Below are 57,671 nucleotides of genomic sequence, written 5' to 3' on the forward strand. Positions count from 1 at the left end.
GGCCCTCGCAACCTGCTCGGTCGGCACCCCACGGCAGCACGCTGATCCATGACTACGCCGTCATCGGCGACATGAAGACCTGCGCGCTGGTCAGCCGCGGCGGGTCCGTCGACTGGCTCTGCCTCCCCCGCTTCGACTCGCCGTCCTCGTTCACGGCGCTGCTCGGCACCCCGCAGCACGGCCGGTGGCTGATCGGCCCGGTGGAGGAGGCCCGGTCGACGCGCCGCTACGTCGGGGACACGTTCGTCCTCGAGACCACGCACGAGACCGACACCGGCGTCGTCAAGGTCACCGACGTCATGCCCACCGCCGACGACCGCGCCGACATCGTGCGGACGGTGGAGGGCGTCAAGGGCACCGTGCGGATGAGGCACGAGTGGGTGGTCCGGTTCTCGTACGGGAAGATCACCCCCTGGGTCAGCCGCCACGACGGCCCGGGCGGCGCCGACGACAAGGTCATCTCCGCGGTCGCCGGCCCCGACGCGCTGGTCCTGCGCGGGACCCGCCTCCCCCACGCCCACGACGGCAAGCACGTCGACGAGTTCGACGTGGCCGAGGGCGACCGGCTCGTCTTCTCGACGACGTGGGCACCGTCGCACCTCCCGATCCGCGAGCAGCTCGACAGCGAGGCCATCGTCGAGACGACCCGCGAGGAGTGGCAGGAGTGGGCCGACCGGTTCCAGTACGAGGGGCCGTACCGCGACGTGCTGGTCCGCTCGCTGCTCGTGCTGCGGCTGCTCACTCACTCGGAGACGGGAGGCATCGTCGCCGCTCCGACGACCAGTCTCCCGGAGGACGTCGGGGGCACCCGGAACTGGGACTACCGCTACTGCTGGCTGCGTGACGCGTCACTCACCCTCGAGGCGCTGATGGGGTCCGGGTTCGTCGAGGAGACCCTGTTGTGGCGCCGCTGGCTGCTCCGGGCGGTGGCCGGGGACCCCGAGGACATGCAGATCATGTACGCGGTGGACGGCTCGCGCGACCTGCCCGAACGGGAGATCGGGCACCTGCCGGGGTATGCCGGCTCGCGGCCGGTGCGCATCGGCAACGCCGCGGTGTCCCAGCGCCAGACCGACGTCCTCGGCGAGGTGATGATGGCTCTCTCCGACGGCCGGGACCACGGCCTCGAGGAGTCGGATCGGTCGTGGCGGATCCAGCGGTCACTCGTGGAGGAGCTCGGCCGCCGCTGGGACGAGCCGGACAACGGACTCTGGGAGATCCGCGGCCCACTGCGCTACTTCACCCATTCCCGCGTCATGGTCTGGGCCGCGTTCGACCGGGCCATCCAGGGAGTGGAGAAGCACGGGCTCTCAGGCCCGGTCGACAAGTGGCGCGACCTGCGCGACCAGGTCCGCGAGGAGATCCTCGCCAAGGGCTTCAACACCGAGCGCAACACCTTCACCCAGCACTACGAGACCGACGAGGTCGACGCGTCGCTGCTGCTCATCCCGATCTGCGGGTTCCTGCCGCCCGACGACCCCAAGGTGCTCGGCACCCTCGACGCCATCGTGCAGGACCTCATGCACGAGGGGCTCCTGCTGCGCTACCGCACCACCAGCGGCGTCGACGGGCTGCCCGGCTCGGAGCACCCGTTCCTCGCGTGCTCGTTCTGGCTGGTGCAGGCGCTGGCGCTGGCCGGCCGGCCCGACCAGGCGAAGGAGCTCATGGACCGGCTGGTCGCCCTCGTCAACGACGTGGGCCTGCTGTCCGAGGAGTACGACCCGAAGGACCACCGCATGGTCGGCAACTACCCGCAGGCGTTCTCGCACCTGACCCTCATCGGCGCGGCTCACGCGCTCGCTGGGGTCGCTACGGTGAAGGCATGACCGACCCGACGACGACGCCGAACATGGACTTCCGGACCCACCTCGTCGCCGTCGACCGGCATACCGAGCTGCTCCTGGCCACCGCGCGCTCGCTCGACCCCGGCAGCATCGGGGACCCCAGCCTCTGCCCGGGGTGGACCCGTGGACACGTCCTCACGCACATCGCCCGTAACGCCGACGCACTGCTCCGGCTCGTGACCAACGCGGTGACCGGCTCGTCAGAGCCGATGTACGACAGCCCCGACGCTCGCGACGCCGACATCGAGGCCGGCGCGGGGCGCCCGCTGGCGGAGCAGGTCACCGACCTGGAGGCGAGCGCCGCGCGGTTCGCGGCGGCGTCGGCCGGGCTGACCGAGGAGATGTCGACCGTTCCGCTGCTCGCCCGCAACAACACCAAGGTCAAGGCCGGCTACCTGCCGTTCATGCGGATGCGCGAGGTGGTGCTGCATCACATCGACCTCGACGCCGGGTTCTCGTTCGCGGAGGTCGACGACGAGGTGCTCCTGGCCCTCCTGCAGGACACCATCCGGCGGCTGCGCCACAACCCCGAGACCCCGTCGATGTCGATCCGCACCAACGAGGGCGATGTCTGGTCGATCGGCGACGGTCGCCCGATCGTGTCGGGGACCCGCGCCGCCGTCCTCGCGTGGCTCACCCGCGGTGACGCCGCCGGCGTGGAGGGCACGCTCCCGACGATCCCCTCGCTGGGCTGAGGAGGCTTCCGGCATGGCGAACGACGGGTATGCGGGTGCCGTCAGCCCCGGCGGCCCCTCCGACGTGCGGGAGCTGCCGCGGCTGACCATCCGCAAGTGCAGCGTCTCCTCGTTCGACAACAACGCCTACCTGCTGACCTGCCGGTCCACGGGGGCGCAGCTGCTCGTCGACGCGGCGGCCGACCCGGACCGCCTCCGCGCCCTGCTCGAGGAGGGCACCGAGCGGCTCGACGTCATCGTGACGACCCACCAGCACCAGGACCACGTCGGTGCCCTGCGCGAGATGGCGAGGACCACCGGAGCCCGAACGGCGGCCGGTGCGGAGGACGCCGACGCGCTCCCGGTCGACGTCGACGACCGGCTCTTCCACGGTGACACGGTCACGTTCGGCGACGTGACGCTCGACGTGGTGGCCCTGCGCGGGCACACCCCGGGGTCGGTGGCCCTGGCCTACCGCGACCCGTCCGACCCGGAGGGGTTCACACACCTCTTCACAGGCGACTCACTCTTCCCGGGTGGGGTGGGCAACACCAAGAACCCGGGCCAGAGCTTCGACTCGCTCTACCGCGACGTCACCGAGCGGGTGTTCGACGTCTACGGCGACGACACGTGGGTCTACCCGGGGCACGGCAACGACACGACCCTCGGGGTCGAGCGGCCGCACCTCGACGAATGGCGCGCCCGCGGCTGGTGACATCGCCTTGTCCCGTGGGACGTAGGGGTCAGCGCACGGCCGGGTAGAGGACGAGCACGCGTCGGTTCACCGCGGTTTGGCCGTCGCTGGACTGGGCAGCGAGGGGGTCGGCCGCGCCGAGACCCGCGAAGACGAGCTGAACGGGCCTGCCGGCGAGCCGGTCCCGCAGAGCCGTCGCCACCGCCGCAGCGCGCTCGGTCGACACCACGGTGTTGCGTTGTGCGGACCCGGTGTCCTCCGCGAAGCCGTGGATGAACACGGCACCGGTCAGGTTACGCGCGACGAGTGCCGCGGCCACGGCGTCGACTTGTGCGGTCGACGAGGGCGACAGATCCGCGGAGTCCGAAGGGAACGGGATCGCCGGGCCGACGGGATCGAGGACCCTAGGCGCGCGGCCGGCACCGGCCGCAAGGATAGGGGCCGGGCCGCCGACGATGTCGGCGACGGCGTCCTGGGCCGACTGCTGGACGACGACGGGCAGGCCGGCGCTGTTACCGGGCGGAGTCAGCCGGAGCGCGATGGTGCCCGCGACCACGTCGGCAGACGAGAAGATCGACCGCGCTCCCTGGCCGATGACGACAACGAGGATCACCACGGCGATGGCCACACCACTCCAGCGGAGGATTCGCGCCGTCCGGACCGCGTGGACTGAGTCGCGGCGCCGTGCGGGGGCGGTCTCGCCGGGGACGTGCTCCCCGGGCTCCGGGGCGGCCTCACCCGTCGCGTCCGAGGACGGCCCCGGGCCGCTCGTGAACCGCCACCCGTCGGGATCGGAGTCCGGCCGGACCAGCTCTTCGGCGAGGAGGTCGCGGCTGCCCCAGAGGGTCAGCATCTCGAGCTGATGATCGTCGGTGAGGGCGGTCGTCATCCGGACGGACGTCCGCACCCTCCTCGCGCTCGGCTGGGTCCCGAGGAAGGGGCCGATGTGGGTCGCGGTCAGGACCCCGTCCTGAACCCGCGCACCACCGATGATCCGACTGGATGACGGCGTCCAGGACAGCTCCATGAAGGACCGGATCAGCGCGTCCACGACGACCGCCGGGGGGTACGACGAGTAGTCGTGGTGGGATCCGGACACGACGACGGTGGCCCCGGGCGCGAAGCAGCCCAGAGCCGCCTCCCGGTCCCCACGAGCCAACGAGTCGAGCAGCCCGTCCAGCACGGCCGACGCGTCCGACATGCCACCTCCCGTCGACACCATGACTACATTTCCATCCTCGTCATCGGTACCGGACCGATTCGGCGAAACGGGACGCTCACCCGCCCATGCTCAACCGTTCGGCGGCGAGCGCGCCGATGGCCGCGAAGACCGGCAGCACGCGGGTGCCGCTGTCGGGGCCGCCTATGTCCTCCGGATCGGTCAGCCGGTCCGCCACGACGGCCACGGCGACCCAGCGGTGGTCCCGCTCCGCCAGGGCCAGGTCGGCCCGCAGGCCGGGCAGCTCCCCCGTCTTGGAGGCGGCCACCACGCCCGCCGGGAGCGCGGCGGGCAGTCCGGCCACAAACTGCTGCTCGCGCAGGATCTCGATCGCGAGCCGAGTCGCGTCAGACCCGAGCAGCCGTCCCGTACGCAGGGCGTCGAGCAGGTCGACAAGGTCCTGCGGGCAGGTCTCGTTCTCCAGACCGGCCGCGATCGAGGCGGGGTCCATCATCGGACGCTGCAGGCGGGTATGCCGGGTCGGCACCTCCGCCAGCAGACGGCCGACCTCACCGCTCCGGAGCAGGGCCGCGTGCTCCAGGACCGCATTCGTCGCGTCGTTGTCGCTCAGCGCGATCATCAGTCGCAACGCCTCCACCAGCGGCAGCGACGTCACCGAGGGCAGCAGGCTGAGCGGCCCGCACCCGCCGACCCGGTCCTCGAACGCCGCGATGGCGACGGGGTCGTTGAGGTCGAGCCGGCCCTGCTCGACCAGCCGCAGCACGGTCACTAGGATCGGCACCTTGATGGTGCTGGCCGACCGCGAGACCCGCTCCGCGTCGAAGGACCACGTCCAGCCCCGGTCGTCCCGGGCCGCGACGCCGAGCCGCCCCGGCGACGACTCCGCCACCGCGGTCAGCCGCTCCTCCAGCGTGTCGGATGCCTCCACGCCGTGCAGTATGCCGACCCGGCGGGCCCGTCCGGACTCAGATGTCTGTCGGTTCTCCGGGCCGGTGCCCGTTTTGTCGACAAACATCTGAGTCCTGACGGGTTTCGGCGGCGTGCCAGGATGACCGGATGCAGATGCGGGCGCGGGTCCCCGTGGCGACGCTCTGGGTCGCGCCGGACCGGCCGCGCCCCGTCGACCGGCCGGCGGTCGCCGACGTACCCGACGTCGTCGCCTGGTTAGCAGCGCTCGACGCACACCCGGACGACGGTGAGGACGGCAACGGGCGGCTGGGGCTGCACGGTCGGGTGCACACCCAGGTGCTCGCGGGCGAGCCGGTGACCGTGGTCGGCGACGACGCCGCATACCCGGGGTGGGTGGAGGTCGTCTGCCCGTGGCAGCCGAGCTCCCTCGACGAGCGTGGCTACCCCGGCTGGCTGCGCGAGGCCCACCTCATCGGTGACGACACCGGCGGACACGACGACGCGCCCGAGGACGAGTCCTGGGCGGCCCGTCCTGGCCCCGACGGACGCGCCGACCTGGCCCTGGCCCGGGAGCACCTCGGGCTCCCGTACCTCTGGGGTGGGACCTCGCCGCTCGGTCTCGACTGCTCCGGGCTCGTCCACCTCGTCCACCGAGAGCTGGGACGGGTGCTCCCCCGGGACGCCCACGACCAGCAGGCGGCGACCGTACCGGTGGATGCCGCCGACGCCCACCCAGGCGACCTGTACTTCTTCGCCCGGCCCGGCGAGACGGCGCACCACGTCGGGATCGTCACCGGCGCATACCGGATGATCCACGCCTCGGAGGCCCGCGCCATCGTCGAGGAGCCGCTCGACGAGCGGCGCCTGGCCACCCTCAGCGGTGCGGGGCGGGTCCGATGACCCGCGACGAGCTGCTGGCCTACTGCCTGGCCAAGCCGGGCGCGTGGTCGGACCAGCCGTGGGAGGGCGACTACGTCGCCAAGGTCGCCGACAAGATCTTCGCCTTCACCGGTGAGACGTCGATCGGGGTCAAAGCCGGGGCGAACCGTGACGAGGCCGACGAGTGGATCCGCCAGTACCCCGACGACGCCAGCGTGATGGCCTACATCGGGCGGTCCGGCTGGAACTCCCTGCGGCTCGACGGGGCGATCCCCGACGAGGAGCTGCGGGACGCGGTGGACGCCTCGTACGAGCTGGTCGTCGCGAAGCTGCCGAAGAAGCAGCGCCCCTGACGCCTCGCGACGGTGGACGGAAGTTCGGCGCGTGACCGTCGTGTGACACGATGGTGGCGACGGAGGGGAGTATCCCCGCTCGCGGTTGCCTCGTCATCACGGTGTCGCCCTTCGGGGCCGGCTCCCGGGGCGCCGGTCCGCACGGAACTCGTTCCGGCGGGCGGGAGAGACCTCCGGTCGCCTGCTCATGCATCGTGACCGGAAGGCCCTGATCAACCGTGGACGTCTCCGCAACCACCTGGTGGGTCACCATCGGGGTGCTCATCGTGTTCCTCGTCATCGACGTCGGCGTCATCGCACGGCGCCCGCACGTGCCGTCGATGCGGGAGTGCGCGATCGCGCTCTCGTTCTACGTCGGTGCGGCGGTGGTGTTCGGGCTCTGGGTGTGGTGGAACTCGGGCGCTCAGTACGCCGGTGAGTTCTACGCCGGCTGGCTCACCGAGTACTCGCTGTCGGTCGACAACCTTTTCGTCTTCCTGCTGATCATGCGCAAGTTCCTCGTGCCGGAGAAGCTCCAGCAGGAGGCCCTGGTCATCGGGATCGTCATCGCGATCATCCTGCGGGGCATCTTCATCGCCCTCGGCGCCGCGGTGATCAACGAGTTCGCCTCGGTCTTCTACATCTTCGGCCTGTTCCTCATCTACACCGCGGTCAAGCTGGCCCGCGAGGGCTCGATCGAGGACGACGAGTTCAAGGAGAACCGTCTCCTCACGTGGGTGGAGAAGCGGTTCCCGGTGACGCCGGAGTTCCACGGACCCAAGATCGCGACGCGGATCGACGGCAAGAGGATGCTCACGCCGATGTTCATCGTCATCGTGGCGCTGGGCACAACCGACCTGCTGTTCGCGCTGGACTCGATCCCGGCGATCTACGGGCTCACCAAGGAGCCGTACCTCGTCCTCACCGCGAACATCTTCGCGCTCATGGGTCTGCGACAGCTCTACTTCCTCATCGGCGGGCTGCTCGAGCGGCTGGTCTACCTCAGCATCGGGCTCGCCGTGCTGCTGGCGTTCATCGGCGTGAAGCTGATCCTGCACGCGATGCACGAGAACAACCTTCCGTTCATCAACGGCGGCGAGCCGATCCCGGTCCCGGAGATTCCCATCGTGGTGTCGCTGGCCGCCATCGTGGTCATCCTCGGCGTGACCACGGTCGCGAGCCTGGTGAAGAGCGCCCACGACGACCGCTCGAAGCAGGCCCCGACCGGCTGCTGAGGCCCACTGTCCCTCGCCGAGGCCAGCTCTCGGCGGGTCAGCCGGCCAGGGCGGGGCCGTCGGTCTCGTCCAGGGTGGAGCCGCGGCGGGTGGTGCCCATGACCAGGGCGCTGGCGCCGACCACCAGCGCGATGCCCAGCAGCTGGAGCCCGGTCAGCCGTTGGTCCAGCACGAGGAACCCGGCCAGCGCGGCCAGCGCCGGCTCCAGGCTCAGCAGGATCCCGAACACCCGTGAGCTCATCCGTCGGAGCGCGAACAGCTCGAACGAGTACGGCAGCACCGACGACAGCACCGCGATGCCGAGCCCCTTGAGGAGGATCTCCGAGGTCCACAGGGGGGCCGAACCAAGCCCGAACGGGGCCACGGCCAGGCACGCGACGACCATGGCGATGGCCAAGCCGTCCAGCTGCGAGAAGGCGGCCCCGGTCCGCTTCGACAGGATGATGTATGCCGCCCAGCAAGCCCCGGCCACGGCGGCCAGCCCCAACCCGATGAGGTCGAGCTCGGCGAAGGGGACGCTGAGGGCCTCGGAGATGAGGACGACTCCCGCCGCCGCCCCGACCACCGCGAGGAAGTCCAGGCCGCGGCGCGAGAGGGCTACGGTGAGCACGAGCGGCCCGAGGAACTCGACCGTCACGGCCACCCCGATCGGCAGCCGCCCGAGCGAGGCGTAGAACGACCAGTTCATCGCCCCGAGCGCCAACCCGAAGAGGACCACGGTCCCCCACGCCCGGCGGGAGTGGCCGGTCAGCCGCGGCCGCGCGACGGCCAGGAGGATCAGGGTGCCGATGAGCAGCCGCAGGGTGACCGACCCGGCGGCCCCGATCGCCGGGACGAGGGTCGCCGCGAGCGCGCCCCCGAACTGGACCGAGACGATGCCCATGAGGACGAGCAGTGGCGCCGGGACCCGGCCGAGGAGGCCCGGTCCCGGCATCGCTGGCATACCGTCATCCAACGCCATCGCCACCCGGCGGGAGGTACCGCCCGCCGGGTCCGGTCAGGAGGTGGCGCGGGTCATCTGTCGGAGCTCCTTCTTGAGGTCGCCGAGCTCGTCCCGGAGCCGCGCGGCCAGCTCGAAGTGCAGGTCGGCCGCGGCCGCGTGCATCTGGGTGGTCAGCTCCTGGATCAGTGAGGCGAGGTCGGCCGCCGCCATGGACTCCAGCCGTCCACCGCCGGACACGTTGACGTCGACGGCCAGCGCCCCACGACCGCCCCCGCCGGTCTTCGTCGCCCGACCGCGGGACTGCGAGCGCCCGCTGCCGAGCAGCTGCTCGGTGTCGGCGTCCTCGCGGGCCAGCAGGTCCGTGATGTCGGCGATCTTCTTCCGCAGCGGCTGCGGGTCGACACCCCGCTCCTTGTTGAACGCGATCTGCTTCTCCCGCCGCCGGGAGGTCTCGTCAAGGGCCTCCCGCATCGACGGGGTGACGTTGTCGGCGTACATGTGCACCTGCCCGCTGACGTTGCGGGCGGCGCGACCGATGGTCTGGATGAGCGACCGCGCCGAGCGCAGGAACCCCTCCTTGTCGGCGTCGAGGATGCACACCAGCGACACCTCGGGCAGGTCGAGGCCCTCACGGAGCAGGTTGATGCCGACGAGGACGTCGAACTCGCCGGTCCGCAGCTCCCGCAGCAGCTCCACCCGGCGCAGGGTGTCGATGTCGGAGTGGAGGTAGCGGACCCGGATCCCCTTGTCGAGCAGGTAGTCGGTGAGGTCCTCGGCCATCTTCTTGGTCAGCGTGGTGACGAGGATCCGCTCGTTGCGCCCGGTGCGCAGCGTGATCTCGTGGATGAGGTCGTCGATCTGGCCCTTCGTCGGCTTGAGCACGATCTCCGGGTCGACGAGGCCGGTCGGCCGGATGATCTGCTCCACCGGTGGGCCGGACGTCGCGGCCTTGGCCAGCTCGTAGGGGCCCGGCGTCGCCGACAGGTAGAGGGTCTGGCCGATCCGGTCGAGGAACTCCTCCCACATCAGCGGGCGGTTGTCCATCGCGCTCGGCAGCCGGAACCCGTGGTCGACGAGCATCCGCTTGCGGGACATGTCGCCCTCGTACATCGCCCCGATCTGTGGCACGGTCTGGTGCGACTCGTCGATGACCAGCAGGAAGTCGTCCGGGAAGTAGTCGATCAGGCAGTTCGGCGCGGATCCCGCCGACCGGCCGTCGATGTGCCGCGAGTAGTTCTCGATGCCGCTGCACGACCCGACCTGGCGCATCATCTCGATGTCGTAGGTCGTCCGCATCCGGAGCCGCTGCGCCTCGAGCAGCTTGCCCTGGCGCTCCAGCTCGGCCAGCCGGTCGGCCAGCTCGATCTCGATGCCCCTGATCGCCCGCTCCATGCGCTCGGGTCCGGCGACGTAGTGAGTGGCCGGGAAGACGTACATCTCGGTCTCCTCGCGGACCACCTCACCGGTGACCGGGTGGAGCGTGTAGATCCGTTCGACCTCGTCGCCGAACAGCTCGATCCGGATCGCGAGCTCCTCGTAGACCGGGATGATCTCGACGGTGTCGCCGCGGACCCGGAAGGTGCCGCGGGTGAAGGCCAGGTCGTTGCGGGTGTACTGCATCTGCACGAACTTGAGCAGCAGCTGGTCGCGGTCCATCTGCTCGCCGACCCGGAGCCGGACCATGCGGTCGACGTACTCCTGCGGCGTCCCCAGCCCGTAGATGCACGACACCGACGCCACCACGACGACGTCGCGGCGGGTCAGCAGCGAGCTGGTCGCGCTGTGCCGGAGCCGCTCGACCTCGTCGTTGATCGACGAGTCCTTCTCGATGTAGGTGTCCGTCTGCGGGATGTAGGCCTCGGGCTGGTAGTAGTCGTAGTAGGAGACGAAGTACTCGACCGCGTTGTTGGGCAGCAGCTCGCGGAACTCGTTGGCCAGCTGGGCCGCCAGCGTCTTGTTGGGCGCCATCACCAGCGTCGGCCGCTGGACCTGCTCGATGACCCACGCGGTGGTCGCCGACTTGCCGGTGCCGGTCGCGCCGAGCAGCACGACGTCGTCCTCGCCGGCCTTGATCCGCCGGGAGATCTCGTCGATCGCGGTCGGCTGGTCGCCGCTCGGGGAGAACTCGGAGATCACCTCGAACGGGGCCACCGTCCGCTTGATGTCGGTCGTCGGACGCATACGCCAACGGTACGTCCCGGGTCCGACACGACGGCGCCCGACCCTGAACCGGCGGAAGGGTGCGGGCTCCGGTCCGCTCGACTGCCAGTCGAGCGACTCGGCTGGGGTTCTACCGGCAGCCAAGCGGCTCGACTGCCAGTCGAGCGGCACTGCGAGGCGTCGGTGAGCCCGTGAGACGACACAGAGCCCGCCACCCCCTCACGGGTGACGGGCCCTGGTCGGGGCGCCCGGGGGTGCTACGACGCCCTAGTCATGAGCCACGCCTCCATGTAGGCCCGGCTGTTGCCGTCGTCGACCCACTTCGCGTCGAGGCTCGACGCCTCCTTGAGCGCGGCGGCCGCATCCTGCTGGCCGGCCAGACCGGCGTACATGAGGAGGTAGTCGCCGAACTGCTGTCCGTACCCCGCCCCCGCGGTCGCCTCGGTGACCTGAGCACGGATCCGGTCGGGGTCGCCGGCGAGGTAGGCGGCCGAGCTCGGGCTCGCGGGGAGCACGAGGATGGCCAGCATGGCCGCCGGCGACGGGGAGAACCACGTGGCGTAGTCGCGCTTGCCACCCCAGGTCAACGAGAAGATCTGGTGCCCGAAGCCCTGGTAGACCGGGTCGCTCTTGTCGATGCGCAGCCCGTAGAGCAGCGCGGTCGCCTGCTCCCCGGCCAGCATCCAGGTGGCCTCCGCCTTGAGCGGCTGGTTCTTCGTGGTGTCGGCCCAGATGCTCAGCCCGGTCCAGGCGGTGACCGCCTCCGAGGTGCTCTCCTGGTTGTTGCCGTCGGCGAACGGCGAGGTGCCGCTGGCCCACGAGTGCGCGTTGTAGGCGTCGAAGGCCCGGCGGTCGGGGAACAGCCCCTTGGTCCCGGTGCCGGCGATGTCGGCGGCGACGAGGTCCATGACCGGCTGCCACTTGGCCACCAGGGCCGGGTCGTTGGCGGCGAGCAGGCCCGCCGTGTAGAGGAAGTACCCGTAGTGGAAGTGGTGGTCGTTGTACTCGTCCGAGCCGAACGAGGGGGTGAGCCCGATCATGCCCTTGCCCTGCGCGTCGTAGACGAAGCAGAACGCGGGGCGCTTCGCGCAGCCCTGGGGGTCGGTCCACTGGTCGAGCTGGGTGACGAGCTTCGCCTTGAGCGGCGTCGCGACGTCCTCGAGCCCGAGCTGGGTGGCCAGCTGGTACAGCTGGGCCGACCGGTAGAGGGCCTTGCCGCCGAAGTACGTGTCGGCCGGGAAGTCCTTGGTCTCGGCCACGTCCTTGCGGACCTGGTCGGCCAGGGTCGCCTTGTCGGCGTTGCTGAGCTTGCCGAGGTCCAGCTGGGTGGTGACGGCCCGGGTGGGCTCGCTCCACGTCAGCGTGTCGCCGCGGCAGACCGAGAGGGTGCCGTAGGCGCTCGGGAAGGTCCCGAGGTCGCAGGTCGTCCCGCCGGCGAGGCCGGTCTTCTGGTGCGGCATCGCCACCACGACCCCGTCGCCGCCGCCCTCGTGGGCGTACGTGAGGGTGGTGGTCGCCGAGTCCCCGGAGACCGCATACGCCGTCTTGCCGGAGGTGACCGGCGCGACGGACGAGGCCATCGCCGCGGCCGAGCCGCCGTCGGGCACCGCGAACCAGGTCACCCGGCCACCGGCTTGGACCGAGACACCCGTGTCGCTGGCGGTGGCCTTGTCGAGCAGGAGGCCGTAGGTGCGCCCGGCGACCGTGACGGTCGGCGGCTCACCCGCGGCGAAGGACACGTTCTGGCCGAGGGTGACCGCGTCGGTGGCCGTGAAGGTGACCGAGGGAGACCCCTGGGCCAGCACCGTGTGGCCGAGGGCCTTGCCGCCGCTCCCCCGCTGCTCGAGGGTGACGGTGAGGTCGTCGTAGGCGGACACGACGGTCGACTGGACGCCCGGCACGGTGACGGTGACGTCGGAGACGGCCCCGCCGATGATCGCCTTGTCCGACGTGACCACCTTCGGTACGCCGAACCCGAAACCGGTCTTCTGCTCGGTGAAGCTGAGCGGCACCGCGAACACGGGGAGCGCCTCCGGCCCGAGGGCCAGGCTGGAGAACCACTTGTTCGTCGGCGGGACCAGGCCCTGCGCCAGACGGTCCGCCTGGAGCGGCTTGGGGGTCTGCTGGACGACCTTCGCGGCGTTGGTCTGGAGGGTGGCGGGGTCGATCACCGCGGTGGCGGCGTCACCGCTGCCCTCGACCTTCGAGCCCGCGCCCGCGGCGTCGCCGCTGCTGCTGGAGCTGGTGGTGCAGGCGGTCACGGTGGCGAGCGCCGCGACGGTGAGCACGGCGAGGCCCGCGCGCAGCGGCCCGGCCCGGCCCCTGGTCAGGGAGTGGAGGGTTCGCATCACTTGAGTCCGATCTTGATGAGGAACGAGCGCAGCCCGTCGGTCGGGCCGGCCAGCGGGCCGTCGTCGCGCAACGAGAGGGTCGCGGCGACCGGCGTACCCGGGTGGGTCAGCTCGGCGATCTTCGGGTCCTTGAGCGAGTCGCTCGCGACGGTCACCCGCGTCTTGGCCTGGCCGTTCTCGGTGGTCACCGAGACGGACTGGACCGTGCCCTCGACCGTGCGGTCGTCGGGCAGCCGCAGGCTGACGGCTGCGCCCTTGACGATCCGCTCGTAGTCGCGCGGCGAGAGGACGAAGTCGGCGAGCGCATACTGCGAGCCGTCCGAGGTGATCGTGGCGAGGTTCGCACCGTTCTGGACGAACCCGCCGGTCTGCGCCTTGACGTCGGAGAGCCGGCCGTCGCTGAGCGCCTTGTAGGTCACGGTGGACGTCTTGGTGTCCACGTCGAACGCGTCGGTCGAGGTGACCTTGAGGCCCTGCGAGAGGTCCCGCTGCAGGTCGGGGCTGTTGACGGTGAAGAGGGTCTGGCCCTTCTTCACCTCGTCGCCGTCGCCGGCCTCGGTGTTGGTGACGACGCCGCCGTACGCGGCGCCGACCGAGGCCTGGGCCGAGACGACCTGGCCGGTGGTGCTGAGGGCCTGGGCCTGGCGCTGGTTGAAGACCAGCGTGAGGACGGCGGTGAGAGCGAGCACGGCGACGATGCCGCCGAAGAGTCGAAGTCGTTGGGTCCAGGTCATGACGAGACCTCCTGGGTCGCAGTGGATCCGGCCATCACGAGGTCGTCACGCGTGAGCACCGCGACAGGGCTGTCGGCGGGGCGCGCGATGACCGTACGCAGGGCTGGCTCGGGAGTCGGTTCGGTGACAGGCTCCGCGGCGGGGCGACGTCGCCGGGCCAGCTCGCGGAACGCAGCGCCGATGAAGGCGCCGAGGATGATCGTGTTGGTGATGTTCCAGATGGTCGCCAGCGTCAGCTGGCTGTGGTTGATGTCGCGCCAGATCGCCACGAACGAGGTCGGCAGCAGGAACGTGAACATCAGGACCTGCGGGACCATGAAGGCGAACGGCGAGGCCACCCGGTGATTTCCACCCGTGACGTGCCACTTGGTGTCCTTGCCGGTGATGACGTTGAACAGCGCCCGCGTGTAGATCGGGAACGACACCGTGGACAGCAGTAGGCACTCCCAGCGGAACGACCCGAGCGTGAAGAACGCCAGGACGATCTGCATGACGTAGAAGCCGGCGTAGTAGAGCAGCCAGGTGCCCAGGCCGAGGTCCATGGTCACGGGCCGGAGGTCGAAGTAGATCTCCAGCGGCGGGACGAGCAGGAGCAGCAGCGGTGCGATGCCGGCGAGGTAGTGCGTGGCCGTGACCAGGTACATGATCCGCTGGTCGGGCGTGAGCCGGCGGCGCGGGCTGAGCGGGTTGTGGGTCATGAGGATCTCGAACCCGCCGGTCGCCCAGCGCTGCTGCTGCTTGGTGAAGCCCTCGATGGTGTCCGGGGCGTCGCCCACGGCCAGCTCGTCGGGGATGTAGACACTGCGCCAGCCCCGCTCGTGGAGCAGCAGCGAAGTCCACACGTCCTCGGACTTGCTGGCGGTGTACATGCCGCCGATGTCGTCGACGGCCTGGCGGCGGAAGACCACGTTGGTGCCGACGCAGAACGCGGCGTTGAAGTGGTTCCGGCCGGGCTGGATGAACCGGTAGAAGACGGTCTGCATGTAGCCGGCGCCGCGGGCGATGACGGTGTGGAGGTTGCCGTACACCTGCGGCGTCTGGACGAACGCGACGTCCTCGCTGACGAAGAACGGCAGCGTCTCGAGGAGGAAGTCCTCCTTGGGGACGAAGTCGGCGTCGAGGATCGCGAAGTACTCGCCCTTGGCGATGGACAGCGCGTGGTTGATGTTGCCGGCCTTGGCGCCGTTGTTGGACAGGCGGCGCACGTAGTGGCAACCCAGCTCGGCCGCGAGGTCCCTGACCCCGTCGGACTTGCCGTCGTCGAGGATCCAGGTCCGGTGCTTGCCGGTCATGGCTCGCGCGGCCGTGGCGGTCCGGCGGATGGTGTCGACCGGCTCGCCGTAGACGGTGATGAAGACGTCGACCAGGGTGTCGTTCCCGTTGAGGCGGAACGGCCACTGGGTGGCGTCCTTGCCGTTACGGGCAATGAACTTCGGGTCGAACAGAGCGTCACGCGCCGCGTAGTACGCGTAGTCACGTGGGCTGGATGCGCCCGAGAGGATCGTCCACATCGCCAGGAGGGCCTGGACGATGAGGAGGCTCTCGGCGACGATGACCATCGAGTACGGCAGCCAGTCGCCGCGGTTCGCGGGGTTGAGGAGAAAGCTCGAGTAGAGGAGAACGCCGAGCGCAGCGATGACCGTCAGGAGGATCATGACCGGGCTGTAGTCCGTCGAGACACGCGCTCGACGATCGGTCAGGACCTGGGCATCGCCGCCGGCGAGGTCGTGGGAAGGGTCGAATGACACAATGGCACCCCCGTGCCGTGAAACAGAGTGGGGTCCACCGAGTCCCGTTGGCGGGGCTGCGGCGAAATGACAGCGGCCCCATTGCCTGCGGGAGAGGGTTGAGGACCTCGACCCCGCGTGCTTCGAGAGTAGAGGGACGCGGGATGGATGCATGACAACGTTGACATCTGCGTGCTCAGCGCGTGGTTCAGATCACACCGATGAGGTATGGCGTTCCACGCTGTGGACGGTTACCGAGCGGTAGAGCCGAGCTGGTCCGTCCACCCCGTCCGCCCGACCCAGCCCTCGACCCGCGGGTACGCGTCGGCGAACCACGGTTCCTTGGCCTCCGTGTACTCGTCGGCGCTGGGAGCGCCGGCCGCGAGGGCCTTCTTCAGCGAGGCGTACTGCTGCCGGGCCTCGGGGTCGGCACGGAGCCAGTCGCGGAACTGCAGCGCGAAAACCCAGCCAGGAGAACCGAGCTCGCGAACGTGGACGTTCGCGACCCGACACGGGTCCATGGAGCCGTAGAAGCGCTTGCGCCACCGGCTCGGGTCATCGCCGCGCGGTAGGGGTGAGTCCTCCGTGATCGCCGGCACGTGGACGAAGCCGCGCTGGGTGAGCTGGGCCACGAACGCCGGGGTGTCGGCGTCGGTCAGCCTCCGGACGCCGACCTGAAGGTCGATGGCGTCCTTGGCCGGCAGGTCGGGCACACTGGTCGACCCGATGTGCTCCACCCGAACCGCCCGGTCGCCGAGGGCGTCGGCGACGCGTGCAGCGAGGCGTGCGGCCTGCGCGGGCCACGCGGGGTCCGGTTCGACCACGACCCCTCGCTGGAGCCGGCTGCGCTTCCCCGCCAGCAGGTTCGCGTTGAAGGGCAGCAGTCGGCGGGCCCAGAGGTCGCCGACCTGCCGTTGGGTCGCCTCGAGGGTGCCGTCGTTGTCGACCCACACGTCGGCGGCGGCCCGGCGCTGCTCGTCGGTGGCCTGTCGGGCGATCCGGTGGCGCGCGTCCGTCTCGTCCAGCCCGCGGTCGACCAGCCGCCGCACGCGGGTCTCGGTGTCCGCGCCCACGACGACGCTGAGGTGCTCGTGGGGCCAGAGGCGGCGTTCGACGAGGAGGGGCATGTCGTAGACCGAGACCGCCTGGACGTCCAAGGCGGTCCGCAGCTCGCGCACCCGGGCCGTGATGGCCGGCCCGGTGATCCGGTCGAGATCGGCCAGGGCGGCCGGGTCCGGGAAGACGATGGCCGCGAGCGCCGCACGGTCGAGGGACCCGTCCGGACGGATGAGGTGCGCCCCGAACCGCTCGGCCACGGCGGCCAGGGTCGGCCGCCCGGGTTCGACGACCTCGCGAGCCACGACGTCGGCGTCGATGACCTGGGCGCCGAGTTCCCGCAGGGCGGCGGCCACCGTGGACTTACCCGACCCGATCCCCCCGGTGAGACCGACGTCGAGCATCTCGACAGACTAGAGCCGTCCCCGACGGAGGACATCATGGCGAGTCGTGTCGTCATCACCGGGGGCGGGAGGGGCATCGGCCGCGCCACCGGTCGTGTGCTGAGCCATGGCCTCTCGCCAACGGTGTGAGCAGCGTCAGGCCGACGTGAGCCGCTCCCCCGTCTCGGCCGAGAAGACGTGGGCCTCGCTGGGCTCCGGGACCACATGGACGACCTCGCCGACCTCGGGGCGGACCCGCTTGTCGGAGTGGACCGTGACCCGCTGCGAGGACACCCCGTCCTCCTGCTCGGCGCCCACCGGCACGCCGTAGATGAACGACTCCGAACCGAGGGCCTCGACCAGCTCGACCTTGAGGTCGACCCCGTTGTCGGCGCCCGCGTCGACGAGATGCCATGACTCGGGGCGCAGCCCCACCACGACCTTCTCCCCCGCCTTCGCGGCCAGCGCCCGGTCGAGGGGGATGCGTACCCCGTGGACCTCGGCCACCCCCTCCCGTACCTGGGCCTCCACCAAGGTGATCGCGGGCGACCCGATGAACGAGGCGACGAAGGTGTTGACCGGCCGGTCGTAGAGCTCCTCCGGCGTGCCGACCTGCTGCAGCCGGCCGTCGCGGAGCACAGCGACCCGGTGGCCCATCGTCATCGCCTCGACCTGGTCGTGCGTGACGTAGACCGTGGTGATGCCGAGCCGGCGCTGCAGCCCGGCGATCTGCGACCGGGTGCTCACCCGGAGCTTCGCGTCGAGGTTGGACAGCGGTTCGTCCATGCAGAACACCTTGGGGTTGCGCACGATCGCGCGGCCCATCGCTACCCGCTGCCGTTGCCCACCGGACAGGGCTCCCGGCTTGCGGTCGAGGAACTGCTCCAGCTCGAGGATCCTCGCCGCCTCGGCGACCCGCTCCTTCACCTCGGACGTCGCGACCTTGGCGTTGGTGAGCGCGAACGCCATGTTCTCGGCCGCGGTCATGTTCGGGTAGAGGGCGTAGCTCTGGAACACCATGGCCACGTCGCGGTCGCGGGGCCGGACCCCCTTCTGGTCGTGGCCGTCGATGAGGATGCGGCCCGCATCGATCGGCTCCAGCCCCGCCAGCATCCGCAGCGTCGTCGACTTGCCGCAGCCGGACGGCCCGACGAGCACGAGGAACTCGCCGTCCGGGATATCGAGCGTCACGTGGTCCACGGCCGGTGCGTGACCGCCCGTGAAGACTCGTGTCGCCTCGTCGAAGTAGACCGTCGCCATGGGCTAGAGCTTGGCCTTGATCTGGCTGTCGATGACCTGCTGCGTCTCGCTGTTGAGGCCGGCGAACGTCTGCGCGACGTCGGCGCCCTGCGCGACCTGGTCGAGGGCCTTGCCGATGCGGGCGCCGCCACCGGGCACGAACACCCGCGCGTAGTCCTGCGAGCGGGTCTTCGGCAGCTGGTCCACCGCGGTCTTCGCGTTGGGGTTCTTCGCGAGGAAGTCCTTCTCCGACTGGTTGTCCAGCGCGGACTTCCGGACCGGCATGTACCCGGTCGCCTGGGTGAAGATCACCGTGTTGTCCGCGTTGGTGAGGAACTCCATGAACTTCAGCGCGTTCTTCTTCCGCTCGTCCGAGATCCCCGCCGGGATCGCCACGCCGGCGCCGCCGGTCGGGCAGTTGCCGTCACCGGGCAGGAACGCCGTCCCCACCGAGAACTTGGCCGCCTTGGTGATGCCGCCGAGCGACCCGGTCGACTGGACGATGCACGTCGCGAGGCCGGCGCCGAAGTCGGCCTCCGGCGTCTTGTTGAACTTGACGTAGCCGGCCTTGGCGAAGTCCTGCAGGAACTGGCCCGCCGCGACGGTCTTCGGGTCGGTGAACGTCGGGGTCCACTCCTTCGAGTAGGCGCCCCCGAAGTCCCACGCCATGTTCTGGAAGTACCAGTCGAGGTAGTTCGAGCCGTCGGGCATCTCGAAGACCGACTTGTCCGCCCCGGCCGCGGCCTTGAGCTTCGGCGCCCACTCCTGCAGCTCCTGCCAGGTCTTGGGCCCGCGGTCCTCGAGGCCGGCGGCCTTCCAGAGGTCCTTGTTGTAGTAGAAGAGCGGCGTCGACCGCGCATACGGCAGGGCGTAGTGCTGGTCCTTGAACTTGTAGTCGTTGTAGAGCGAGTCGACGTAGTCGTCGGTCTTCACGCCGGCCGCCGAGAGCAGGTCGTCGAGCGGTGCGAACTGCTTGTTGAGCGCGAAGTTGAACCACGTGACGTCCGAGGCGACCACGATGTCGGGCAGGGTCCCACCGGCCAGGGCCGCGTTGAACTTCTGCGCGACCTCCTCGTAGTTCTTGCCCGCGTCGGTCAGCTTGACGGTGATTCCCGGGTTCGCCGACTGGAAGGCGGTGATGATCTTCTGCTCGACCTCCTTGGACGTGCCCGGGTGGTTGCTCCAGAAGTCGATGGTGTTCGCGCTGCCGCCACCGCCGCTCTCTTGTGGCGTGCCGGGGCTGCCGGTGCCGGCACAGGCGGCGAGACCGGCGAGGGCGGCGGCGCCACCGGCTACTCCGAGGAATCCCCGTCGTGAGATCTGGCGGGAGAGGTCGTTCATGGGTATGCCTTTCGTCTGCGGGTAAGCGGGTCAGCTCTTCACAGCGCCGGCCGTGAGGCCCTTGATCATCTGGCGTTGGAGGAAGAGGAACAGGACGAGGATCGGCAGCATCGCGAGGATGGTGCCGGCCATGACGGGACCCCAGTTGGTGAGGCCCTCGTTGTTCTGGAGCAGGGTGAGCCCGACCGGGAGCGGAGCGACCCGCTCGTCGTCGGCCATGAGGAAGGGCCAGAGGTACTCGTTCCACTCAATGACGACGGTGATGAGCGAGAACGCCACGAGCGTCGGCCAGGACATCGGCATGACGATCCGCCAGAGCAGCTTCATCGGGCCCGTGCCGTCGAGCCGGGCCGCCTCGATGATCTCGCCGGGCAGCGACAGGAACTGGTTGCGCATGAGGAACGTCCCGAAGGCCACGCCGGCCAGCGGGATGATGATGCCCTGGTAGGTGTTCTTCCAGCCCAGCTGGCTGACCAGGGCGTAGTTCGAGATGACGGTGATCTGGTTCGGGACCATCAGGGCCGCGATGACGACGAAGAAGACGATGGTGCGCCCGGGGAACCGCAGCAGCGCCAACGCATACGCGCTGAGCACGCCGAGCACGATCTTCGCCGTCGCCGTGGCGACGGTGATGATCACCGAGTTGCGCAGGTAGCTCCAGAACGCGATCCGCGTCGTGACGTCGACGTAGTTCTCCTTGGTGGCCGGGTCCGGCCACCACTGCGCCGGCCGGACGTAGATGTCCTGGCGCTCCTTGAACGAGGTGATGAGGATCCAGAACAGCGGCACCGCGATGACGAGGGACACGAGGACCATGGCCACATAGCCGGCGGCGGTCCACCCCCTGCCGCGGTTCACGAGGTGTTCCGATCCATGAAGCGGACCTGGACCACGGTGACGACGAGCAGGACGAGGAACATGATCGTGGCGACCGTCGCGCCGTAGCCGGCCCGGAGGTTGACGAAGGTCTCCTGGTAGACCTGGTAGACGAGGGTGGTCGTGCCGTTGCCGACGGGCCCGCCCCGCGTCATCACATTGATGATGTCGAAGACCTGGACCGAGCTGAGCAGCACGGTGATCGACAGGAAGAACGTCGTGGGCCGCAGTTGCGGGAGCAGGACCCGGGTGAACTTCCGCCACGACGATGCGCCGTCGATCTCGGCGGCCTCGTCGAGGTCGGTCCTGCGGCCCTGGAGGGCGGCGAGGTAGATGACGAACGAGTACCCGAGGTTCTTCCAGATGTAGGTCACGGTCACCATGAACAGCGCCCAGTGCTGGTTCTGGTAGAAGTCCGGGGACGCGACGCCGATCCGCGCGAGCAGGTCGCGCACCAGCCCGAAGCTGGGGTCGAAGACGAACTGGAACGCCACGCCGACCGCCGCCCCAGAGATGACGAACGGTGCGAACACCGCGGAGCGGACGAGGTTCCGACCGCGGAGACGCTGGTCCAGCAGCATGGCGAGGGCCAGGCCGACGCCCATCGAGATGACGACGGTGGCGACGGTGAAGATCACCGTGTTGAGGACGATGGTCCGGGTGTCCTCGCGGGTGAACCACTCGGTGTAGTTCGCGAAGCCGATGTAGTTGGCGATCGGGGCCGAGATGTTCCAGTCGGTGAACGACAGCCGGATGTTGTCGAGCAGCGGCCGGTAGGTGAAGAGGATGAGCAGGGCGAGGTTCGGCAGCAGCAGCACCGCGGCGAGGAGCCACTCGCGCCGGCCCACCCCGGACCGCTTCGGGGGTGGCCCGACCGGCTCGGGCGGACCGACCCGGACCGCCGTGTCGCGCGTCGCGGTCGTCAACGGCCTCGCCACCACGACACGGCCGGAGACGTTTCCGTCGCCCGGTGAACGGTGCGCAGCCCAACCATGAACCCTCCACGAGACGGCGATGTCGGTCGCGGCGGCCACGTCTGTCGAGATGTGACCGCTCGTCACTAAGTCACGACAATTGCCCCCGCGGCGCACACCATAGCCTCCGACGCGCGGGACTGCATCCGGGCAGCGGCCTCCGACCGAATCCAGGTCACCGGTGCACTCCACCGACGGGGTGCGCATCCCGGTTCCCCCGAAGGAGACACCATGCGTATGCGCACACCGCTCGGAGCGTCCGCCGCTCTCGCCCTGGGCCTCGGCCTGACCCTGGTCCCCGCCGCCTCCGCCGGTGCCGCACCCGACACGAGGTGCATGCGGGCCGGCATCGCCTTCCTCAAGGACAACGGGCTGTTCTCGACGGTGGCCAAGGACGGTCTGCCGATCGCCACCGCGGTCGCGGTCGGCGTCACCCCGCGCGCCGGCACTGACGTCGCGTCCCTGCCCGACCCGCTGCCGCTCAGCGTCGTGCTCGCCGACCACCGTGCCGGCGAGAGCAGCCTGTTCGTCTACCCCTGGTGCGGCTGACCACGCCGCTGACCTCCCGCTGAACCAGAGGCGGGCTGACCCGCGTACCGGCGGCCTTCGGGGGATCGTCGGAGCGGTATCGGCCCCACGCGAACGGCCCGGAACCAGCTGGTTCCGGGCCGTTCGTCGTGCGGGGTCGTGCGGGTCACGGCTCGTCAGGCGAGCCGTGCCGACCGGTCAGTTGCCGGTCAGCTTCTCCCGCAGGGCGGCGAGCGCCTCGTCCGAGGCCAGCGTGCCCTCGGCCGCCGACGGACGGGGCGCGGCCACGTCGTCGGACCCGTCCGAGCTGCTGCTCGAGCCGCTGGAGGACGAGTACGACGTCGGCATCTCGCCGCCGCCGGACGCGGCCTCGGCATCGGCCTTGGAGGCCGCCTCGACCTGCGCCTTGTGCGACTCCCAGCGGGCGTGCGCCTCGGCGTACTGCTTCTCCCACTTCTCGCGCTGCGTCTCGAAGCCGGGGAGCCACTCGTTCGTCTCCGGGTCGAAGCCCTCGGGGTACTTGTAGTTGCCCTGCTCGTCGTACTCCGCGGCCATGCCGTAGAGCGTCGGGTCGAACTCGGCGACCGGCGCGCTCTCGTCGTTGGCCTGCTTCAGCGACAGCGAGATGCGACGACGCTCCAGGTCGATGTCGATGACCTTGACGAAGATGTCGTCGCCGACCGTCACGACCTGCTCCGGCAGCTCCACGTGGCGCTCGGCCAGCTCGGAGATGTGGACCAGGCCCTCGATGCCGTCGTCCACGCGGACGAAGGCACCGAACGGGACCAGCTTGGTGACCTTGCCCGGCACGACCTGACCGATCGCGTGGGTCCGGGCGAAGTGCTGCCAGGGGTCCTCCTGCGTCGCCTTGAGCGACAGGGAGACCCGCTCGCGGTCCATGTCGACGTCGAGAACCTCGACGGTGACCTCCTGGCCCACCTCGACGACCTCGGACGGGTGGTCGATGTGCTTCCAGGACAGCTCGGACACGTGGACGAGACCGTCGACGCCGCCGAGGTCGACGAACGCGCCGAAGTTGACGATCGAGCTGACGACACCGGTGCGGACCTGACCCTTCTGCAGCTCCTTGAGGAACGTGGTGCGCACCTCGGACTGGGTCTGCTCGAGCCACGCCCGGCGGGACAGGACGACGTTGTTGCGGTTCTTGTCCAGCTCGATGATCTTGGCCTCGATCTCCTTGCCCACGTAGGGCTGGAGGTCGCGGACGCGACGCATCTCGACGAGCGAGGCGGGCAGGAAGCCGCGGAGACCGATGTCGAGGATGAGCCCACCCTTGACGACCTCGATGACGGTGCCGGTGACGACGCCGTCCTCTTCCTTGATCTTCTCGATCGTGCCCCAGGCGCGCTCGTACTGAGCCCGCTTCTTGGACAGGATCAGCCGGCCCTCCTTGTCCTCCTTCTGGAGAACGAGGGCCTCGACCTCGTCGCCGACCTTGACCACGTCGGCCGGGTCGACGTCGTGCTTGATGGACAGCTCACGCGAGGGGATGACGCCCTCGGTCTTGTAGCCGATGTCGAGCAGGACCTCGTCCCGGTCGACCTTGACGATGCGACCTTCGACGATGTCGCCGTCGTTGAAATCCTTGATCGTCGCGTCGATCGCGGCGAGCAGGTCTTCCTCAGATCCGATGTCGTTGATCGCGACCTGAGGGGCGGCCTTGGTGGCCGTGCTGGCAGTCATGTAGGAGGAACTCCGATGGTGGACAGTGAGTTGATGGTGGAAGATGCCGTGAGTGGTACCGGCGCCGACCGGGTGCCCGCCCAACGGCGGGCATGCGTGGTCGACGCACACACGTGTGCCTGCGTATCTTACCGGCGCTGTCTGCAGCCGGTCAAAGCACGTCCGCCCGCCACACTGGGCGCATGACCAGCGACGATGCCGCCGGACCTCGGTCGGGACAGGGGTATGCGTGGACGGCCTACCCGGTCACGCGCCGGGAGGCCGACCAGCCGGAGACGGTCCACGCCAACCGAGCATGGTGGGACGCCGAGGCCGCCGACTACTACTCCGAGCACGGCGCCTTCCTCGGCGACGCCGACCTGACGTGGGGACCGGAGGGCCTTCGGGAGTCCGAGGCGCACCTGCTCGGCGACCTTGCGGGTATGCGGGTCCTCGAGATCGGCTCGGGAGGAGGCCAGGGGGCGCGCTGGGTGGCCGGCCAGGGCGTCGCCTCGGTGGTCGCCTCCGACGTGTCGGCGGGCATGCTCGAGCGCGCCCGTCGGATCAACGCCACGGTGGCCGACCCACGGCAGCGGGTCCCGCTGGTGCAGTGCGACGGCGCCGCCCTCCCCTTCCCCGAGGAGGCCTTTGACCTCGTCTTCACCGCGTACGGCGTGGTCCCGTTCGTCGCGGACTCCGGGCGGGTCATGGCCGAGGCGGCCCGCGTGCTGCGGCCCGGCGGCCGGTTCGTGTTCTCGACGACACACCCCGTCCGCTGGGCGATGCCCGACGACCCGGGTGAGCAGGGTCTGCGCGTGACCCAGTCGTACTTCGACCGCACCGCCTACGTCGAGCAGGACGCCGCCGGCCAGGCGACCTACGTGGAGCACCACCGGACCTTCGGCGACCGGGTGCGCGAGATCGCCGCCGCGGGCCTGCGGCTGGTCGACGTCGTCGAGCCGGAGTGGCCGGAGTCCAACCTCGAGACCTGGGCCGGCTGGTCGCAGCTGCGCGGGCGGCTCATCCCCGGGACGGCGATCTTCGTGACCTGGAAGGACTGACAGTCGCACTCGCCGGGAGGATGCTGCTCGCATGGCTCTTCCCGACCCGGACAGCAGCGTCGGCCACTCGTTCGGCCTGGAGCTCGACGGAGTGACGCTACCTATCACCGACGTGGTCGGCCTCGTCCTCTCGGTGTTCCGGCTCGAGTTCGAGGCGGAGCACGGCGGCATCCCGCCCGGCCCACGAACCTCGCGCCACGCCCTGACCCTCGTGCGGCCGCTCAGTGGGGAGAAGTCCTTCGCCGGCTGGGTCCAGCAGGCCAACGACGTGGGGCTGGAGGCGGCGCGGCGACGTGGGGCGGTCGTCGTCTACGACGACGAGGGCAGGCCCGTCGCGAGGTACCACCTCGAGAACGCCTGGCCGTCGAAGCTGGAGATCGGGTCACTCACGGCCGGCGGTACTCAGATGGTCGTGGAGCGGCTGACGGTGAGCTACGAGCGCTGCTGGTTGGAGTGAGACCTCGGGTCGATCAGATGAGCGAGTAGCCACCGTCGATGACGATCGACTCCCCCAGCACGTAGCTCGAGGCGTCGGACGCGAGGAAGACGACCAGGCCTCGGAGGTCGGCAGGCTCACCGAGTCGAGCCGCGGGGACGCGGGCGCGCCAGCCCTCGCCGACCTCTGGGTTGGCGTCGATGAACTGTCGGGTCATGTCGGAGAGGAAGTAGCCAGGGGCGATCGCGTTGACCCGGATACCGCGGTCGACCCACTCGACCGCCAAGGACCGGGTCAGCTGGTCCACGGCCGCCTTGGAGGCGTTGTAGGCCGCCTGCCGTTGTGGGACGTTGACCACGAACGCCGACATCGACGACACGTTGACGATGCTCGCGACTCCCCCGGCGTGCAGGACGACCCGAGCGAAGGCCCGACACGCGAGGAACGTGCCGGTGAGGTTGATGTCGACGACCCGGCGCCAGTCCTCCGCCGATGTCTCCTCGGCCGGGGACCACGCCGCGACGCCGGCGGCGTTGACGAGGACCGACGGTGGTCCCAGCTCGTCCACCACGCGGTGGAGGGTCCGCGCCAGCTCGGTCTCGTCGGTCACGTCCACCCGCAGACCTACCGCCCCCACGCCGCGTCGGGCGGCCAGCTCCGCGGCAACCGTCTCAACGCCGTCGCCGACGTCCAGCAGTGCCGTCGCGCACCCCATCTCCGCCAACGCGTCGGCCATCTCCAGGCCGAGGCCGCGCCCGCCGCCGGTCACCACGGCCACCTTGCCGATCAGGTCGTCGAACACGGCCTCAGCGTGTCACGTGGACGGCGCACACGCACTGCGCGTCGGCCCCACTCGTCCGGCTCCGGGCTCGAGACCCGGGCACGACCACCCCCGCAACGATGTCGAGATGCGGATCATGGCGGCCAGCACGCCCCGATAGCCGCCGACAAGACGTCGAGATGCCGATCGTCGTGGCGGCGCGCTAGCGAGCCGGACCGACCAACCGGCCGGATGCCGGGAGACGTCCACCGTCGAACCGATCCGCGCGCAGGCGGTAGAGGACATGCGTCCGCACGGGACTGTCCGGGTCGAGCTTCGGGTGGTCGAAGTCCTCGGCCGGGTCACGCGTCATCCCGAGGCGTTCCATGACGGCTCGGCTGCGCGTGTTGGCCACGGTCGTGAACGAGACCACCTCGTCCAGACCCAGCGAACCGAACGCCACGGCGAGGGCGGCGCGAGCGGCCTCCGTCGCATACCCCCGGCCCCAGGCCGACCGCGCCAACCGCCACCCGATCTCCGTACACGGCGTGAACGGGGCCGACCACTGCGGTCGGTTGAGGCCGACCATCCCGAGGAACGCGCCGGAGTCGAGCGCCCCGACCGCCCAGAGCCCGTACCCGTACACCTCCAGGAGGGCGGCGTTGCGGTAGGCGAAGGCATTCGACTCCTGCTCGTCGAGGGTCGACGGGAAGTAGCGCATCACCTCGGGGTCGGCGTTGAGGGCGGCGAACGGCGCCCAGTCCTCGTCGCGCCACTGGCGGAGCACCAGCCGCACGGTGCGCGGCTCGACGAGGGGTATGCGGCGGTCCTCGTCCGGGATCGAGGTCGGGGTCGAGGTCACCTCAGTGCGCGGCGTCGTGCCAGGACCGGCCCACCCCGACGCTGACGTCCAGCGGGACGTCCATCACGGCAGCGTGGCCCATCTCGTGGCGGACCAGCTTCTCGACGTCGTCCCGCTCACCCGGGGCGATCTCCAGGACCAGCTCGTCGTGGACCTGGAGCAGCATCCGGGACTGCGCGCCGGCGTCGGTGAGGGCGCGGTCGACGCCGAGCATGGCGACCTTCATGATGTCGGCGGCCGAACCCTGGATCGGCGCGTTGAGGGCCATCCGCTCGGCCATCTCGCGACGCTGCCGGTTGTCGCTCAGCAGGTCGGGCAGGTAGCGGCGTCGGCCGAGCATGGTCGCGGTGTAGCCGTTGCCCCGGGCCTCCGCGACCAGCTCGCGAAGGTAGTCGCGCACTCCGCCGAACCGGTCGAAGTACATGTCCATCAGCCCGGCCGCCTCGCTCGTCGAGATCGTCAGCTGCTTCGACAGTCCGAACGCGCTGAGCCCGTAGGCCAGGCCGTAGGACATGGCCTTGATCTTGCTGCGCTGCGCCGCCGTGACCTCGTCGACCCCGACGTTGAACACCTTCGACCCCACGAAGCTGTGCAGGTCCTCCCCCGACCGGAACGCCTCGATGAGCGCCTCGTCACCCGACAGGTGGGCCATGACCCGCATCTCGATCTGGCTGTAGTCCACCGACATCAGCGACTCGAAGCCGTCGCCGACGATGAACATCTCGCGGATCCGGCGGCCCTCCTCGGTGCGGATCGGGACGTTCTGCAGGTTCGGGTCGGTGGAGCTGAGCCGCCCGGTGGCGGCGATGGTCTGGATGTAGGTCGTGTGGACCCGCTGGTCCTCGGCGACCGACTTGAGCAGCCCCTCGACCGTGACTCGCAGGCGCGCGGCGTCGCGGAACGCGAGCACCGAGGCGAGGAACGGGTTGTCGACCTTGCGGCCCAGCTCGTTGAGCGCGTCGGCGTCGGTGGTGTAACCGGTCTTGGTGCGCTTGGTCTTCGGGAGGTTGAGCCGGCCGAAGAGCACCTCCTGGAGCTGCTTGGGGCTGCCGAGGTTGATGCTCCGGTCGTCGATGGCCTCCCAGGCGTCCTCCTGGGCCTCGCGAACCTGCGCGTCGAAGTCGCTCTCCAACGACTCGAGGGCCGGAACGTCGACGGCGATGCCGGAGCGCTCCATGCCGGCGAGCACGCCCACGAGCGGGAGCTCGACGTCGCGCAGCAGTCCGGAGCCACCGGTGCGGTCGAGCTCCACGTCGAGGGCGTCGGCCAGCTCGAGGACCGCGCTGGCGATGACCATCGCCTCGCCCGCCTCGGCGTCCTGGTCGCCGTCGAAGTCCAACATCCCCTGGCCGCCCGGAGCGGTGTCGTTCTTCAGCTCGCGGTGCAGCATCCGCAGGGACAGGTCGGCGAGGTCGAAGACCCGCTGGTCGGGCTTGACGAGGTAGGCGGCGAGCGCCGTGTCGCTGGTCAGGCCGACGAGATCCCAGCCGCGGGCGGCCAGGGCGTGGGACGGACCCTTGGCGTCGTGCAGCGCCTTGGGCCGGCTGGGATCGGCGAGCCAGTCGGCCACGGCCTGCTCGGCCTTCTCGTCGAGGCTCGTGACGTCGAGGTATGCGGCGCGCCCGGCGGTCGCGACGGCAAGCGCGCGGATGTCACCAGTGCCGCGGGCCCACTGCCCGACGACGTTGACGCCGGTGCGCTCCCCCGCCTTGACGTGCTCGTCGAGCCAGGCCGGCACCTCAGCCGACGACAGGACGTCGCCGTCGACGTCGAAGCCGGACTCCGCCTCGGCGGTGACCGCGTCGAGGGTCTGGAACAGCCGCTCGCGCAGCACCCGGAACTCGAGGCTGTCGAACACCTCGTGCACCTGCTCGCGGTCCCAGGTCTGGCGCTCCAGCTCGTCGACGCTCACGTCGAGCTGCACGTCGCGGACCAGCTGGTTGAGCCGTCGGTTGCGGAGCACGCCGTCGAGGTGCTCGCGCAGGGCGTCGCCGACCTTGCCGCCGATCTGGTCGATGCTGGCGACGATTCCCGGCAGGTCGCCGTAGGTGGTGATCCACTTGGCCGCGGTCTTGGGCCCCACGCCGGGCACTCCGGGGAGGTTGTCGGACGACTCACCCACCAGCGCCGCGAGGTCGCTGTAGCGCTCCGGCGGCACCAGGTAGCGCTCCGTGACCGCGGCCGGGTCCATCCGCCACACGTCGGAGACGCCGCGGACGGGGTAGACCATCGTCACGTCGTCGCTGACCAGCTGGAACACGTCGCGGTCGCCGGAGACGATGACGACCTCCATGCCCTGCGCGGTCGCCTGCGTCGTGAGGGTGGCGATGATGTCGTCGGCCTCGTAGCCGGGCGCCTCGATGTAGCGGATCTTCAGGGCGTCGAGCACCTCGTGGACCAACGGGATCTGGCCGGAGAACTCGGTCGGGGTGGCGCTGCGGCCGGCCTTGTACTCCGCATACTCCTCGAGCCGGAAGGTCTGCCGGGACAGGTCGAAGGCGACCCCGATGTGGGTCGGCTCCTCGTCACGGAGCATGTTGATGAGCATCGACGTGAACCCGTAGACGGCGTTGGTGTTCTGGCCGGTCTTGGTCGAGAAGTTCTCGGCCGGCAGGGCGTAGAACGCGCGGTATGCCAGCGAGTGGCCGTCGAGGAGCAGGAGCCGGTTCGCAGGTGCCACGACGTTCACCCTAGGCCCCGGCACCGACACCGGACGCCGCCCCCTGGGGCCCCGTCGGTCGACGTCGGAGGGGCTCCGTGGAGGCGCGCTAGAGGTCGGCGGCGTGGGTGGCGGTGCCCTGGCGCACGGCCCGGAACCGCGCGGAACGGCGCCGCTGGATGACCTCTTCGAGGCCCACCCGCCGCAGGACCGGCGTGTCCACCGAGGCGGCGAGCTTGCGGTGCAGGGCCGCCGGCGTCGTCACCCGACGGACGACGGTCGGCGAGAAGCCGAGCCGGGCGAAGAACCGGTTGGCGTCGCGGACCTGTGAGGGGACGTGGCTGACGATGGCCTCGGCACCGACCCGGTCGGCGTGAGCGGCTGCGGCGGCCAGCAGCTGGCGCGCCACCCCGTGACGGCGCCACGACGTGGACACGAAGAGCTGGTCGATCGACGTGCACGGCGAGTCGGTCAACGGTCCCGCGAGGCTGTCCTTGAGGACGACGTAGCCCACGGCGGTGTCCTCGGCGAACGCGAGGAACGCGGTCACCTCGGTGCGCTGCAGCGCGGTGGTCAGGGACTGCAAGGAGGCGACGCGCAACGCCGCCTCGGTCCCGCCACCGGACTCGACCCGGTTCTCGAGCCACAGGTCCACCAGGTCGCCCTGGTGAGTCTCGTCGACCAGTCGGACGCTGATCTGAGGACGTGACACACAAGCCTCCTGACTGCAGCACAACACCGATGGACGTGCAGGCCGCGCGTCCCCTTCAGGCGACCGGTGTCGGGTGACCGACCGCTCGACTCTAGAGGGCCAGCGCGCCCGCGTGGAAGGGGCCCCGACAAATTGACAGGCGCGGGTCCTGGGCGGGACCGGTAGGGGTCGTCGGAGTGCTCAGATGAGCCTCCGGTTGACCGAGTTTGGCCCACGATGCGACGTCCAAGAAGCCCCAGATCGGGCCGCCCGTATGGTGACGCGCGTGCGCGCCGGATTCCCCGGGCTGGGGACGCTCATCAACGTCGTGGCCGTCGTCATCGGCGCTCTCGTCGGGATGGCCATCGGTCACCGGCTGCCCGAGCGGACCCGAGCCGTCGTCACCGACTGCCTCGGCCTGGTCACCCTCCTCGTCGCCGGCCTGTCCTGCGTCAGCGTCACGGACGCGTCGCTGGCCGCGGCGGTGGGGCCGGGTGTGCCGGTGCTCATCGTCCTCGGCTCGCTGATCATCGGCAGCATCGTCGGCTCGTTGCTGCGCATCGAGGAACGGCTGGCCGGCCTCGCCGGCGCGCTGCAGACCCGGGTGGCGCGGCGGATGCACTCGGCCGACGGGGAGACACCGGACGAGGCGCACGCGGCGCGGGAGCGGTTCATCGAGGGGTGGCTCACCGCCTCCCTGCTCTTCTGCGTGGGACCGCTGACCATCCTCGGCAGCATCTCCGACGGCCTCGGCCGTGGCATCGACCAGCTCGTCCTGAAGTCCGTCCTCGACGGCTTCGCCGCCCTGGCCTTCGCGTCGACGTTCGGGGTCGGCGTCCTGCTCTCCGCTCTCTCGGTCGCCGTCATCCAGGGGGCGCTGACCGTCGTCGGGGTGCAGCTCGGCTCGGTCCTGCCGGACGCGCACATCGCGGCCCTCACCGCCACCGGCGGCCTGATGCTGGCCGGGATCGGTCTGCGGCTACTCAAGATCCGCGATATCCCCGTCGGCAACATGCTGCCCGCGCTGGTCGTTGCGCCGTTGCTCACCCAGCTGGTGGTCGTGATCCGCGGCTGACCGCCAACGAAGCGGATCGTGGTGACGAGCTGACTCCAGGGGGTCGCCTCCCGATGGAGCGAGATCAGCGCCAGGACACCAACTTCGCTCCGCTGGGGCAAGCCGCCTAGCGCGGTGAGCGCAAAGGAGGAGCGGGCGGTGGGGGCACCTCCCGCTTGCGGGGGAGCGCCGGAGCGTGCGGAGGCGCGGATGGTCTGCTGCGCGAGGCATACCCCCGGTCCGACGGACGGGGCGAAAAGGGGGCCAGACCGCTACTTGGTCGCCGGCATCTGCGAGATGACCGCGTCGGCCACCTCGCGCATACCGAGCCGGCGGTCCATGGCCGTCTTCTGGATCCACCGGAACGCGTCGGCCTCGGACAGCTTGAGCCGCGTCATGAGGATGCCCTTGGCCCGGTCGACCGCCTTGCGGGTCTCGAGCCGCTCGCCGAGGTCGGCGATCTCGCCCTCGAGCGCCTTGAGCTCGGCCCACCGCGACGTGGCGATGTCGACCGCGGGTGCGAGGTCGGCCTGGGTGAACGGCTTGACGATGTAGGCCATGACACCCGCGTCACGCGCGCGCTCGACGAGCTCCTTCTGGCTGAACGCGGTCAGCATGATGACCGGCGCGATGCGCTCCTTGCCGATCTGCTCGGCGGCGCTGATCCCGTCGAGGACCGGCATCTTGACGTCCATGATGACGACGTCAGGGCGGTGCTCCTGGACCAGCGCCACGGCCTGCTCACCGTCGCTCGCCTGCCCCACGACGTCGTAGCCCAGCTCGGCGAGCATCTCGGCGAGGTCGAGGCGGATCAGGGCCTCGTCCTCGGCCACGACGATGCGCAGCCCACCGATCCCGGCGCTGGTCGGCGGTTCCTGGTTCGTCGGTTCCTGGATCGTCGGTTCCTGGATCGTCGGCTCCGGTGCGGTCGGCACGGGGGCCTGCTCCGGCTCGGTCGGCGTCGGCGCTGCCGCGGCCTTGGTGGACGCGGCCTTCTTCGGCGCTGCCGGAGTGGGCTTCTCGCTCATGACCGGAAGCCTATCGGTGTGCGACGATCCTTCTCATGCGCAGGGAACCGGGGGAACCCGCGCCCGGCGAGGCGGTCGAGCCCACGACGACGGCGAACGTGCCGTCGCCACCCAACCCACGCCAGTGGGGGCCGATCCGCGACGCCGAGGGCGCTGGACACATCGAGCTGTTCCTTGTCGCCACGGTCGTCACGATCACCGTGACCCGCCTCTACCTCCAGGCGACCGGCTTCCCGCAGATCGGCGGCGCCGGCGGCCTGCACGTGGCCCACGTCCTGTTCGGCGGCGTGTTCATGCTCGGCGCGATGGTGATGTTCATGCTCTTCCTGGGGCGTTCCTCGCGCTGGTTGGCCTCGCTCCTCGCGGGCATCGGCTTCGGGCTGTTCATCGACGAGGTGGGCAAGTTCCTCACGCAGGACAACAACTACTTCTTCAAGCCGGCGGCCGCCGTGATGTACCTCTTCATCGTCCTCGTCTACGTGTTCAGCGCCTTCCTCGTGCGCCGGCGCGCCCTTTCGGACCGCGAGCTCGTCGTCAACTCGCTCAAGATGATGCAGGAGATGGCCGCCGACAACCTCGACGCCTACGAGGCCTCCGAGATGAGGCGGATGCTCGCAGCCGCCTCCCCCACCGAGCCGCTGCGCAACCCCCTGGTCGACCTCCTCGAGACCGTCGACCGGGAGCCCATCGCGGTCGGCCGGATCAACCGTGTGTACGTCTGGGTCCGGCGGCGCGCCATCGGCCTGGCCCGGTTGTCGCTGCTCCAGCGGACGGGCGTCGTGCTCTTCCAGATCGTCATCCTGCTGTCCGTCGTCAAGCCGACCCAGGAGCTGGTCGACAGCCCGTCGACGTTCGCCGGCGTCTGGGCGGGGGCGGCCTGGCTGGTGTTCGCGATGGGCGTGGCGGCGACGGTCCTGTACTACCGCGGCCAACACGTGCGGTCGCTCCAGATCTTCGCGCTGGCCCTCACGCTGGAGCTGCTGGTGGTCCAGTTCTTCGAGCTGCTGGACGAACCGTGGCTCGGCGTCGGCCGGGTGCTCATCAACGTCGTGCTGCTCGGTGTCTGCCACTCGATGCTCTACCGGGAACAGCACCTGAAGTCCGGGCCGGTCAACCCGTCGCCGTAGCACCACCACCGGGACGTCGGCGCCGATGGTGCCGGGAGCGGGACTCGAACCCGCACAGCCTTGCGGCCAGAGCATTTTGAGTGCCCCGTGTCTGCCATTCCACCACCCCGGCCGGGACGCTCCCGCCCGGGGAGCGCGCCAGAAGCATACCGAGGCCGAGCCGGTCGGGGTCCCCGCGAAGCATCGGAGCGAAGCGTGGGCCCCCGCAACGTTCGGAGCGCAGCGAAGAGCGTTGCCGGGAGAACTTTGTGGGGTGACTCAGTAGACCGCGAAGTCCTCGTAGGCCGGGGCCACCTTGTTCTTCGCGTCACCGATCCGGTGCACCCGCAACGCGTTGGTGGAGCCGGGAATGCCGGGGGGCGAGCCGGCGACGATGATGACGCGGTCGCCCTCCTCGCACCGGCCGGAGTCGAGCAGCTCCTTGTCCACCTCGAGGGCCATCTGGTCGGTGTGCCTGGCCATCGGCACGATGAACGTCTCGATGCCCCACACCAGCGCGAGCTGGGAACGGGTCGCGGCGATCGGCGTGAACGCCAGCATCGGCAACCGGGACCGTAGCCGGGAGAGTCGCTTCGCGGAGTCGCCGGACTGCGTGAACGTCACGAGGTACTTCACGCCGAGCAGCTCGCCGACCTCGACGGCCGCCCAAGTGACCGCGCCGCCGGTGGTGTGCGGGCGAGTGCCGAGGGGGTGGATCCGCTCGAGGCCGTGGTCCTCGGTGGCCTCGATGATGCGGGCCATGGTCCTGACCGCCTGGACCGGCCACGCGCCGACGCTGGTCTCGCCGGACAGCATGATCGCGTCGGCGCCGTCGAGGACCGCGTTGGCGCAGTCGCTGGTCTCCGCCCGGGTGGGGCGGGAGTTCTCGATCATCGACTCGAGGACCTGGGTCGCGACGATCACCGGCTTGGCCATCTGGCGGGCGATCTCGACGGCGTTCTTCTGGACGAGCGGCACGTCCTCGAGCGGCAGCTCGACGCCGAGGTCGCCACGGGCGACCATCACGCCGTCGAACGCGTCGATGATCTCGCGGAGGTTGTCGACCGCCTGGGGCTTCTCGATCTTGGCGATGACGGGCAGGCGCTTGCCCTCCTCGTCCATGATCTTCTGCACGTCGTCGAGGTCGGCCGCCGACCGGACGAAGGACAGCGCGATGAGGTCGACGCCCAGCCGCAGGGCCCACCGCAGGTCGTCGATGTCCTTCTCCGACATGGCCGGGACGCTGACCGCCACCCCGGGGAGGTTGATGCCCTTGTTGTTCGAGATGACCCCGCCCTCGATCGCCTCGGTGACGATGTCGGTGGCCGTCACCTCGACCGCGCGCAGACTGACCTTGCCGTCGTCGATGAGCAGCACGTCGCCGGCCTTCACGTCGCCGGGCATGCCCTTGTAGGTCGTGCTCACGCGCTCCTGGTCGCCGGGCACGTCGTCGACGGTGATGGTGAACCGGTCGCCGGGCGCGAGGCTGATCGGACCGTTGGCGAACCGGCCGGTGCGGATCTTCGGCCCCTGCAGGTCGACGAGGATCCCGACCGCCCGACCGGTGACGTCGCTGGCCTCGCGCACGGCGCGGTAGACGCCCTCGTGCACGGGGTAGTCGCCGTGCGACAGGTTGAGGCGGGCGATGTCCATACCCGCCTCGACGAGCGCGAGGATCTGCTTCGAGGACGACGTCGCAGGGCCCAGCGTGCAGACGATCTTGGCGCGGCGCATACGCGAAACCCTATGACCTACGCCTGAGTACGCGCGGAGCCACCGTCGCTCGTCCCACCACCTGGGCAGCGGGCGGGCAACCGGGTGTGCGGGTGCTCAGACGAGCAGCGGTCGGTCGGTCGGGTTGATCGGGCGGGGCAGCTGGCTGGACCCGGTGAGCCACTGGTCGACGCCGTTGGCGGCGGCCCGGCCCTCGGCGATGGCCCACACGATGAGCGACTGTCCACGTCCGGCGTCCCCGGCGACGAAGACGCCCGGCACGGAGGACATGAAGTGCTTGTCGCGCTTGACGTTCGACCGTTCGTCGAGGTCGACGCCGAGCTGCTCGACGAGTCCCGGCTTCTCCGGTCCGAGGAACCCCATGGCGAGGAGCACCAGCTGCGTCGGGATCTCCCGCTCGCTCCCCTCGACCGGCTCGAACCGGCCGCCCCGCATCTCGACCTCGACCAGCTTCAGCGCGCGGACGCGCCCGTCGTCGTCGCCGAGGAACCGCTCGGTGTTGACGGCGTAGACCCGGTCACCGCCCTCCTCGTGGGCGCTCGAGACGCGGTAGGTCATCGGGTAGGTGGGCCAGGGCTGGCCCGACGGCCGCTCCTCGGTGGGCCGCGGCATGATCTCGAGCTGCGTCACCGATCGGGCGCCCTGGCGGTGCGCCGTACCGAGGCAGTCGGCGCCGGTGTCGCCACCGCCGATGATGACGACGTCGAGGCCGGTGGCGAGGATCTGGTCGGGCACCGACTGGCCGAGGGCCGCGCGGTTGCCCTGCGGGAGGTACTCCATGGCCTGGTAGACGCCCCGGAGCTCGCGGCCCGGCACCGGCAGGTCGCGCGCGACGGTGGCGCCGATGGCCAGCACCACCGCGTCGTAACGGTCGACCAGCTGCTGCCCGGTGATCTCGTCACCGACGCTCACCCCACTACGGAAGCGCGTGCCCTCGGCCTCCATCTGGGCGAGCCGACGGTCGAGCACCGACTTCTCCATCTTGAACTCGGGGATGCCGTAGCGCAGCAGTCCCCCGGGCTTCTCTCCGCGCTCGTAGACCGCGACGGTATGCCCGGCGCGGGTGAGCTGCTGGGCGGCGGCGAGGCCGGCGGGCCCGGACCCGATGACCGCGACGGTCTTGCCGGACAGCCGCTCCGGCGGCTGCGGCGTGACCAGGCCGCCCTCGAAGGCCTGCTCGATGGTCGTGACCTCGACCTGCTTGATGGTCACCGCGGGCTGGTTGATGCCGAGCACGCACGCCGTCTCGCACGGTGCCGGACAGAGCCGACCGGTGAACTCCGGGAAGTTGTTCGTCGCGTGCAGGCGTTCGATGGCCTCGGTCCAGTCGCCGCGCCACGCCAGGTCGTTCCACTCCGGGATGAGGTTGCCCAGCGGACAACCGTTGTGGCAGAACGGGATTCCGCAGTCCATGCAGCGTCCGGCCTGGCGCTGGAGCTGTCCGAGCTCTTGCTCCTGGTAGACCTCGTGCCAGTCCTTGATGCGGACCGGGACGGGTCGCCGCGTCGGCAGCTCCCGCTCACGGACCTTGAGAAAGCCTTGTGGGTCAGCCACGGGACGCCTCCATGATCCGGTCCCAGACCTCTGCGCCGTCGAGGTCGAGGCCCTCGGCCTCGGCCGCGGTGCGGACGTCGAGGACCCGCTGGTAGTCGCGCGGCAGCACGACGGTGAACCGGTTCCTGCTCTCCGCCCAGGACTCGAGGAGCCGCTCGGCCACCGGCGACTCGGTCCAGTCGCGGTGCGACTCGAGCAGCCCGCGCAGGACCTTCTCGTCGTTGTCGCGCAACGGGATCAGGTCCACGAGGTCGGGGTTGACCAGCTCGGGTCGCAGGTCGAGCACGTAGCTGACGCCGCCGGACATCCCTGCGGCGAAGTTGCGGCCCGTCGGGCCGAGGACGACGACGGTGCCACCGGTCATATACTCGCAGCCGTGGTCGCCCACGCCTTCGACGACCGCGGCCGCTCCGGAGTTGCGGACGCAGAACCGTTCGCCGGCCTGGCCGCGCAGGAAGATCTCCCCGGTGGTGGCGCCGTAGGCGACGACGTTGCCGGCGATGACGTTGTGCTCCGCGGTGAGCGGCGCCGACCGGTCCGGCCGCACGACGAGGCGGCCGCCGGAGAGACCCTTGCCGAGGTAGTCGTTGGCGTCGCCCTGCAGGACCAGCGTGATCCCCGACGGGACGAACGCCCCGAAGGACTGCCCGCTGGACCCGGTGAGGGTGAGCTCGATGGTCCCGTCGGGCAGTCCGTGCGGGTGCAGCTTGGTCACCTCGTGGCCGAGCATGGTCCCGACGGTGCGGTTGACGTTGCGGACCGCGACGTCGGCCCGGACCTGCTCGCCCTCGTGGAGGGCGCCTTGCGCGAGGGCGATGAGCTGGTGGTCGAGCGCCTTCTCGAGGCCGTGGTCCTGGCCGACGGTCCGGTATGCGGTGCCGCCGGTCGGGTCCTCGACCCGGGTGAGCACCGGCGTGAGGTCCAGACCTGCCGCCTTCCAGTGCTCGACGGCCCGGTCGGTGTGCAGGGAGTCGACGTGACCGATGGCCTCGGCAAGGGTGCGGAAGCCGAGCGACGCCAGGTGCTCGCGGACCTCCTCGGCGATGTACTCGAAGAACGTCTCGACGAACTCCGGCTTGCCCGAGAACCGCGCGCGCAGCTCGGGGTTCTGGGTGGCCACGCCGACCGGACAGGTGTCGAGGTGGCAGACGCGCATCATGATGCAGCCCGACACGACGAGCGGGGCGGTGGCGAAGCCGAACTCCTCCGCCCCTAGAAGCGCGGCGATGACGACGTCGCGGCCGGTCTTCAGCTGGCCGTCGGTCTGCACGACGATCCGGTCGCGTAGGCCGTTGAGCCGCAGCGTCTGCTGGGTCTCGGCCAGGCCGAGCTCCCACGGGGCGCCGGCGTGCTTGAGCGACGTCAACGGCGAGGCGCCGGTGCCGCCGTCGTGGCCGGAGATGAGCACCACGTCGGCGTGCGCCTTGGAGACGCCGGCCGCGACCGTGCCCACGCCGATCTCGGAGACCAGCTTGACGTGGATCCGGGCCTGCGGGTTGGCGTTCTTCAGGTCGTGGATCAGCTGGGCGAGGTCCTCGATGGAGTAGATGTCGTGGTGCGGCGGCGGCGAGATGAGGCCGACCCCCGGCGTGGAGTGCCGCGTTTTGGCGATCCAGGGGTAGACCTTGGGGCCGGGCAGCTGGCCGCCCTCCCCCGGCTTCGCGCCCTGCGCCATCTTGATCTGGATGTCGTCGGACTGGGTGAGGTAGAGGCTGGTCACGCCGAACCGTCCCGAGGCGACCTGCTTGATCGCCGACCGGCGGGCCGGGTCGAGCAGCCGGTCCTCGTCCTCGCCGCCCTCGCCGGTGTTGGACTTGCCGCCCAGCCGGTTCATGGCGATGGCGAGGGTCTGGTGCGCCTCGAGGCTGATCGAGCCGTAGCTCATCGCCCCGGTGCTGAACCGCTTGACGATCTCGCTGACCGGCTCGACGTCCTCGACGGGGATCGCCGGGCGGCCGGTCTCGTCGCCGGGCGCGAACTCGAACAGCCCGCGCAGCGTCATCAGCCGCTCCGACTGCTCGTCGACCCGGGAGGTGTACTGCTTGAAGATGTCGTAGCGCCGGGCCCGGGTCGCGTGCTGGAGCCGGAACACCGTCTCGGGGTCGAACAGGTGCGGCTCGCCCTCGCGCCGCCACTGGTACTCGCCGCCGACCCACAGCTTGCGGTGCGCCGGGTGGATGCCCTCCCGCGGGTAGGCCACCGCGTGCCGGGCGGCGACCTCCTCGGCGACGACCGCCAGGTCGACACCGCCGAGCTGGGTCGTCGTGCCGGTGAAGTAGCGGTCGACCAGCTGCTGCGACAGTCCGATCGCCTCGAACACCTGGGCGCCGTGGTAGGACGCCACCGTCGAGATGCCCATCTTCGACATCACCTTGAGGACGCCCTTGCCGAGCGCCTTGATGAGGTTCGCGACCGCCTTCTCCGGGGCGACGCCGGTGATGGTGCCGGAGCGGATGAGGTCCTCGACGGACTCCATGGCGAGGTAGGGGTTGATCGCCGCCGCGCCGTAGCCGACCAGCAGCGCCACGTGGTGGACCTCACGGACGTCGCCGGCCTCGACGAGCAGCCCGACGCGGGTGCGGGTCTTCTCGCGGATCAGGTGATGATGGACCGCGGAGGTCAGCAGCAGCGAGGGGATCGGCGCCAGGTCGCGGCCGGAGTCGCGGTCGGAGAGCACGACGAACCGGGCGCCACGGCGGATCGCCTCGGACACCTCGAGGAAGATCTCCTCGAGCCGCGCGTGCATCGCCTCCGCGCCGCCGTTGACCTCGTAGAGACCGCGCACGACGTGCGTCGCATACCCCGGCAGGTTGCCGTCGGCGTTGATGTGGACGATCTTCGCCAGCTGGTCGTTGTCGATGACCGGGAACGGCAGGACCAGCTGGCGCGCGTGCGCCGGAGAGACGGCGAGAGCGTTGCCCTCGGGCCCGATGGTCATGCCGAGCGAGGTCACCAGCTCCTCGCGAATCGCGTCGAGCGGCGGGTTCGTCACCTGGGCGAACAGCTGGGTGAAGTAGTCGAACAGCAGACGCGGGCGGCTGGACAGGACCGCGATGGGGCTGTCGGTGCCCATCGAGCCCAGCGCCTCGCCCCCGCTCTTGGCCATCGGGGTGAGCAGGATGCGCAGCTCCTCCTGGGTGTAGCCGAAGGTCTGCTGGCGCCGCGCGACCGACGACGCCGTGTGGAGGACATGCTCACGCTCGGGCAGGTCCTTCATCTCGAGCAGGCCGGCGTGCAGCCACTCGTCGTAGGGGTGCTGCGACGCGAGCGAGGACTTGATCTCCTCGTCGCCGATGATCCGGCCGTGCTCGGTGTCGACGAGGAACATCCGACCCGGCTGGAGCCGGCCGCGCTTGACGACCTTGGCCGGGTCGAGGTCGAGGACCCCGGACTCGGAGGCGAGCACGACCAGCCCGTCGTCGGTCACCGCATACCGGCCCGGCCGCAGGCCGTTGCGGTCGAGGACCGCGCCGATGAGCGTGCCGTCGGTGAACGCGACGCAGGCCGGACCGTCCCACGGCTCCATGAACGTCGAGTGGAACTCGTAGAACGCCCGGCGGGCCGGGTCCATCTCGGTGTGGTTCTCCCACGCCTCGGGGATCATCATCAGCACGGCGTGCGGGAGGGACCGGCCGCCGAGGTGGAGCAGCTCGAGGACCTCGTCGAACGACGCCGAGTCGGACGCCTCGGGTGTGCAGATCGGGAACAGCCGCTCGAGGTCGCCGGGGATGATGTCGGAGGTGAGCTGGCTCTCGCGGGCGCTCATCCAGTTGCGGTTGCCCTTGACGGTGTTGATCTCCCCGTTGTGGGCGATGAACCGGTAGGGGTGGGAGCGCGGCCACGACGGGAAGGTGTTCGTCGAGAAGCGCGAGTGGACCAGGGCGAGCTCGGACGCGAACGACCGGTGCGACAGGTCGGAGAAGAACGGCTCCAGCTGGGCGGTCGTCAGCATCCCCTTGTAGACCAGGGTGCGCGACGACAGCGAGGCGAAGTAGACGTCGGTCTCGAGCTCGGCGCGCTTGCGCAGACAGAAGGCGAACCGGTCGAGGCCCACACCTGACGGAAGATCCGCCCCCGCACCATCTCGACCGGACACGAACAGCTGGGCGAAGTGCGGCATGCAGTCGCGCGCGACCTCGCCGATGATGTCGGCGGCGACCGGCACGTCACGCCAGCCCAGGACCGTGAGGGACTCCTCGGCGGCGATCCGCTCGACCGCCTCCACCGTCGCGGCGCGCTCCGGCTCGTCCATCGGCAGGAAGGCGAGACCGACCGCATACGCACCGGCGCTGGGCAGGGTGAAGTCGACGACCTCGCGCAGGAACGCGTCGGGGACCTGGCTGAGGATGCCGGCGCCGTCGCCGACCAAGGGGTCGGCGCCGGTCGCGCCGCGGTGGTCGAGGTTGCGCAGGGCGGTGAGCGCGTGCTCGATGATGTCGTGGCCGGCACTCCCGCGCATCGTCGCGACCATCGCCACGCCGCAGGCGTCGTGCTCGTTCTCACCGCGGTAGAGGCCGATGTCGTCCGGCTGGGCCGAGAAGAGGCGGCGGTGTCGTCGGAGCGGCTGCTCCGTGGTGGTCCGGCGTGCGATGGCGGTCATGTCACCGTCCTGACGTTCCTGTCGGTCTCACGACCAACCAGTGACTCGGGCAGATGACGCGTCTCGCCGCGCTGCGTGAGCGGGCCGGTCGGCGTCAGTGGCGGCTGGGCGGCGTCGGCCAGTGCGGGGACAGGATATCGGTCGCGTCAAGCGTCCTATATTCCGGGACGACTCATTCCGAATGTTGAGATTCGGCCTGTTTCGCGGGTTCCTCGGGGTCGGATTCGGGCTCCGGTTCGTCCTGGTCCTCCGGTCGGCGTCCGAACCAGACGTAGAGGAACACGCCCAGCAGGAACACCAGGACCGACACCCAGGAGTTCACCCGCAACCCGAGGATGTGGTTGGCATCGTCGGTGCGCATGACCTCGATGACCCCGCGCCCGATGGGGTACCCCGCGACGTAGAGCGCGAAGATCTGGCCGCGGCGGAAGTCGTGCCGGCGGTCCAGCCAGATCAGCAGCCCCGCGAGCAGGACGCAGAAGATCGCCTCGTACAGGAAGGTCGGGTGGAAGACGCCCAGGACGATCGGGTTGCCGTTGGCGTCGAGGACGGCGTGCCCGGCGGACTGGTCCCACTCGTAGACCTTGAGGCCCCACGGCAGGTCGGTCGGCGCTCCGTGGATCTCGTTGTTGAAGTAGTTGCCGAACCGGCCCATCGCCTGAGCGACGAGCACCCCGGGGGCGGCGGCGTCGACGAAGTCGAGGAAGCGGACCCCCTGGCGCCGGCAGCCGATGTACGCGCCCAGCGCGCCGAGAGCGATCGCCCCCCAGATGCCGAGACCGCCCTCCCACACCTTCCAGGCGTTCCACGGGTTCCCGCCCTCGCCGAAGTAGGCCTGGGGCGACGTGATGAGGTGGTAGATCCGGCCCCCGACGATGCCGAAGGGCACGGCCCAGGCCGCGATGTCGAGGACCTGACCCGGCTTCCCACCGCGGTCGGCAAGCCGCTTCTGGGTCATCCAGATCGCGACGAGGATCCCGGCCAGGATGCACATGGCGTAGGCGCGGACGGGCAGCGGCCCGAGGTTCCAGACCCCGGTCGTGGGGCTGGGGATCTCGAGGGGCAGAGCGGTGAGCATCAGGAGGTCGCCACCCTTTCGCGGCTACGGCGGACCCCGGCGGCCAGGTCGCCGACGAGGTCCCGGAGACGGTCGATGCCCTCCTCGGGAGTGGCGGCGTCGACGAGCGTCCGGACGAGCGCAGACCCGACGATGACCCCGTCGGCGAACTCGCCGACCACGGCGGCCTGGTCGCCGTTGGAGATCCCGAGCCCGACGCATACCGGGAGATCGGTGACCGCGCGGGTCCGGGCGACCAGTGACTCGGCGGCGGAGCCGACCGTCGCCCGGGTGCCGGTGACCCCCATGAGCGAGGCGGCGTAGACGAACCCGCGGCTGTGCGACGTCGCGTTGACGAGACGCTCCGGGGTCGAGCTGGGCGCGACGAGGAAGACGCGGTCGAGGCCGTAGGCGTCGGAGGCGGCGAGCCAGTCGGCCGCCTCGTCGGGGATCAGGTCGGGGGTGATGAGGCCCGCGGCACCGCTGGCCGCCAGGTCGCGAGCGAAGGCGTCCACGCCTCGGCGCAGGACCGGGTTCCAGTAGGTCATGACGAGGGCCGGTGCGCCGGTGTCGGCGACGGCGCGGCAGGCCGTGAAGACGTCGTCGACGCGGGTGCCGGCGGTGAGGGCGCCCTCGGCGGCGCGCTGGACGACGGGTCCGTCCATGAGCGGGTCGCTGTAGGGCAGTCCGACCTCGACGATGTCGACGCCGGCCTCGACCATGGCGGTCATGGCCGCGATGGAGCCGGGGACGTCGGGATAGCCGACCGGGAGGTACCCGACGAGAGCGGCCCGGCCCTCCGCCCGGCACGCCTCGATGGTGTCGCGGACGTTCACGCCTGCACCCCGATCCCCTTGGCGTGCGGCTCCTCGGGCGGCGCCTCGCCGTCCAGCAGCCCGAACCAGGTCGCGGCGGTGTGGACGTCCTTGTCGCCGCGGCCGGAGAGGTTGACCAGAAGGACGGCGTCGCGGCCGAGCTCCTGGCCGACCTGCATCGCGCCGGCCAGCGCGTGGCTGGACTCGATGGCGGGGATGATCCCCTCGGTCCGGCAAAGCAGGCGGAACGCCTCCATCGCCTGCTCGTCGGTGATCGAGCGGTACTCGGCACGACCGCTCTCCAGCAGGTATGCGTGCTCCGGGCCGACGCTGGGGTAGTCCAGTCCCGCGGAGACCGAGTGGGACTCCACCGTCTGCCCGTCGTCGTCCTGCATGACGTAGGTGAACGCACCGTGCAGGACGCCGGGGATGCCGGACGCGAACCGCGAGGCGTGGCGCCCCGAGGCGACGCCCTCTCCCCCGGCCTCGAGTCCGACCAGCCGGACGCCGCTGTCGTCGATGAACCGGTGGAAGATGCCCATCGCGTTGGACCCGCCACCGACGCACGCGAGGACGACGTCCGGGAGCCGGCCGACCAGGTCGAGGACCTGGGCGCGGGCCTCGATGCCGATGATGCGGTGGAAGTCGCGGACCATCTCCGGGAACGGGTGCGGGCCGGTCACGGTGCCGAGGACGTAGTGGGTGTCGTCGACGGAGGCGACCCAGTCACGGAGCGCCTCGTTGACGGCGTCCTTGAGGGTCTGGCTGCCCGTGGTGACCGGGACGACCTCCGCGCCGAGCAGCCGCATCCGCGCGACGTTGAGGGCCTGCCGCTCGGTGTCGACCCTGCCCATGTAGACGGTGCAGTCGAGCCCGAGGAGCGCAGCGGCCGTCGCGGTGGCGACGCCGTGCTGGCCGGCACCGGTCTCGGCGATGACGCGGGACTTGCCCATCCGCTTGGTCAGCAGGGCCTGGCCGAGGACGTTGTTGATCTTGTGCGAGCCGGTGTGGTTGAGGTCCTCGCGTTTGAGGATCACCCGGGCGCCGCCGGCGTGCTCGGCGAAGCGCGGTACCTCGGTGATGATGCTCGGCCGCCCGGTGTAGGTACGGTGCAGTCGCTCCAGCTCCCCGACGAACTCGGGGTCGACCATCGCCTTGAGGCGGACCTCGTCGAGCTGTTCCAGGGCGGGGATCAGGGCTTCGGGGACGAACCGCCCGCCGAACCTGCCGAACCGTCCGGTGGTCACGCGCTCACCCGACGCTTCCGCCGGGTCCCGGGCGTGGCGCGGACCCCGACCGCCGCGAAGTCCCGGACCGCTCCGGCCGGGTCGCCACCGGTGACCAGGGCCTCGCCGACGAGCACCCCGTGGGCCCCGGCCGCCGCATACTCGCGGACGTCGTCGACACCTCGGACGCCCGACTCGGCGATGGTGACGACGTCGTCGGGGATGTATCGGCGGAGCCGGGCGAACACCGATCGGTCGATCTCGAGGGTGCGCAGGTCACGGGCGTTGACCCCGATGACGGCGGCACCGGCGTCGACGGCGCGGCGGGTCTCGTCCTCGTCGTGGACCTCGACGAGAGCGGTCATGCCGAGCGACTCGGCGTGCTCCCGCAGCGTGACCAGGTCGTGTTGATCGAGGGACGCGACGATGAGCAGGACGACGTCGGCACCCCAGGCGCGGGCCTCGGTCACCTGGTACCTGGTCACGAGGAAGTCCTTGCGCAGCACCGGGATCGCGACCCGGCCGCGAACCGCGGCGAGGTCGTCAAGCGTGCCGGAGAACCGGCGCGGCTCGGTCAGCACGCTGACGGCGGTGGCGCCGCCCTGGGCGTAGGACGCGGCCAGCGTGGCGGGGTCGGGGATGTCGGCCAGGGCGCCCTTGCTCGGGCTGGACCGCTTGACCTCGGCGATCACCGCGATGCCGGGCTGCGACCGCAGGGCGGCCTCGGCGTCGAGCGCGGGCGGCGCCGCTGCGGCCCGGCGGTCCAGCTCAGCCTCCGGGACGGCCGCCATCCGCGGCGCGAGGTCCTCGCGGACGCCAGCGACAATGTCGTCCAACACGCTGCGGGTCACGTCGGGCACGACCCAAGGCTACGTGCCGCGCGCCGGGACGGCGGACGACGTCCCGGATGCCGCGCACTCGGCGGCAGCCCATCCGGCTGGACGGGGCCCGTGGCGAGTCGGGGGGCGAGTCAGGGGGCGAGGAACCCGGCGAGCGGCACGGCCGGCAGGTTCCGCCACACGGTGAAGACCAGCAGGACCGCGCCGAGGACGAGCCACCCACGGGTGCCGACCCGCGGCCACGAGTGCGGTCGGCCGGCCCACGCGGCGCGCGTGCCGAGCGCCCACCAGACCGCGAGGACCGGGAGCAGGACGAGGACGACGACGTTGAACGACGCGGCCGCCGCGAGGTCGCCGTGGCTGAGCGCCGCAACGCAGCGCAGACCGCCGCAGAAGGGGCACCACAACCCCGTGGTCGCGTGCAGCGGGCAGCCGAGCAGACCGGCCGGTGCGACCGCATACCCGCCCGTGTGGTGCAGCCAGGCGGTCGCGGCGCCGACGGCGATCGCGCCACCGACCCACGGGGCGACCCGTCCGCCGACCCACGCGGCCCCGCGAGCAGGCCGCGCCCGGACCGCCGTGGCGGGTCCGGACGCGGCGAGCGTCGTCCTGCTGGTGCCCGTCGCCGGCTACTTCGCCTGCGGCTGGGCGAGGACGACGGTGCTCATGATCTTGTCGGCGATCGTCTGGCGCTTGTTGTCCCACAGCGGGAACAGCCAGCCGACGTAGCAGATGATGCTGTCGACGATGTGGGCGATGTCGCGGACGAACGCCATGCCCATGCCGATCGTCTCACCCGTCGACTCCTTGACCAGCTTGTTGCCGGCCACCCCGCGGCCGATGGTGTAGCCGGTCGTCCCGCCGCGGTACCAGCGGTTGTAGATCCAGAGCGCGAGGATGTACACGCCGCCCAGGTAGTAGAGGAACCCCGGGCTGCTCTGCACGATGCTGTTGCCGACGATCGTCGTCTTCGGCGCCCCTAGCCAGTAGAGGATGTAGCCAGGGATGGCCAGCGCGAAGAAGTCGATCAACCCGCCGAGCGCGCGCTGCGGCCACAGGGCCAAGGTGCCGACCGACGCCCCCTGCTCGTAGGGGCCGGTGTAGGCCGGAGCCGCACCATAGCCCTGCTCGCCGTAGGCGGGCGGCGGAGGAGGCGGCGCGTACCCGGCGTCGGCGGGCGGCGGCGCCGCATAGCCCCCGGTGGCGGGCGGCGGGGGCGGAGCCTGGCCGTACCCGGGCTGCGGAGCCGCGGGCGGTGGCTGGGCCTCGCCGTACTGCGGCGGGGGCGGCGGCGGGGACCCGTATCCCTCGGCCGGCTGCTCGGGGTTGCTCGTCGGGTCGGGTCGATCGTCGCCGGGGGGCGGGGTTCCATACGACATGGTCGAGCCTCTCTCTGGACGTGCGGTTCGTTGCGTGCTTCGTCTGGTTCAGCGCCCCCTGGGACGCGACACCACGACGATAGTGCGAGCGGGGTCCCTTCGGGGAGCGCCTCGCGGGACGGCGGTCCGCGTGGCGTGCGGGCGCCTCGACCCGGAAGCGGCGGCTACTGGGTGCCGCTGTCGACCTGGCCGCGACCGGGCAGCTCGGCGCGGTGGGTCGCCTCGTAGGTGCTCTTCTTGCCGCCGTACCCCGCCATGGCGAGCACCTTGCCGGTGATCGCCCCGAGGACGACGACCACGGCGCCGACGACGAACCACAGCGCCGACGGGAACACGACGGCCAGCGCCATGACCAACGCGCCGAGCAGGATGATCCCCACCGCGGTCCAGGCGGCGACGCTGTGGCCCTCGCTGTCGTGCTCCTCGCCGCTGTGCTCGACTCCGGAGGTGGGCTGCGTCATAGTCAAGGCGTCCTTCCTTCGTCAGGCGCTGCGGTGGCGAGTGGGGCCAGTGTGTCAGGTCACGTGTCGCTCGGGGAGTGACCCAGGCGCTCGGCGGTGTGGTCGGGGTTCGACTCCGTCGCCGTCGACGGGGGACGAGGGTCCGCCTGGTCCGCCCGGTCCGCCTGGTCCGCCCGGTCCGCCCGGTCCGCCCGGTCCGCCCGGTCCGACTGGTCCGCCCGGTCCGCCTCGTCCAGGGTCGGGTCGCGGCCGTCGCTCAGCTCGTCCCACGCCGTGCGGTGCGCGCCGCGGTCGGTCGCGTCCGGGGTCGGTCGCCGTTCGTCCGCGGGCGGCGCGTCTCCGCTGTCGTCGACCGGGACCTCGAACCGGCTGGACAGCCCCGACCACCGGCCGGCGGCGACGGCCGCGAGGAGGGACGCGAGGAAGAGGACGACGCCGGCGACCAGGGCGGTCCACGCCCACCCCGACACCTCCGCCGTCGTGCGGACCACACCGGTCCGGCCCAGTCCCGCCGCGGCGACGCGGCCGAGGGCCTGCTCCGGGTCCGCGAGGGGCGCCACGGTCAGGGCCACGGAACCGGCGGCCGCGAGGACCAGCACCACCGAGGACACCCGCCGGACCACCGGACCCCCGGTCAGCATCGTGACCAGGGCGACCAGGCAGACGAGGGCGAGGGCGACGACACCGGGAGCCACCTGCGAACCGGTGGCCGACACGGCACCCCCGCCGAGCAGCGGCTCGGCGGAGCGACCGGTGATCCACGTGCGGGTCGTCGCGAGGAGCAGGACCAGATCCGGAACGGCCACCGCCGCCGAGACCACCCGCTTGCTCGTCAGCCGTGACGTCACGACACCCACACCGAGGCGTCGGCCTCGGCACCGTGCGCGACCGGCGCACGCATACCTCGCGCGGCCTGGACCGCGCGGATGACCGCCGCCGCCTTGTGCTGGGTCTCCTCGAACTCGAGCTGCGGTACCGAGTCGGCGACGATCCCCGCGCCCGCCTGCACGTGGGCCACCCCGTCCTTGATGACCGCCGTGCGGATGGCGATGGCCGTGTCGAGGTCCCCCGCGAAGTCGAGATAGCCGACGACTCCCCCGTAGACCCCGCGCCGCAGACCCTCGTACTCGTCGATGAGCGCCATGGCGCGCGGCTTCGGCGCGCCGCTCAGCGTGCCGGCCGGGAAGGTCGCGACCAGAGCGTCGTAGGCGGTGCGGCCCGGGCGCAGGTCGCCGACCACCGTCGACTCGAGATGCATGATGTGGCTGTAGCGACGCGTCGTCATGAACTCGACCGTGTCGACGGTGCCGGCGTGGCATACCCGTTGGAGGTCGTTGCGCGACAGGTCGACGAGCATGAGGTGCTCGGCGCGCTCCTTCTCGTCGGCCAGCAGCTCCTCGGCCAGGCGGACGTCGTCCTCGGGGGTCTTGCCGCGCGGCCGCGACCCCGCGATCGGGTGGGTGATGACACGACGGCCGGTGACCTTGACCAGCGCCTCGGGGCTGGAGCCGACGATGTCGTAGGCGCTGCCGTCCGGGTGCGGCAGGCGGATGAAGTACATGTACGGGCTCGGGTTGCTCGCCCGCAGCGCGCGGTAGACGTCGAGCGCCGGCGCCGGGCAGGGGAGTGAGAACCGTTGCGAGACGACGATCTGGAACGCCTCGCCGGCCCGAATCGCCTCCTTGCTCCGCTCGACCATGTCGTGGAACTGCTCCTGGGTATGCGAGCTCGTCACGTCGGCGGGAGTCGGCTCGATGACGGCGACGGTGCTGTCGGCGGGTTCGGCCAGCTGTGCGGTCATCCGGTCGAGCCGGTCGACCGCGTCGGCCCACGCCCACTCCACACGATCGTCGGTGGCGTCGTAGTTGACCGCGTTGGCGACGAGGAGCAGGGAGCCGTCCGTGTGGTCGAGGACGGCGAGGTCGGTGGCGAAGAGCATCCCGATCTCGGGCAGGTCAAGCGCGTCGCGACCGGTGTCGGGGACCTTCTCCCAGCGCCGGACCGCGTCGTAGGTGATGGCTCCGACCATGCCGCCGGTCAGCGGCGGCAACCCGTCGATCCGCGCGGTGGCGAGCGCGGTCAGCGTCGCGTCCAGGGCGAGGGTGGGATCGCCGCTGGTCGGGACCCCGGCCGGGGGCTCGCCGATCCAGTAGGCCTCGCCGTCCTTCTCGGTCAAAGTGGCGTGGCTGCGGGCCCCGACGATCGAGTACCGAGACCAGACGCCGCCGTGCTCGGCCGACTCGAGGAGGAACGTCCCGGGCTCGTCGCGGGCCAGCTTGCGGTAGAGGCTGAGCGGGGTCTCGGCGTCGGCGAGCAGCCGGCGGACCACCGGGATGACCCGCCGCTCGCGGGCCAGCTCCATGAACAGGGCCAGCCGTGGCCAGGTCCGGCCCCAGGTGAGGTCCGCGGTGAGATCCGCCGTGAGATCCGCGGTGAGATCCGCGGTGAGACCCGCCGTGAGGTCCGCGCTGAGGTCGTCAGCCACCGGGACCGCCGGTCACGGCGTCCAGGGGGTGGCTGTCGAAGCAGGACCGCGCCCCGGTGTGGCAGGCCGGGCCGACCTGGTCGACCCGGACGAGGAGGGCGTCGCCGTCGCAGTCGAGGGCGACGGAGTGCACGTACTGGAGGTGCCCGGAGGTGTCGCCCTTGCGCCACAGCTCCCGCCGGCTGCGCGACCAGAACGTGACCCGGCCGCTCGTGAGGGTCCGGGTGAGCGCCTCGTCGTTCATCCAGCCGACCATGAGCACCTCGCCGGTGTCGTGCTGCTGGACCACCGCGGCGACGAGTCCGGCTGCGTCCCGCTTGAGCAGGGCGGCGACCTCCGGGTCGAGCTGGCCGTCGAGCTGCCCGTCGAGCGGCCGGTCGACCGGCCCGGACCTGGCGTTCTGCGTCACCCCGTCATTCTGCCGAATGACCGGGCCGACGCATCCAGGGCGTCGTCATCTGACCGGGTGCAGCCCGAGCAGCGGCAGCGGGTCGCGGGCGGTGGACAGTCCGCCGGCGACCGAGCGCACCTCGAAATGGAGGTGGCAGCCGTCCGGCGCTCCTTCGTCGGCGGACAGGGCGATGCGCTGTCCGCGAGCGACGGCCTGCCCCGGCTGGACGTAGACCGTCCGCACGTGGCCGATGAGGATGTCGACCCCGGCGGCCGCGACCCGGATCCGGAACGCGTACGCACCGTACGCGGCGTCCGGCTTCCCCGGTCCGCTCGCCGGGGCGACGACCCCGTCGACGGCGGAGGTGAGCGGCGTGCCACACGGCATGACCACGTCGATCCCGTGGTGGAAACCCTGGCTTCCCGGGCACCGGGGGTCGTGCGCGTAGTAGGGGGCGGGGGTGCACCCGAACCCGATCATCACCCGGTGCACACCGGCGAACCACGCCGACGTGTAGCGGGTGCGGTCCGTGGTGAAGAACCGCCAGCGCGGGTCGACCGGGTCCTCGGGGGAGGTCGGGGTGGTCGTCGGTGATGCAGAGGTCGCGCTCGGGGTGGTGGAGCTCGGGCTGGTCGGCGGCGTGCTCGACGTCGTGCTGGTCGACGCGCTGGTCGACGTGCTGCTCGACGGGACCGAGCTCGTCGTCGCCGCGACGGTCTCCGGCGCCGGGACGCCCGATGTGCTGCACGCGGCGAGAAGGAGAGCCGACCCAGCCAGGGCGACGGCGACGCGCTTCCTCACGCCGCGGCCGCAAGCCCCGAGGCGGTCCGGTCGTCCTCGGACGGGTCTGCGACGACGGTCGGCTCCGTGTCGGTGCTCACGCGGCGAATTGTGTCAGCCGGGTTCGGGCAGGGGCCCGACACGAGGTGCGCAGGTTCGGGACGGCGCGCGCAGGATGCACCCTGCGCATCGCGTCCCGATCCTGCGCGCGCCGTCGCCGACCCCTGGCAGGACGTGCTCCGGTCGGGTGCCGTCAGTCGCCCTGCTGCTGGGACACCCAGGAGGCGTGCAGGGTCGAGTAGACGCCGCCGGCGTCGACGAGGTCACGGTGCGGTCCCCGCTCGACCACCCGGCCGCCGTCGACGACGATCACCTCGTCGGCGGCCTGCGCCGTCGACAGCCGGTGCGCGATGGCGATCGAGGTCCGGCCGCGGGTCAGGCTGTCGAGCGCCCGCTGGATCCGGACCTCGGTGCTGGGGTCGACGGCGGACGTCGCCTCGTCGAGAACCAGCAGGTCGGGGTCGGCGAGGTAGGCCCGGGCCAGCGCCACCAGCTGCCGCTCCCCCGCCGACAGTGACTCGCCCCGCTGGCCGACGTCGGTGGCCAGCCCCTGCGGCAGGGTGGCCAGCCACGGGTCGAGGCCCAGCTCGGTCACGGTGAGCCGCACGTCGTCCTCGGTCGCCTCCGGGGCGCCGAACCGGATGTTCTCCAGCAGCGACGCGTCGAAGAGGAACCCCTCCTGCGGCACGAGGACCACCCGGTTTCGCAGCGAGCCGAACCGGACCCGCCGCAGGTCGACACCGTCGATGGTGACCTCGCCGCTGGACGGGTCCATCAGCCGGGTGAGCAGCTTGGCCAACGTCGACTTGCCCGAACCGGTCTCTCCCACGATCGCCACCCGGGACCGCGGGGCGATCCGCAGCGACACGTCGTGGAGCACCGTGTCGCCGCCGGGGTAGGCGAACGAGACGTCGTCGAACCCGACCGTGATCGGCCCCCGCGGCAGCTCGACGCCTGACTCCCCCGGGTCGGACACGTCGGCGTGGGTGTCGATGATCCCGATGACGCGCCGCCAGCCGGCGACGGCGTTCTGCATCTCGTTGAGGATCTCGGTGGCCTGCTGGACCGGGGTGGTGAAGAGGTTGACGAGGAAGAGAAAGGCGAGCAGCTCGCCCAGCGTGAGCGACCCGTTCACGGCGAGCAGGGTGCCGACGACGATGACCACGGCGGTGGTGAGCCCGGACACCAGCTGGCCGGTCGTGAACGCCATGACCGCCCGGGTCTGCGCCCGGACCGCGGAGCGCCGGTGGGCCTCGACGGCCGTGTCGATCCGCTCGGCAGTGCGGTCCTCGACGCCGTACGCGCGGATGGTCGCCGCCCCGACGACCGCCTCGGAGATGGCCGCGAGCATGTCGCCGACCCGCTCACGAACCGCCGTGTAGGCCCGGCCGACGATGCCCTGGAACTGCTTGATGATGAAGAACAGCGGGACGTAGCAGGCCCAGACCACGCCCGCGAGCGGCGGGCTGTAGATGACCATGAGCACCGTCGCGAGCAACAGCTGCGCGATGTTGACCATGAACATGAGGCCGCCGAACTGGACGAACATCGAGATGGTGTCGACGTCCGAAGTGACCCGCGAGACGAGCGAGCCGCGGCGCTCGGTGTTCTGGGTGAGCACCGACAGGTCGTGGATGTGCCGGAACGCCTTGATGCGCAGGGACGAGAGCCCGTTCTCCGACGCCGTGAACAGCCGGACGTTGACGAAGTACGAGCACAGCGCGGTGACCGCGACCCCGACGACGGCGAGGAGCACGTAGCGCAGCACGATCCCGGCGTCGGGACCCCCCGGGGCGAGGATGCCCTCGTCGGTGGTGCGCTGGACCACGAACGGGACGAGCAGCTTGCCCACCGTCGACAGGACCGCCAGCGCGATGGTGACCCCGATGCCACGCCGGATCTCCGGCGACAGCTCGACGCCGCGCTTGAGGGTCTGCCAGGTGGAGCGGCCCTGGCCCGACTCGATGCCGGTGTGGTCGACCGGCGGGGCGGAACGCATACTCATCGGTCGGCCCCCACGGTCGCCCGCTCTTCGTCGGCGGCGACCGCAGCGCGCTCGGCGGCCTCCCGCGCGTAGGCCGTGACGAGGCGCTGGTACCCGTCGCAGCGGCCGAGCAGCTCGTCGTGGGTGCCGTGGTCGACGACGCGTCCCTCCTCGAGGTAGACGATGTCGTCGGCGAGGGTGATGGTGGCCATCCGGTAGGCGACGACGAGCACGGTCGTCCCGCTGCTGGCCTGCCGGAGCGCGGCGAGGATCTGCTGCTCGACGGCCGGGTCGACCGCCGAGGTCGCGTCGTCGAGGACGAGGAGCTGGGGCCTGCGGATCACCGCGCGGGCCAGGGCGACCCGCTGACGCTGGCCGCCGGAGAGGCTGGTGCCGCGCTCGCCGACGCGAGTGTCCAAGCCGTTCGGCAGCTTGCCGACGAACCCGTGGCCCTGGGCGACCCGCAGGGCGGCCCAGACCTCGTCGTCGGTGCGCTCGGTGCCGAGGGTGACGTTGCCGCGGACGGTGTCGTCGAACATGAAGGTCTGCTGCGACACCAGGGCGGCCGCCTCGGGAACGCCGCCGCGGCGGACCTCACGCAGGTCGACCCCGTCGAGGCGGACCTCGCCGGAGTCGGGGTCGACGAGGCGTACGACGAGGTTGGTCAACGTCGACTTGCCGGACCCGGTCGGGCCGACCACGGCCGTGGTGCCGCCGGCGGGGATGTCGAGGGTCACGCCGCTGAGGGCGGGGTTGCGCTCGGTGCCGCCGTGCTCGAGGTCGACCTCGTAGGCGTAGGACACGTTCTGCGCCTGAACGGTGCCCGCGCCCTGGTCAGGAACGGCGGCGGTGCCGTAGGTCATCGACCCGGTGGCGTTGAGGACCCCGTGGACGCGGTCCCAGCCCACGACCGAGCGGGGCATCTCGGCGAGGACCCAGCCGAGGGCCCGGACGGGGAAGGCGAGGATCGAGAAGAGGTAGGCGATCTGGACGACCTCGGCCGCGGTGATGTGTCCCGTGCCGATCCGCCAGGCCCCGACGGCGATGACCGCGAGCGTGCCGATGGTGGGGATGGCCTCGATGGCCGGGTCGAAGACGCCGCGGCTGCGTCCGACGCTGATGTTGGCGTCGCGCAGCTCCTGGGTGACCGCGGTGAACCGCTCGGCCTCCTGGTCCTCGCGGCCGAGGCTCTTGACGACCAGCGCCGCCTCGAAGCTCTCGTGCGCGACCTCGGAGACCTCGGCGCGCATCTGCTGGACGCGCGTCACCTTCGGGGACATGGCGCGCTGGAACAGCAGGTTCACCACGAGGAGCATCGGGAAGACGGTCAGCCCGATCGCGGCGAGGAACGGGTCGACGAGCACCATCTGGACGGCGGCGAAGACGAGCATGACGACCACGCCGAACGCCATCGGCAGCGGCTGGAAGACGTTCCACGTCGACTCGACGTCGGAGTTCGCGTTGGACAGCAGCTGGCCGGAAGGGTGCCGGTGGTGCCAGGCGAGCGGGAGGCGCAGGTACTGGCGGGTGACGCGGCGCCGGTAGGTGGCGCCGAGGTTGTAGACGGCGACACCGGCGGCGACCCGGCGCACGACGATGCCGACGACGTTGACGAGGACCACCGCCACGAGGATCAGCGCCGCCCGGACCAGGTCGGGGGTCGCGATGGACTGCGCCGCGATCGCCGGGGCGACGGTGTCGTGGACGATCCGCCCGATCACCCAGGCCGTCCCGACGGTCATGATCCCGTAGACGGTGGCCCCGGCGATGGCCAGGGCGACCCAGCCCTTCTCCTCGCGGACCCCATGACCGATGACCCGCCACCCCGCACGCAGGGTGGCGGTGGACGCGACCGGGCCGAGGGTCGACAACGCAGAGCTCCCTTGTCGGGGGGTGGGGTGGACGGACGAACGTCCGCGCTCTCGACACTGAGCGGCCTACCGGCATACCGACGAGCAACAGGGCGACGGATGCGTCGGGCACTGGGCGGACGACTTCCTACCTTCTCATGCGCCCCCGACAGGACCTCACCCGGTTTCGCTACAGGCGCCCAAGACTGGCCGTCCGGCGGCTGGACGCCTCGAGCCAGCGGATCGCGACGAGGCCTACCGCCGCGTACAGGGGGCCGTCGCCGGCCTCTCGCAGCAGCAGGCCACCCACGTCGCCGAGGCTCGCCCCCGCCACGATCTCGCGAGCGGCCGCGATGTGTGGCTGAGCGGCAGCCACGGCGAGACCGCGGCCATCCACGGTGGCAGCGCGCTGACGGCGACGTTGGCCGCCGCTGAACAGCAACAGCACCCCGAACACCATGTTGCCCAGCACCGCCGTCTCCCGGACGCGCAGCCCGATGGCGGCGGCGACCAGGCCGAGGCCGGTGCACGACGCCGCGCCGACGGCGAGGGTCACCGCGAGCGGACCCCACGACGACCACGGAATGGTGACGCCGAGGATCAGGCTGCCGACGACCAGGGTGAACAGCGAGACCAGCCACCCGTTGACGACGACGGGCAGCGACCGGCCCAGGAACAGCGGCAGCCGAGGTGCCGGCGTGGCCAGGACGATGCCGAGGGTCTGGGTCTGCCGCTCGCCGGCGATGGTGGTGGAGTGAAGGGGGTGCGCTAGGGCTCGGCGGGGATGTCGGCGGGGATGTCGGCGGGGATGTCGGCGCGGGTGTCGGCGGGGGTGGTGGCCGGGGTGTGCCGGTAGCGGATCGCCACGCAGAACGACGCGGCCACGACGCACAGGGCGCCGGCGACGTACCAGGCCAGGTCGTAGGTCCCCAGCTGGTCGTGCACGACGCCCGCCCCGAACGCGGCGGCCGCGGCACCCATCTGGTGCGCCGAGAAGACCCACCCGAACACGACCGGCCCGCGCTCTCCGAAGGCGTTGCGGCACAACGCCATCGTCGGCGGGACGGTCGCGACCCAGTCGAGGCCGTAGAACAGGATGAACGCCAGCATGCTGACGTGGACCTCGTCGCCGAACAGCGACGGCAGCAGGAACAGCGAGGCGCCGCGCAGCGTGTAGTACATCGCCAGGAGGAACCGCGGGTCGTACCGGTCGGTGAGCCACCCCGAGAAGATCGTCCCGACGATGTCGAAGATCCCGACCACTGCGAGCAGCGACGCGGCCGTGGTCTGCGGCATCCCGTGGTCGTGCGCGGCGGGGATGAAGTGGGTCCCGACCAGCCCGTTGGTGGAGGCGCCGCAGACCGCGAACGACCCGACGAGCAGCCAGAACACGCCCCGTCGGCCGGCGATCCGCAGCCCGTCCACGGCCATCCGCGCCGGGTTGTAGGGGAGCGGCGCCTTGATGCTCACCCGCTCGTCGGCCGGCGCTCCGTAGGCGGTGAGGCCGAGGTCGCGCGGGTGGTCGTGGAACCGCCACAGCACCAGCGGGACGACGAGCAGGGCACCGGTCGCCGTCGCGATCGCCGCAGAGCGCCACCCGTGGTTCTCGGCCAGCCACGCGAGGAACGGCAGGAACAACAGCTGCCCGGTCGCCCCGGCCGCGGTCAGCACGCCGCTGACCAGGCCACGTCTCGCCACGAACCAGCGCGCGGTGACGACCGCCACCAGCGACATCGACATCGCCCCGGTGCCCAGCCCCACGAGCAGGCCCCAGCAGAGGATGAGCTGCCACGACGCCGTCATCCAGATCGGCAGGATCGACCCGACACTGACGAGGACCAGCGCGCAGGCCACGACCCGCCGGATCCCGAACCGCTCCATCAGCGCCGCGGAGAACGGCGCCGTCAGACCGAACAGCACGAGGTTCACCGAGACGGCGAGCCCGATCAACCCGACCGGCCAGCCGAACTCCTCGTGAAGCGGGGTGATGAGCACGCCCGGCGTCGACCGGAACCCGGCCGCGCCGATCGCGGTGAGGAAAGCGACGAGGGCGACCCACCACGCCGGGTGGATCCGCGGCGTCGGGCGCGGCCGCCCGCCGGGCCGGCCCAGCTCCTCCAGTGAGGCGTCGGTCGTCGTCACGACCCCACTCTGTCGGACCGCCCGCAGCGAACAGAAGTGGCTCGAAGGACAGGATGTGCAAAGATCCGGCCATGACCTCAGGAGCGACGGTCACCCGCCTGGTCACCGGTGACCCGCCCCCGCACCGCGTCGTGGTGTTCGCGCTCCCGAGCGTGGTGGCGTTCGAGCTCGGTCTGCCCCACCGCTTCTTCGCGGCGAGCTCGATCGACCCGGCCTGGACCGGAGCCGGCGCCTACACCCCGAGCCGCGCCCCGGCGTACGAGGTGCTCACCGTCACCGTCGACGACGGCCCGGTCACGACGTCCGCGGGGTACCAGGTCACCCCGACCCACCCGAACACCGTGCTGGCGACCGCCGACACCATCGTCATCCCGGGCATCGTGGACCGGTATGCGGGCGGGGACGGCGCCCTCCCGGCCGACGTCGCCGCACTGCTCGCGACGGCGCGACCGGGGGTGCGGTGGGTGTCGATCTGCACCGGCGCCTTCGTCCTGGCCGGCGCCGGGCTGCTCGACGGGCTGGAGGCGACGACGCACTGGGCGCACGCCGAGCACTTCCGGCGGCTGTTCCCCCGCGTCCTGCTCAACGAGGACGTCCTCTACATCGACAACGGCGACATCCTCACCTCGGCCGGCAACGCGGCGGGGATCGACCTGCTGCTGCACATCCTGCGGCGCGACCTCGGTTCGGACACGGCCAACCGGGTCGCCCGCGGTGCGGTCGTGGCGCCGTGGCGGGCGGGCGGACAGGCGCAGTTCATCGAGCGGCCGGTCCCCGAGGCCGGCGACGAGGGCACCGGCCCGGCGCGGTCCTGGGTGCTGGACCACCTGGACGAGCCGGTGAGCCTCACCTCGCTGGCGGCCCGGGTGGGGATGAGCGTGCGGACGTTCACCCGCCGCTTCCGCGAGGAGACCG

Annotated in this window: 48 protein-coding genes and 1 tRNA gene (1 of these 49 running past the window's edge); 12 read left to right on the forward strand and 37 right to left on the reverse strand. The window is 70.9% G+C overall.

Annotated elements, in window-relative coordinates:
• The 3 genes from VIG79_RS02715 to VIG79_RS02725 all read left to right on the forward strand — a co-directional run.
• Window positions 1-1,826: glycoside hydrolase family 15 protein (locus tag VIG79_RS02715; RefSeq protein ID WP_414672566.1), on the forward strand; the 1,826-nt coding region annotated here is incomplete at its 5' end.
• Window positions 1,823-2,539 carry a maleylpyruvate isomerase family mycothiol-dependent enzyme gene (locus VIG79_RS02720; protein ID WP_331881831.1) on the forward strand — a complete coding sequence of 239 codons (717 nt, stop codon included), beginning with the start codon at window positions 1,823-1,825 and terminating at the stop codon, window positions 2,537-2,539. The genes VIG79_RS02715 and VIG79_RS02720, both read left to right, overlap by 4 nt.
• A 13-nt stretch (window positions 2,540-2,552) precedes the next feature.
• Window positions 2,553-3,233 carry an MBL fold metallo-hydrolase gene (locus VIG79_RS02725; RefSeq protein ID WP_331881833.1) on the forward strand — a complete coding sequence of 227 codons (681 nt, stop codon included), beginning with the start codon at window positions 2,553-2,555 and terminating at the stop codon, window positions 3,231-3,233.
• A gap of 28 nt (window positions 3,234-3,261) precedes the next feature.
• Here VIG79_RS02725 and VIG79_RS02730 read toward each other — a convergent pair whose 3' ends face one another.
• Entirely contained in the window at window positions 3,262-4,413 is a 1,152-nt protein-coding gene (locus tag VIG79_RS02730) for an OmpA family protein (protein ID WP_331881835.1), read from the reverse strand.
• A gap of 76 nt (window positions 4,414-4,489) precedes the next feature.
• Window positions 4,490-5,320: a serine hydrolase gene (locus VIG79_RS02735; RefSeq protein WP_331881838.1), complete on the reverse strand. Its 831-nt coding sequence runs from the start codon at window positions 5,318-5,320 to the stop codon at window positions 4,490-4,492.
• 128 nt (window positions 5,321-5,448) lie between these two features.
• Here VIG79_RS02735 and VIG79_RS02740 point away from each other — a divergent pair, with 128 nt between their 5' ends.
• The 3 genes from VIG79_RS02740 to VIG79_RS02750 all read left to right on the forward strand — a co-directional run bounded on the left by VIG79_RS02740 (window position 5,449) and on the right by VIG79_RS02750 (window position 7,747).
• Complete coding sequence (locus VIG79_RS02740) at window positions 5,449-6,201, forward strand: C40 family peptidase (RefSeq protein WP_331881841.1); 753 nt, start codon at window positions 5,449-5,451, stop codon at window positions 6,199-6,201.
• The gene (locus VIG79_RS02745; protein WP_331881843.1) at window positions 6,198-6,533 is read left to right on the forward strand and encodes an MmcQ/YjbR family DNA-binding protein; all 336 of its coding nucleotides are present in this window, start codon (window positions 6,198-6,200) and stop codon (window positions 6,531-6,533) included. Before VIG79_RS02740 ends, VIG79_RS02745 begins: the two co-directional genes overlap by 4 nt.
• A 218-nt stretch (window positions 6,534-6,751) precedes the next feature.
• Window positions 6,752-7,747: a TerC family protein gene (locus tag VIG79_RS02750; RefSeq protein ID WP_331881845.1), complete on the forward strand. Its 996-nt coding sequence runs from the start codon at window positions 6,752-6,754 to the stop codon at window positions 7,745-7,747.
• Window positions 7,748-7,784: 37 nt separating this feature from the next.
• On the opposite strand, the gene VIG79_RS02755 is transcribed toward VIG79_RS02750, so the two are convergent.
• From VIG79_RS02755 to VIG79_RS02800, 10 genes are all read right to left on the reverse strand, one after another.
• Window positions 7,785-8,681, reverse strand: a complete 897-nt coding sequence (locus VIG79_RS02755; protein ID WP_331881968.1) for an EamA family transporter — start codon at window positions 8,679-8,681, stop codon at window positions 7,785-7,787.
• Window positions 8,682-8,744: 63 nt separating this feature from the next.
• Window positions 8,745-10,871 (reverse strand): excinuclease ABC subunit UvrB, encoded by a 2,127-nt coding sequence (gene uvrB, locus VIG79_RS02760; RefSeq protein WP_331881847.1) that lies wholly within the window; start codon window positions 10,869-10,871, stop codon window positions 8,745-8,747.
• A gap of 236 nt (window positions 10,872-11,107) precedes the next feature.
• A complete protein-coding gene (locus VIG79_RS02765) occupies window positions 11,108-13,198 on the reverse strand; it encodes a glycosyl hydrolase (RefSeq protein ID WP_331881850.1) in 2,091 nt (696 codons plus the stop codon).
• Window positions 13,198-13,935, reverse strand: a complete 738-nt coding sequence (locus VIG79_RS02770) for an HlyD family secretion protein (protein ID WP_331881853.1) — start codon at window positions 13,933-13,935, stop codon at window positions 13,198-13,200. Before VIG79_RS02770 ends, VIG79_RS02765 begins: the two co-directional genes overlap by 1 nt.
• Entirely contained in the window at window positions 13,932-15,590 is a 1,659-nt protein-coding gene (locus tag VIG79_RS02775) for a cellulose synthase catalytic subunit (protein WP_331881856.1), read from the reverse strand. Before VIG79_RS02775 ends, VIG79_RS02770 begins: the two co-directional genes overlap by 4 nt.
• A gap of 323 nt (window positions 15,591-15,913) precedes the next feature.
• Window positions 15,914-17,122, reverse strand: coding sequence for a dephospho-CoA kinase (coaE, locus tag VIG79_RS02780; protein WP_331881858.1), 1,209 nt, complete (start codon window positions 17,120-17,122; stop codon window positions 15,914-15,916).
• 135 nt (window positions 17,123-17,257) lie between these two features.
• Window positions 17,258-18,361 carry a sn-glycerol-3-phosphate ABC transporter ATP-binding protein UgpC gene (locus VIG79_RS02785; protein ID WP_331881861.1) on the reverse strand — a complete coding sequence of 368 codons (1,104 nt, stop codon included), beginning with the start codon at window positions 18,359-18,361 and terminating at the stop codon, window positions 17,258-17,260.
• Between the two features lie 3 nt (window positions 18,362-18,364).
• Entirely contained in the window at window positions 18,365-19,681 is a 1,317-nt protein-coding gene (locus VIG79_RS02790) for an ABC transporter substrate-binding protein (protein ID WP_331881863.1), read from the reverse strand.
• Window positions 19,682-19,711: 30 nt separating this feature from the next.
• Window positions 19,712-20,539: a carbohydrate ABC transporter permease gene (locus tag VIG79_RS02795; RefSeq protein ID WP_331881865.1), complete on the reverse strand. Its 828-nt coding sequence runs from the start codon at window positions 20,537-20,539 to the stop codon at window positions 19,712-19,714.
• Window positions 20,536-21,483, reverse strand: a complete 948-nt coding sequence (locus tag VIG79_RS02800) for a sugar ABC transporter permease (protein ID WP_331881868.1) — start codon at window positions 21,481-21,483, stop codon at window positions 20,536-20,538. The genes VIG79_RS02795 and VIG79_RS02800 overlap by 4 nt, the downstream gene beginning before the upstream one ends.
• A 279-nt stretch (window positions 21,484-21,762) precedes the next feature.
• On the opposite strand from VIG79_RS02800, the gene VIG79_RS02805 reads away from it, so the two are divergent.
• Window positions 21,763-22,080 carry a hypothetical protein gene (locus VIG79_RS02805; RefSeq protein ID WP_331881870.1) on the forward strand — a complete coding sequence of 106 codons (318 nt, stop codon included), beginning with the start codon at window positions 21,763-21,765 and terminating at the stop codon, window positions 22,078-22,080.
• Between the two features lie 177 nt (window positions 22,081-22,257).
• Here VIG79_RS02805 and rpsA read toward each other — a convergent pair whose 3' ends face one another.
• Window positions 22,258-23,763: a 30S ribosomal protein S1 gene (gene rpsA / locus VIG79_RS02810; protein ID WP_331881873.1), complete on the reverse strand. Its 1,506-nt coding sequence runs from the start codon at window positions 23,761-23,763 to the stop codon at window positions 22,258-22,260.
• A gap of 182 nt (window positions 23,764-23,945) precedes the next feature.
• Between rpsA and VIG79_RS02815 the strand changes: the two genes are divergently transcribed.
• Entirely contained in the window at window positions 23,946-24,803 is an 858-nt protein-coding gene (locus tag VIG79_RS02815; protein ID WP_331881876.1) for a class I SAM-dependent methyltransferase, read from the forward strand.
• A 31-nt stretch (window positions 24,804-24,834) separates the two neighbouring features.
• On the forward strand, window positions 24,835-25,260 hold the full coding sequence (locus VIG79_RS02820) for a phage tail protein (RefSeq protein WP_331881878.1): 426 nt from the start codon (window positions 24,835-24,837) through the stop codon (window positions 25,258-25,260).
• 13 nt (window positions 25,261-25,273) lie between these two features.
• On the opposite strand, the gene VIG79_RS02825 is transcribed toward VIG79_RS02820, so the two are convergent.
• From VIG79_RS02825 to VIG79_RS02840, 4 genes are all read right to left on the reverse strand, one after another.
• Complete coding sequence (locus VIG79_RS02825) at window positions 25,274-26,041, reverse strand: SDR family NAD(P)-dependent oxidoreductase (protein WP_331881880.1); 768 nt, start codon at window positions 26,039-26,041, stop codon at window positions 25,274-25,276.
• A gap of 181 nt (window positions 26,042-26,222) precedes the next feature.
• Window positions 26,223-26,861 carry a GNAT family N-acetyltransferase gene (locus VIG79_RS02830; protein ID WP_331881882.1) on the reverse strand — a complete coding sequence of 213 codons (639 nt, stop codon included), beginning with the start codon at window positions 26,859-26,861 and terminating at the stop codon, window positions 26,223-26,225.
• Between the two features lies 1 nt (window position 26,862).
• Window positions 26,863-29,541: a DNA polymerase I gene (gene polA, locus VIG79_RS02835; RefSeq protein ID WP_331881884.1), complete on the reverse strand. Its 2,679-nt coding sequence runs from the start codon at window positions 29,539-29,541 to the stop codon at window positions 26,863-26,865.
• An 88-nt stretch (window positions 29,542-29,629) separates the two neighbouring features.
• A complete protein-coding gene (locus tag VIG79_RS02840) occupies window positions 29,630-30,232 on the reverse strand; it encodes a GNAT family N-acetyltransferase (protein ID WP_331881887.1) in 603 nt (200 codons plus the stop codon).
• Window positions 30,233-30,497: 265 nt separating this feature from the next.
• Between VIG79_RS02840 and VIG79_RS02845 the strand changes: the two genes are divergently transcribed.
• Complete coding sequence (locus VIG79_RS02845; RefSeq protein WP_331881890.1) at window positions 30,498-31,286, forward strand: DUF554 domain-containing protein; 789 nt, start codon at window positions 30,498-30,500, stop codon at window positions 31,284-31,286.
• A gap of 251 nt (window positions 31,287-31,537) precedes the next feature.
• Here VIG79_RS02845 and VIG79_RS02850 read toward each other — a convergent pair whose 3' ends face one another.
• Entirely contained in the window at window positions 31,538-32,293 is a 756-nt protein-coding gene (locus VIG79_RS02850; protein WP_331881892.1) for an ANTAR domain-containing response regulator, read from the reverse strand.
• Between the two features lie 35 nt (window positions 32,294-32,328).
• Here VIG79_RS02850 and VIG79_RS02855 point away from each other — a divergent pair, with 35 nt between their 5' ends.
• The gene (locus VIG79_RS02855; RefSeq protein ID WP_331881894.1) at window positions 32,329-33,420 is read left to right on the forward strand and encodes a hypothetical protein; all 1,092 of its coding nucleotides are present in this window, start codon (window positions 32,329-32,331) and stop codon (window positions 33,418-33,420) included.
• A 26-nt stretch (window positions 33,421-33,446) separates the two neighbouring features.
• Here the strand turns inward: VIG79_RS02855 and VIG79_RS02860 are convergent.
• From VIG79_RS02860 to VIG79_RS02950, 19 genes are all read right to left on the reverse strand, one after another.
• A tRNA-Leu gene (locus VIG79_RS02860) sits at window positions 33,447-33,532 on the reverse strand.
• Window positions 33,533-33,678: 146 nt separating this feature from the next.
• A complete protein-coding gene (pyk, locus tag VIG79_RS02865) occupies window positions 33,679-35,133 on the reverse strand; it encodes a pyruvate kinase (RefSeq protein WP_331881896.1) in 1,455 nt (484 codons plus the stop codon).
• A 96-nt stretch (window positions 35,134-35,229) separates the two neighbouring features.
• Window positions 35,230-36,687, reverse strand: coding sequence for a glutamate synthase subunit beta (locus VIG79_RS02870; protein ID WP_331881898.1), 1,458 nt, complete (start codon window positions 36,685-36,687; stop codon window positions 35,230-35,232).
• Window positions 36,680-41,287: a glutamate synthase large subunit gene (gene gltB, locus VIG79_RS02875; RefSeq protein WP_331881900.1), complete on the reverse strand. Its 4,608-nt coding sequence runs from the start codon at window positions 41,285-41,287 to the stop codon at window positions 36,680-36,682. The genes VIG79_RS02870 and gltB overlap by 8 nt, the downstream gene beginning before the upstream one ends.
• Window positions 41,288-41,459: 172 nt before the next feature.
• A complete protein-coding gene (lgt, locus tag VIG79_RS02880; RefSeq protein ID WP_331881902.1) occupies window positions 41,460-42,365 on the reverse strand; it encodes a prolipoprotein diacylglyceryl transferase in 906 nt (301 codons plus the stop codon).
• Window positions 42,365-43,180 (reverse strand): tryptophan synthase subunit alpha, encoded by an 816-nt coding sequence (gene trpA / locus VIG79_RS02885; RefSeq protein WP_331881903.1) that lies wholly within the window; start codon window positions 43,178-43,180, stop codon window positions 42,365-42,367. The genes lgt and trpA overlap by 1 nt, the downstream gene beginning before the upstream one ends.
• Window positions 43,177-44,406, reverse strand: coding sequence for a tryptophan synthase subunit beta (trpB, locus tag VIG79_RS02890; protein ID WP_331881904.1), 1,230 nt, complete (start codon window positions 44,404-44,406; stop codon window positions 43,177-43,179). Before trpB ends, trpA begins: the two co-directional genes overlap by 4 nt.
• Window positions 44,403-45,176 carry an indole-3-glycerol phosphate synthase TrpC gene (trpC, locus tag VIG79_RS02895; protein ID WP_414672569.1) on the reverse strand — a complete coding sequence of 258 codons (774 nt, stop codon included), beginning with the start codon at window positions 45,174-45,176 and terminating at the stop codon, window positions 44,403-44,405. The genes trpB and trpC overlap by 4 nt, the downstream gene beginning before the upstream one ends.
• Before the next feature lie 179 nt (window positions 45,177-45,355).
• The gene (locus VIG79_RS02900) at window positions 45,356-45,730 is read right to left on the reverse strand and encodes a DUF2752 domain-containing protein (RefSeq protein ID WP_331881972.1); all 375 of its coding nucleotides are present in this window, start codon (window positions 45,728-45,730) and stop codon (window positions 45,356-45,358) included.
• Window positions 45,731-45,853: 123 nt separating this feature from the next.
• The gene (locus VIG79_RS02905; protein ID WP_331881906.1) at window positions 45,854-46,603 is read right to left on the reverse strand and encodes an RDD family protein; all 750 of its coding nucleotides are present in this window, start codon (window positions 46,601-46,603) and stop codon (window positions 45,854-45,856) included.
• Window positions 46,604-46,767: 164 nt separating this feature from the next.
• Window positions 46,768-47,064 carry an HGxxPAAW family protein gene (locus VIG79_RS02910; protein WP_331881909.1) on the reverse strand — a complete coding sequence of 99 codons (297 nt, stop codon included), beginning with the start codon at window positions 47,062-47,064 and terminating at the stop codon, window positions 46,768-46,770.
• Window positions 47,065-47,123: 59 nt separating this feature from the next.
• The gene (locus VIG79_RS02915; RefSeq protein ID WP_331881912.1) at window positions 47,124-47,912 is read right to left on the reverse strand and encodes a Trp biosynthesis-associated membrane protein; all 789 of its coding nucleotides are present in this window, start codon (window positions 47,910-47,912) and stop codon (window positions 47,124-47,126) included.
• A complete protein-coding gene (locus VIG79_RS02920) occupies window positions 47,909-49,426 on the reverse strand; it encodes an anthranilate synthase component I (RefSeq protein WP_331881974.1) in 1,518 nt (505 codons plus the stop codon). The genes VIG79_RS02915 and VIG79_RS02920 overlap by 4 nt, the downstream gene beginning before the upstream one ends.
• A 115-nt stretch (window positions 49,427-49,541) precedes the next feature.
• Window positions 49,542-49,958, reverse strand: coding sequence for a phosphoribosyl-AMP cyclohydrolase (gene hisI / locus VIG79_RS02925; RefSeq protein ID WP_331881914.1), 417 nt, complete (start codon window positions 49,956-49,958; stop codon window positions 49,542-49,544).
• A gap of 45 nt (window positions 49,959-50,003) precedes the next feature.
• Window positions 50,004-50,741 carry a M23 family metallopeptidase gene (locus VIG79_RS02930; protein WP_331881916.1) on the reverse strand — a complete coding sequence of 246 codons (738 nt, stop codon included), beginning with the start codon at window positions 50,739-50,741 and terminating at the stop codon, window positions 50,004-50,006.
• Window positions 50,742-50,973: 232 nt separating this feature from the next.
• The gene (locus VIG79_RS02935; protein WP_414672567.1) at window positions 50,974-52,785 is read right to left on the reverse strand and encodes an ABC transporter ATP-binding protein; all 1,812 of its coding nucleotides are present in this window, start codon (window positions 52,783-52,785) and stop codon (window positions 50,974-50,976) included.
• On the reverse strand, window positions 52,782-54,635 hold the full coding sequence (locus tag VIG79_RS02940; protein WP_331881919.1) for an ABC transporter ATP-binding protein: 1,854 nt from the start codon (window positions 54,633-54,635) through the stop codon (window positions 52,782-52,784). Before VIG79_RS02940 ends, VIG79_RS02935 begins: the two co-directional genes overlap by 4 nt.
• 169 nt (window positions 54,636-54,804) lie before the next feature.
• The gene (locus VIG79_RS02945; RefSeq protein WP_331881978.1) at window positions 54,805-55,485 is read right to left on the reverse strand and encodes an ABC transporter permease; all 681 of its coding nucleotides are present in this window, start codon (window positions 55,483-55,485) and stop codon (window positions 54,805-54,807) included.
• A complete protein-coding gene (locus tag VIG79_RS02950) occupies window positions 55,383-56,756 on the reverse strand; it encodes an MFS transporter (protein WP_414672568.1) in 1,374 nt (457 codons plus the stop codon). Before VIG79_RS02950 ends, VIG79_RS02945 begins: the two co-directional genes overlap by 103 nt.
• Window positions 56,757-56,827: 71 nt before the next feature.
• On the opposite strand from VIG79_RS02950, the gene VIG79_RS02955 reads away from it, so the two are divergent.
• Window positions 56,828-57,671 carry the 5' portion of a GlxA family transcriptional regulator gene (locus tag VIG79_RS02955; protein ID WP_331881922.1) on the forward strand. 200 nt of this gene lie beyond the right edge of the window, so the window shows 844 of its 1,044 coding nt (coding positions 1-844); it begins with the start codon at window positions 56,828-56,830; its stop codon lies beyond the right edge, outside the window.

It is taken from the genome of Lapillicoccus sp., assembly GCF_036559105.1.
In the GTDB taxonomy this organism is placed as follows: domain Bacteria; phylum Actinomycetota; class Actinomycetes; order Actinomycetales; family Dermatophilaceae; genus Lapillicoccus.

What these genes read in the sequence shown, in the direction of transcription:
- VIG79_RS02740 (WP_331881841.1), top strand. Translation starts at nt 5,449, where the DNA reads ATGCAGATGCGGGCGCGGGTCCCCGTGGCGACGCTCTGGGTCGCGCCG.
- VIG79_RS02730 (WP_331881835.1), bottom strand. Translation starts at nt 4,413, where the DNA reads ATGTCGGACGCGTCGGCCGTGCTGGACGGGCTGCTCGACTCGTTGGCT.
- VIG79_RS02720 (WP_331881831.1), top strand. Translation starts at nt 1,823, where the DNA reads ATGACCGACCCGACGACGACGCCGAACATGGACTTCCGGACCCACCTC.
- VIG79_RS02920 (WP_331881974.1), bottom strand. Translation starts at nt 49,426, where the DNA reads ATGGAGCTGGCCCGCGAGCGGCGGGTCATCCCGGTGGTCCGCCGGCTG.
- VIG79_RS02850 (WP_331881892.1), bottom strand. Translation starts at nt 32,293, where the DNA reads ATGAGCGAGAAGCCCACTCCGGCAGCGCCGAAGAAGGCCGCGTCCACC.
- VIG79_RS02725 (WP_331881833.1), top strand. Translation starts at nt 2,553, where the DNA reads ATGGCGAACGACGGGTATGCGGGTGCCGTCAGCCCCGGCGGCCCCTCC.
- VIG79_RS02770 (WP_331881853.1), bottom strand. Translation starts at nt 13,935, where the DNA reads ATGACCTGGACCCAACGACTTCGACTCTTCGGCGGCATCGTCGCCGTG.
- VIG79_RS02785 (WP_331881861.1), bottom strand. Translation starts at nt 18,361, where the DNA reads ATGGCGACGGTCTACTTCGACGAGGCGACACGAGTCTTCACGGGCGGT.
- VIG79_RS02820 (WP_331881878.1), top strand. Translation starts at nt 24,835, where the DNA reads ATGGCTCTTCCCGACCCGGACAGCAGCGTCGGCCACTCGTTCGGCCTG.
- VIG79_RS02765 (WP_331881850.1), bottom strand. Translation starts at nt 13,198, where the DNA reads ATGCGAACCCTCCACTCCCTGACCAGGGGCCGGGCCGGGCCGCTGCGC.
- lgt (WP_331881902.1), bottom strand. Translation starts at nt 42,365, where the DNA reads ATGCTCACCGCTCTGCCCCTCGAGATCCCCAGCCCCACGACCGGGGTC.
- uvrB (WP_331881847.1), bottom strand. Translation starts at nt 10,871, where the DNA reads ATGCGTCCGACGACCGACATCAAGCGGACGGTGGCCCCGTTCGAGGTG.
- rpsA (WP_331881873.1), bottom strand. Translation starts at nt 23,763, where the DNA reads ATGACTGCCAGCACGGCCACCAAGGCCGCCCCTCAGGTCGCGATCAAC.
- VIG79_RS02805 (WP_331881870.1), top strand. Translation starts at nt 21,763, where the DNA reads ATGCGTATGCGCACACCGCTCGGAGCGTCCGCCGCTCTCGCCCTGGGC.
- VIG79_RS02815 (WP_331881876.1), top strand. Translation starts at nt 23,946, where the DNA reads ATGACCAGCGACGATGCCGCCGGACCTCGGTCGGGACAGGGGTATGCG.
- VIG79_RS02755 (WP_331881968.1), bottom strand. Translation starts at nt 8,681, where the DNA reads ATGCCGGGACCGGGCCTCCTCGGCCGGGTCCCGGCGCCACTGCTCGTC.
- VIG79_RS02855 (WP_331881894.1), top strand. Translation starts at nt 32,329, where the DNA reads ATGCGCAGGGAACCGGGGGAACCCGCGCCCGGCGAGGCGGTCGAGCCC.
- VIG79_RS02935 (WP_414672567.1), bottom strand. Translation starts at nt 52,785, where the DNA reads ATGAGTATGCGTTCCGCCCCGCCGGTCGACCACACCGGCATCGAGTCG.
- gltB (WP_331881900.1), bottom strand. Translation starts at nt 41,287, where the DNA reads ATGACCGCCATCGCACGCCGGACCACCACGGAGCAGCCGCTCCGACGA.
- VIG79_RS02905 (WP_331881906.1), bottom strand. Translation starts at nt 46,603, where the DNA reads ATGTCGTATGGAACCCCGCCCCCCGGCGACGATCGACCCGACCCGACG.
- VIG79_RS02775 (WP_331881856.1), bottom strand. Translation starts at nt 15,590, where the DNA reads ATGATCCTCCTGACGGTCATCGCTGCGCTCGGCGTTCTCCTCTACTCG.
- coaE (WP_331881858.1), bottom strand. Translation starts at nt 17,122, where the DNA reads ATGCTCGACGTCGGTCTCACCGGGGGGATCGGGTCGGGTAAGTCCACG.
- pyk (WP_331881896.1), bottom strand. Translation starts at nt 35,133, where the DNA reads ATGCGCCGCGCCAAGATCGTCTGCACGCTGGGCCCTGCGACGTCGTCC.
- trpC (WP_414672569.1), bottom strand. Translation starts at nt 45,176, where the DNA reads ATGGCGGCCGTCCCGGAGGCTGAGCTGGACCGCCGGGCCGCAGCGGCG.
- VIG79_RS02910 (WP_331881909.1), bottom strand. Translation starts at nt 47,064, where the DNA reads ATGACGCAGCCCACCTCCGGAGTCGAGCACAGCGGCGAGGAGCACGAC.
- VIG79_RS02790 (WP_331881863.1), bottom strand. Translation starts at nt 19,681, where the DNA reads ATGAACGACCTCTCCCGCCAGATCTCACGACGGGGATTCCTCGGAGTA.
- VIG79_RS02745 (WP_331881843.1), top strand. Translation starts at nt 6,198, where the DNA reads ATGACCCGCGACGAGCTGCTGGCCTACTGCCTGGCCAAGCCGGGCGCG.